We start from the raw sequence: 42,753 nt of genomic DNA, 5'->3' as shown, positions 1-42,753 counted from the left end.
ATCGCTGTCCGAGTCCGAGTCGCTGTCGGAATCCGAATCGCTGTCCGAGTCCGAGTCGCTGTCCGAGTCGGCGTCCGCATCGGACTCACCGCCCGGGCCGCCCACGAACAGCGGGAAGCCGGTGGTGCCACCGTCGCTGCCGCCACCGCTGAGTGCGGCACCCAGCGCCGCGGCGCCGAGGGCGCCCAGCGCGAATTCACCGAGGCCGATGCCGCTGCCGGCCGCGGTCTTCTTGGTCACGGCCAGAGCAGCCGCATCGGCGTCGCTGTCCGGCGGGGTCACTTGCAGGTCGCCCGAGGCGACGTCCACATTCACTTGTTCGAGGCCGCCGGGCAGCTTGGTCGAGCCGATGGTGGCATCGGTGCCGCCGGTGAAGACGCCCGACAGGGGCGCCTTGTTGGAAGCCGATCCAGGGAACAGCACGTTGGCCTGGCCGCCGTCCGGCACGATCACGCGATCGCCGGCCATCAGGGTCTGATTGCCGTCCACCGGAATGCGGACACCCTCGCGCATCACTGCAACGCCGGGCGTAGCATTGGACAATGTGCCCACGCTGGAAGACGCCACGGCCGCAGGCGCGGCGGCGGCGCCAGCGCTCATGCCCGGCGCGCCTAGCGGCGTGACGGTGGCTTGGGCAAGAAGCACGGGCGCGGCGCCATTGGCGGAGAACCCTTCGGTCGAAACGGTCGATGCTTGTGGATCGGTCATGGCAGCCTCTGTGACAAAAGATGCATCTACAGGGGCAACTTGCGTGCCGCTTTTCTGCCGCCTTGCCAATGCCGCGCCGCGAACGATTCAAGTGATTGATTTATATGAGAATTTTTCTGAAAACCGCATCCCGTGCCGGCCGCTGAAACCGCTCATCAAGACCTCGTTTTGCGATTCGTTACGTAACGATGTAACGCCTCGTACCCGGAACGCCGGACGTGTCTCTCACGCTTTTCCACAGCCCTGGCGACCGCTGCGCACCACGCACTTTCTCTTTCCTTTCCCCTTCTCTATATGTTCAATCCTTCCCAGGAAGACGTGCGCCGCTTCTTCTGCGACGTGTACGCCAAGCACCGGCAGGGCCTGCCGATGGAGCCGCTGGAGACCATCGCGGCCGGCTGGATCGACGAGCACCCCGAGTACCACGAGGACCTGATCGACGCCGACGCGGCGGTGGCGCGGGTCTATGACGGCTCGAACGGCCGCGAGAACCCGTTCCTGCATCTGTCGATGCACCTGTCGATCAGCGAGCAGTGCTCGATCGACCAGCCGCGCGGCATCCGCCAGGCCGTCGAGTTGCTGGCCGCGCGCCGCGGCTCGCTGCTGCATGCGCACCACGAGGCGATGGATTGCCTGGGTCAGATGATGTGGGAGAGCCAGCGCGCGGGGCGCCCGCCGGATGGCGATGGCTACGTGGCGTGCGTGCAGCGCCGTGCCACTAAATAGGCTCGCCCCCAGTCTTCGCGCACTTCGTGTCGCTTCGCCAACCCCCTGCCGGGGGCAACACCGACGGCCCGGCAAAGCCGGTTCCGTGGTGTTCCGCGAAGAGACCGCGCTACTTCAATCGCCTCGGAGCTATCTGAGGCAAGGCCCCTTGCTGCTTCGCCGCTTCGCGCAGCAGCCCCGCCATCGCGACGCGCGGCGGCGACGGCTCGGCCTCGCTGCGCTGCAGGAGGCCGACGGGCTCCTCGGTGCCGGTGGTATCGATGGGCAGCCGCACCAGGCGGCCGTCGGCCAGTTCGCTGCGCGCGGCGCCCAGCGGCGTGATCCACACCGCGTCCGACACCGCCACGAGCGCGCGCGCCACCGCCACGTCGAGCGTCTGCAAGGCATTGCGCGGCAGCGCCAGGCCACGCGCCGACAGGAAGCTCTCGGTGTTGTGACGCGGGGCCGTGCCTTCACCGTACACGACCAGCGGGTAGTCGAGCACCGCCTGCACCGGCGCCGGCTTGAGCGCCAGCGGGTGGCCGGCGCGCACGGCGAACACCAGCGGCTCGGTGTGCAACAGCTCGAAGCTCAGCCCGCCCATGAGGCGCGGATCGCTCATGCGGCCCACCACCAGGTCGAGTTCGCCGGCCCGCAGCTCGTCGAGCAGCACGGCGTTGGCCGCGCTCTTCACCAGGATCTGCACCGTGGGCCAGCCCTCGCGCAGCCGCGCCAGCGCCACCGGCAGCAGCGCGGGCGCCACGCTGGGCAAGGCGCCGATGCGCAGGCGCTCGGTGCGCCCGCCCGCCGTCGGCGCGACGGCCTGCGCGCTGTCATCGAGCGCTTCGAACACGCGCAGGGCGTGGGCCAGCAGCTGTTCGCCGGCCGGCGTGAGGCCCTGCACGCCGCGGCGGCCGGCCTGGCTGCGCTCCACCAGACGCGTGCCGACGACGGCCTCGAGCTCCGACAGCGTCTTGGACACCGCCGGCTGGCTCAGCGCCAGCCGCTCGGCCGCGCGCGCCAGGTGGCGCTCCTGCGCAACCGCGACAAAAGCGCGCAGGTGCCGCAGCTGCACGTTGCGCACGAAATCCTGGCGAAGCTCGGTGGGAGACTTTTTCAATGCCTTCTGGTTATTGAAACTGGAACAATCTTCAATTTACAGCATTGATCGCGACTTCTACAGTGCGGGCTCCGGATTCGTCCCACGACAGGAGACAACGTACATGTTGACCAAGACCAGCGGCACCCAGCCCACCCTCACCCCGCGCGACTGGGAAGCCCATCCCAGCTACATCTACCCCGGCTACAAGTCGACCGGCAAACGAGGCCCGCAGAAGCCGCTCGTTCCGCTGAAGGCCTCGCTCGGCGAGCTGCAGCAGCCCGTGTACGGCCACGACAGCATCGGCGAGTTCGACCACGACCTCACGCGCAACGCGCGCGTCAACGGCGAGCCGCTGGGCGAACGCATGATCCTCACGGGCCAGGTGCTGGACGAGCGCCGCCGCCCGGTCGCCAACACGCTGGTCGAGCTCTGGCAGGCGAATGCCTCGGGCCGCTACGTGCACAAGGTGGACCAGCACGACGCGCCGCTCGATCCCAACTTCCTGGGCGCGGGCCGCTGCCTGACCGACAGCGAAGGCCGCTACCGCTTCCTGACCATCAAGCCCGGCGCCTATCCCTGGGGCAACCACCCGAACGCCTGGCGCCCGCAGCACATCCACCTGTCGCTGTTCGGCCAGAGCTTCGCCAGCCGCCTTGTGACGCAGATGTACTTCCCCGGCGACCCGCTGCTGCAGTACGACCCGATGGTCACCGGTACGCCCGAGCGCTACCGCAACCGCCTCATTGCCGACTTCAGCCTCGACATCACCGAGGAAGGCTACGCCCTGGGCTACCAGTTCGACATGGTGCTGCGCGGCGCCGATGAAACGCCGTTCGAGAACCGCTGAAAGGATTCCCCATGCCATTGATGACCGCCCAGGAAGCCGATTTCGGCCAGACCCCCTCCCAGACCGTGGGCCCCTACTTTGCGTACGGCCTCACCGCCACGCAGTACGGCTACAACTTCAACCAGCCCTTCGACGCCGTGCTGGCGCTGGACACCGCCAGCGGCCAGCGCATCCGCCTGGAAGGCCGCGTGATCGACGGTGACGGCAACCCGATCAACGACGCGCTGATCGAGATCAGCCAGCCCGATGGCGAAGGCCGCTACCCGCAGACGCCCGACGAGGCGCGCGCCCTGGGCTTTCGCGCCTTCGGTCGCGTCGGCACGGGCACCGACGCGCAGCACCGCTACGTATTCCACACCGTCAAGCCCGGCGCGCAATCGCCCGGCGAAGCACCGCACATCAACGTGATCGTGCTGATGCGCGGCCTGCTGCTGCATGCCTTCACGCGCGTCTACTTCAGCGACGAAGCCGAAGCCAACGCAAAGGACGCGGTGCTGCAGAGCGTGCCAGCCGATCGCCGCCACACGCTGATCGCCGAGCGCGTGGAGCAAGGCGGCGCAGTGACGTACCGCTTCGACATCCGCATGCAGGGCACGCAAGAGACGGTCTTCTTCGACGTCTGACCCCGGGAAAATCCGGACGAAAAAAAGCCCGCATGCGCGGGCTTTTTCTTTGGGGCAGCGGGTCAGTGCCCGTCTGGCTCTCTCTTTTTACTGAGGCGCGTGATGCAGGCGCGACTCGGGCACGATCTTCAGTTCGCCAGGCAGCGAGCTGATGTAGGTGGCCAGGGTCTTCAGTTCGGCGTTGGTGAACTTCTTGGGTTCGACCTGGGCGGCCATCACGGCGTTCGAGCGGCCGAGGTGCGGGTTGTTCTTCACGCGGTACGACTTGAGCGCCACGAACAGGTAGTCGGCGTGCTGGCCGGCCAGCTTGGGCACGGTGCCGTCGTTCGGCGTGTTGAAGTTGGCGCCGTGGCACTTGGTGCAGCTGTTGTCCTTGTCGCGCGCGATGAGCGCCTGGACATTTTCGGACGCGGCCTTGGCCGGTGCGGCCGGCGGCGCATCGCCTTCCTTCACCCCGAGCTGGCTGTAGTAGGCCGCGAGGTCGGCGATGTCCTGTTCGGTGAGGCTGTCGGCGATGGCGCGCATCGTCGGGTGCTTGCGGTCACCGCCCTTGTACGCGGTGAGCGCGGCCGAGATGTAGGTGGCGCTCTGGCCCGCAATCATCGGGACCTTGTGGATCTCGGGAAAGCTCGCCTGGTAGCCAATGATGCCGTGGCAGCCCACACACATCTGGACCTTCTTGGCACCGTCCTGGGCCTTGCCGGTGACTTGCTGGGCTTGTGCCGAGACCGTCACGCAAGCGACAGCAACGGCAAACATCGTGGTCAACAACTTGTTCATTTTGCGCGCACAATCTCGTGGAGATACAGTTTTTCGAATCAACATTCGATTATATGCAAGGGTCCCACGGGAACCTCGCGCGAGCTGCACAAGAGACTGCGCAATGCAGATCGAGTGTGTTCTTTTCTCCACCCTGCCTCCGCTCCACTCATGAAATTCAAGGGCTCAGACAACTACGTCGCCACTCAGGACCTGATGCTGGCGGTCAATGCGGCCATCACACTCCAGCGTCCGCTGCTCGTCAAGGGCGAGCCCGGCACCGGCAAGACCATGCTGGCCGAGGAAGTGGCGCAAGCGCTCGACATGCCGCTGCTGCAGTGGCACATCAAGTCGACCACCAAGGCGCAACAGGGCCTGTATGAATACGACGCCGTGAGCCGCCTGCGCGACTCGCAGCTGGCCGACGTGGACGGCGGCCAGCGCGTGAAGGACATCCAGAACTACATCATCAAGGGCGTGCTCTGGCAGGCCTTCACGGCCGACCAGCCGGTCGCGCTGCTGATCGACGAGATCGACAAGGCCGACATCGAATTCCCGAACGACCTGCTGCGCGAAATCGACCGCATGGAGTTCTACTGCTACGAGACGCGCGAACTCATCCGTGCCAAGCACCGTCCGCTGGTGTTCATCACCTCGAACAACGAGAAGGAACTGCCCGACGCCTTCCTGCGCCGCTGCTTCTTCCACTACATCAAGTTCCCCGATGCCGAGACGATGAAACACATCGTCGCCGTGCACTTCCCGAACCTGAAGCAGGAGCTGCTCACGTCGGCAATGAAGACCTTCTACGACGTGCGCAACCTGCCCGGCCTGAAGAAGAAGCCCTCGACCTCCGAGCTGCTCGACTGGCTCAAGCTGCTCGTGGCCGAAGACATTCCGCTCGAAGCCCTGCAGAGCAAGGACGACAAGGTCGCCGTGCCGCCGCTGGTGGGCGCGCTGCTCAAGAACGAGCAGGACGTGACCTTGTTCGAGAAGCTCGTCTTCATGCAACGCAACAACCGCTGAGCCCATGAGCCAGCAACAGCCACCGCCGCATTCCACCGGCCAGCTGATGAAGCTGGGCATTGCCCAGGCGGTGCTGTTCGTGGCGGGCGCCCTGCTCGGCCGCGGCATCGGCCTGCTGCTGGGCCTGGACGCCTTCGGCGCCGGCGGCTACGGCAACAAGGAAATCTTCGGCATCCTGCTGATCGGCCTGGGCGGCGGCGCCGGCGTGCAACTGGCGCGGGCCTGGTACACGCGCAAGTACGGCAACCCGCGCGGCTGAGAAGCCGCAACAACAAGCCGAGCCCCTTGCCCCACTGCTCACGAGAGAGTCTTTGATATGGCGTTCGTCGAACCTGTCAGCCTGAAGGCCCGCGGCATCGCGCTGGTGCCGCTCGCACTCACCCACGAAGACGGCCTGCGCGCCGCGGCCGCTGATGGCGAGCTGTGGAAACTGCGCGTCACCTCCGTGCCCGAGCCGCAGGACACGCGCGCCTACATCGAGACCGCGCTGAAAACGGCCGACCGCTTCGCCTTCGCCGTGACCGACGAGGCCACCGGCACGGTGCTGGGCAGCACGAGCTTTCACGACATCCTGCCGGGCGTGAAGCGCGTCGAAATTGGCTACACCTGGTACGCCTCGCGTTGCCATCGCACCCACGTCAACACCACCTGCAAGCTCCTGATGCTCACGCATGCGTTCGACACGCTGGGCTGCAATGTGGTGGGCTGGCGCACCGACAACTTCAACTTCGCCTCGCAGCGCGCCATCGAGCGCCTGGGCGCGAAGAAAGACGGCGTGATCCGCGGCCACGTGATGCGCCGCGACGGCACCATCCGCGACACCGTCATGTACAGCCTGCGCGCGGGCGAATGGCCCGAGGTGAAGGCCCAGCTGCAGTACCTGCTCGACCGCCCGCGCGACTGACGGCGGCGACGACACACAAGGAGCGCACCCCATGCTCATCGACTTCTTCTACACCCTGCGTTCGGCCAAGCTGCCGGTGTCGGTCAAGGAATACCTCACGCTGCTCGAGGCGCTCAAGTCCGACGTGGTGGGCCCGAACTCCGACGGCGCCTACGGCATCGACGACTTCTACTACCTCTCGCGCACCGCGCTCGTGAAGGACGAGAAGCACTACGACAAGTTCGACCGCGCCTTCGCCGCCTACTTCAAGGGCGTGGAGATGCTCACCGACTTCACCAAGGAAGTGCCGCTCGACTGGCTCAAGAAGACGCTGGAGCGCGAGTTCACCGCCGAAGAAAAAGCCAAGATCGAGAAGATGGGCTGGGACGAGCTCATGGAAACGCTCAAGAAGCGTTTCGAAGAACAGAAAGAGCGCCACGAAGGCGGCAGCAAGTGGATCGGCACGGGCGGCACCTCGCCCTTCGGCAACGGCGGCTACAACCCGCAGGGCATCCGCATCGGCGGCGCCGGCAAGAACCGCAGTGCCGTGAAAGTGTGGGACCAGCGCGCCTACAAGGACTACGACGACACGCAGGAACTGGGCACGCGCAACATCAAGGTCGCGCTGCGCCGCTTGCGCAAGTTCGCGCGCGAAGGCAACGTGGAAGAGCTGGACCTGGACAACACCATCCACTCGACCGCGGCCAACGCCGGCTACCTCGACATCAAGATGCGGCCCGAGCGCCACAACAACGTCAAGGTGCTGCTGCTGATGGACGTGGGCGGCACGATGGACGAGCACATCCAGCGCGTCGAGGAGCTGTTCTCGGCCGTGAAGACCGAGTTCAAGCACCTGGAGTTCTATTACTTCCACAACTGCGTCTACGACTTCATGTGGAAGAACAACAAGCGCCGCTTCTCCGAGAAGTTCGCGACCTGGGACATCCTGCGCAAGTACAACAAAGACTACAAACTGATCTTCGTGGGCGACGCCACGATGAGTCCTTACGAAATTTTGCAACCTGGCGGCAGCGTGGAATACAACAACGAAGAGGCCGGCGCCGAATGGATCCAGCGCCTCACGCACACCTTCCCCAAGTTCGCCTGGATCAACCCCGAGCCCCAGGGCGTGTGGCAGTACCGCCAGAGCATCGCGGTGATGCAGCAACTCATGTCCAACCGCATGTATCCGCTCACGCTGCGCGGCCTCGAAGAGGCGATGCGCATGCTGTCCAAATAACCTGGGCCGCGCACGCGGGTGCCGGGGAGCCGGTCCCACGTGTGCTGTCAGAATGCCCTCATGGTCAGGGTGGCATCCGTTCTTTCGCCGGCGTTGTGGCCGGCTTTGCTTTTTTCAGGCGTCCTGCTTTTGCAAGGCTGCAGCCTGCTGCCCAGGAAAGAGGCTGCACAGCCCGGTGCGTCCACGGCCGGCGTGGTGCGCAGTGCCGACGCCGACAGCCACAAGGACGACGACAAGGCCAAGGCCGACGGCCGGCGCCGCGCCTTCACCGTCGATGTGCGCGGCCCCGAGACCGAGCGCGACTACCTCACGCGCCACCTCGAAATCCAGCGTTATCGCGAGCTCGATGACCTGGGCGTGACCGAGGTCTCGCGCCTCATGGTCGCGGCCGAGGCCAATGCGCGCGAACTGCTGGGCACGCTGGGCTACTTCACGCCCACGCTGACGCTCGAACTCAAGGAAACACCCGACAGCACCGAGGCCCCGCGCGAGGTCGTCATCACCGTGGCGCCCGGCGAGCGCACGAAAGTGTCGACGGTGCAGATCCGCTACGCCGGCCAGATCGCCAACGACCCCACCGCCGAAGCGCAGCGCGACGCCATCCGCACCGGCTGGGCGCTGCGCGCCGGCGAGCCTTTCACGCAGCAGGCCTGGGACGACGCCAAGACCACCGCGCTGCGAAGCCTCACTGCCAAACGCTTTCCCACGGGCAGCGTGGAAATCAGCCGCGCCGAGATCGACGCCGACCGCCATGAGGCCCGGCTCGGCGTGACCTACCAGTCGGGCCCGGCCTACAAGTTCGGCCCGCTCGTGCTGCGCGGCGTGGAGCGCTACGACGCGGACGCCGCGCGCCGCATCGCGCGCCTGCCCACCGGCACCGACTACGACCAGCAGAAGCTGCTCGACGCGCAACAGCGCCTGGCCAGCAGCGGCTACTACGACTCGGTTTTCCTCACGCTCGACACCGACCACAACACGCCGCTGGCCGCGCCCGTGATCGCCCAGCTGCGGGAAGCGCCGCTGCAGAAGGTCGTGATGGGCGTGGGCTTCACCACTGACAACGGCCCGCGCCTGTCGATTGACCACACCCACAACCGCATGCCGCTGCTCGGGTGGCGCGCGGTATCGCGGCTCTCGCTGGACAACGACATCCAATCGCTTGGCACCGAGTGGAACGCCATCCCCAACGACCGCGGCTGGCGCTGGTTTGCCGGCGGCGAACTCAAGAGCGAGCAGTCGGGCAGCTACGTGGTCGACAGCGGCCGGCTGCGCGGCGGGCAAAGCAAGTCGAGCGACCACATCGACCGCAGCCTGTTCCTGCAGTACGACTACGCCCACAACCGCGGCATCGACGCGCCGCCCTCGGCCTCGGCCGTCACCGCCAACTGGGGCTGGACGGGGCGCTACTTCGACGACAACGCCGCGCCCTCGCGCGGCTACGGCCTGGCGCTCGAAGTGGCGGCGGGCTACACGCTCACCGGCCGGCAACTGCCCTTCACCCGCACCTACGCGCGCTTTCTCGGCGTGCTGCCGCTGGGCGCGGCCGACGACAGGAACGCCCGCGCGCGCCGCAGCCGGCTGCAGATGCGGCTGGAGGCCGGTGCCGTCTCCGCCAAGGACATCGCTCAGATCCCGTCCACGCTGATGTTCCTGACCGGCGGCGACACCACCGTGCGCGGTTACAGCTACAAGCAGATCGGCACCGTGCGCGCCGACGGCCAGACCGTGGCGGGCCGCTACCTCGGCGTAGCCAGCCTCGAATGGCAGCGCCCCTTCGTCTACAAGGACAAGCTCACCGAATGGGAAAGCGTGGTGTTCGTGGATGCCGGCGCGGTGGCCGACAAGCCCGGCGAGCTCAAGCCCAAGGTCGGCGTGGGCGTCGGCGCGCGCTGGCGCAGCCCGGTCGGCCCGGTGCAGGCCGACCTGGCCTACGGCGTCGACTCGAAAAAATTCCGCCTGCACTTCCGTCTCGGCTTCACCTTCTGACCCGCTTCATGCCGACCACGCCCGCCGCAGCCTCGCCCCCGCCCAGCCCCCGCCGCCGCTCGCGCACCCGCCGCCGCTCGCGCACCCGCCGCGTGCTGCGCGCGCTGGGCTGGACGCTGGCGGGCCTGTTGCTGGTCGTGCTGCTGCTCGCCGCCGGCACCTGGTGGTGGCTCGGCTCGAACACATCGCTGGCCTTCGCGCTCGCCCAGGCCGCGCAGCGCCTGCCCGCAGGCCAGACGCTCGAGAGCCGCGACGTCACCGGCTCGCTGCGCACCGGCGGGCGCATCGGCTGGCTCAAGTGGCAAAGCGAGAGCCTCGCAGTCGAGGTGAACGACGCCACGCTCGGCTGGCAGCTCGCCCCGCTGTTCCAGCGCAAGGTGCAGCTCGGCGACATCCACGCCGTGCGCCTGACCATCGAACGCCGCGGCCCGCCCAGCGACACGCCGACCGAGCCGCTTGCGCAGGTCGCGCTGCCCGTCGAGGTGGCCGAGGTTCCCTTCCGCATCGACGAGCTGCGCTGGGCCGGCCCGCCTGCGCTGCAGGCCACCGGCCTGGCCGGCCGCTACAGCTACCTCGGCGCGCAGCACGCGCTGGACATCGAGGGCGTCGACGTCGCCGACGGCCACTACAGCGCGCGCGTGCGCCTGCAGGGCCCCGCGCCGATGGCGCTCGACGCCACGCTCGACGGCCGCGTGAAAGCCCCGCTCGCCGAAGACCGCCACATCGAAGTGCAGGCCAAGGCCTCGGTGAAAGGCACGCTGGCCGGCCCCGAGGCGCGCCTGCAGGTCGCCGCCGACCTGCACCCCACCGAGCCCAATGCCGAAGCGCCCATGGAAGCCAAGTTGCGCGCGCAGATCGCGCCCTGGCTGCCGCAGCCCGTGGTCGATGCCAAGGCCGACCTGCGCAACGTCGACGCCGCCAGCCTCTGGCCCGGCGCGCCGCAGACCCGGCTCACCGGCACCGTCGAACTCGCGCCCGACGCCGCCACCGGCCCTGCCGCGTGGAAGGCCTCGGCCGACATCCGCAACGCCGTCGCCGGCCCGTGGGACGCGCAGAAGCTGCCGGTCGAGCAGGTCCAGGCGCAGGTCGGCTTCGACGGCACGACCTGGACCGTGCCCGAAGCCATCGTGCGCGCCGGCGGCGGCCGCATCGACGCCGAAGGCAGTTGGAGCCCCGCGCCCTCGCCCTGGCAGGTGCGCGCCACCGTGCGCGGCGTGCGGCCGGGGGCGCTGTACAGCGAGCTGTCGGGTGCGCCCGTCGGCGGGACGATCAGCGCGCGGCAGGCCGAAGACTCCGACACCCTCGCCTTCGACGTGGCACTCCGCGCCGAAGGCAACGGCGGCGCCGGCAGCAAGGCCCTGCCCGGCTTCGGGCTGGATCGCGCGCTGGCGCAGGGCCAGTGGAAAGACCAGGTGCTCGATCTGCGCACCCTGCGCGTCGAAGCCATGCGCGCCAGCCTCGACGGCAAGCTGCAGGTGCGCGTGGCCGACCAGGCCGCCAGCGGCAAGCTCGACCTTTCACTGCCGGGCGGCAGCGCGCAGCTCGATGGCCGCATCGCGCCCGCCACCGGCGGCGGCGACCTGAAGGCGCGCATCGACGACGCCGAAGCGATGCAGCGCTGGGTGCAAGGCCTGCCGGGCCTGTCGGGCGTGTTCGCGAACGCCAGCGCCAAGGGCAGCGCCCGCCTCGACGCCAGCTGGCAAGGCGGATGGCAGACCATCCAGCGCCGCATCGAGAACCCCGGCGCCCCGGCTGCTCGCGGCAACGCCGAGCCCAGCCTCAAGGCCGCGCTCGCCGTACCGCGCCTCGACCTGAACCTGCCGTCCCCCCAGCCCGGTGGCACGACCACGTCGGTGCAGTTGCGCGAACTTCAGGCCGACCTCGCCGGCAGCATCGCCCAGGCCACGCTGACGCTCAAGGGCGAAGCCACCACCGGCACGCAGAAGCTGGCGCTCGACACCCGCGCCAGCGGCGGCCTCGCCAGCGCCAACCAGTGGCGCGCCACCCTCGCCAGCCTGCGCCTGCAGGCCCAGGACACCGTCACCGCGCGCCCCGGCCAGGGCCCCTGGGTGCTGGAGCTGGGCCGCGAAGTCACGGCCACCGTGCGCGCCGCCGACAACCGCCTCGACGTCGAAGCCTCCGCCGCCGACGCCACCCTGCGCGGCCCGCTGCCCGGCACCGTGTGCATCGACTGGCAGCCGCTGCGCTTCAACCAGAGCGGCGCCGCGCCCCACCGCGTGTTCCGCCTGCAGTCCAAGGGCCAGATACAGGGCCTGCCGATGGCCTGGGCCGGCGCATTCGGTGCCAACGCCACGCTGAGCGAGCTGGGCATCAGCGGCGACCTGCTCTTCAACGGCGACTGGGACATCGACGCCGGCGACACCCTGCGCGCCAAGGCCCGCCTTGCACGCCAGAGCGGCGACATCCGCGTGCAGGCCGGCGAGGCCGCGCTCGTCACCCGCATCACCAGCACCGGGACCGGCACCGCGAGCGAACGCACCATGAGCTCGGCCAGCGGCAAGCACGAGGTCAACGGCGTCGACGTCACCGCCACCCCGGCCGGCCTGCGCCGCGCCGAACTGCAGCTCGACGCGCAAGGCGACGCCGTGCGCGCCACCCTGGCATGGGACAGCGAACGCGCCGGCCGCCTCGACGCCGACCTCGGCACCCGCATGCAGCAGCGCAGCGGCGGCTGGCAGTGGGCGCCCGACGCGCCGCTCAACGGCACGCTGCGCGCCGCACTGCCCAACCTGGGCGTGTGGTCGATGCTCGCGCCGCCCGGCTGGCGCATCGCCGGCACGCTCGACGCCAATGCCACGCTGTCGGGCAACCGCACCGCGCCGCGCTGGAACGGCACGCTCGGCGCCGACCAGCTCGCGCTGCGCGCCCCGGTCGAAGGCCTCGACCTGCGCGACGGCCGCCTGCGCGCCTCGCTCACCGGCGACCGCCTCGAAATTGCCGAGTTCACGCTCAAGGGCGGCGCGGGCAGCAGCGCCCGCATCGGCGGCCAGAGCGGTAACCGCAGCACCGCCGCCAGCGAAGCGCGCACCGACGGCGGCTCGCTCACCGCGCGCGGCGACCTCAGTTGGGGCAGCAACAACAGCGCGACCAGCACCGGCATCCGCATGGCCCTGCAGGCCGAGCTGCGCGCCCTGCGCGTGCTGGTGCGCACCGACCGCCAGGTGTCGCTGTCGGGCAATCTGCAGGCGCGGCTGGACAACGGGCAGTTCAACGTGCGCGGCAAGCTCAAGACCGACCGCGCCGTCATCATCCTGCCCGACGAAACCGCGCCCAGCCTGGGCAGTGACGTCGTCGTGCGCTCGGCCGCCAAGGACAAGGCCGCCGCCGAGGCCGCGCAGCGCGAAGCCGCCAAGGCCGACGCCCAGGCAGCCAAGGCCGCCAAGCCCCAGACCGCCAAGCCGCCCGACATCGTCGTCACCTTCGACCTCGGCGACGACTTCGCCGTGCAGGGGCGCGGCATCACCACGCGGCTCGAGGGCGAACTCGAAATCCGCAGCACCCGGCTGGACGCCCCGCCGCGCATCACCGGCGAAGTGAAGACCGTCAAGGGCCAGTACCGCGCCTACGGCCAGCAGCTCGATGTCGAAACCGGCATCGCGCGCTTCAACGGCCCCTTCGACAACCCCGCGCTCGACATCCTGGCGATCCGCCCGAACATCTCGCAGCGCGCCGGCGTGCAGATCACCGGCTCCGCGCAGTCGCCCCGCGTGAAGCTCTATGCGGAGCCCGCGCTGTCCGACGCCGAAACGCTGTCATGGGTCATTCTGGGCCGCGCCTCGGCCACCAGCGGCGGCGAATCGGCCCTCTTGCAGCAGGCCGCCCTGTCGCTGCTCGGCAAGATCGGCGGCACCACCACCGGCGGCAGCCTGGCCAGCCGCTTCGGCCTGGACGAACTCGGCTTCAAGGGCCCCGGCAACGGCGGCGACCTGCGCGAGTCCGCCGTGACGCTCGGCAAGCGGCTGTCCAAGGACTTCTACATCACCTACGAACGCAGCCTGGGCGGCACCTTCGGCACCCTCTTCATCTTCTACGACCTGACCAAGCGCCTCACGCTGCGAGGCCAGGCGGGACAGACGAGCGGGGTCGACCTGATCTATACGGTGAAGTACGACTGAGGGTGAGGACACCCCAAGCTGGTAAAGTGCGGGCCGCGCAGCCGCAGCAGCTGCGCGCACCGTCTTCGTAGTTCAATGGATAGAACGGGGTCCTCCTAAGACTCAGATACAGGTTCGATTCCTGTCGAGGGCACCAATAACCTGTTGGTGTTAGACCCCGTCGATCTCTGACCCCCAACACGGTCCGCAGATCAATGCCTTTCTCCCCATTCCGTAACGCCTTTGTTGGGAGGATGGGGGCGAGTTTCAACAAAAATAGTACTTTTGCCTAAAGGCAAATTTTTACCCCGTTCCTAATTTTGTTGTGAGTCAGTTGCTGGTCAGCTATCTTCGAGGAACTGTTACCAAAGAAGAAGAGAGCGGACCGGATGAAACATGTCGACACTTCTGTCGCTTCAGGTGCATCCTTACCAGCGACTGCAAGGACAACGCCGGTTCCGGTGGAAGCGCTGCTGGAACACGTCAGGCCCGCACTGGAGAAGCTCTGGAGCGAGTGCGGAAAAAGTCGCAAGACGCATAAGGACGCATCGGCCTGCGTCCTCTTCTTCTCGATCACCAACGGACCCCAGCGCGCGCATGTGGTCACCGTCGAAGGAGAGGAACTCCAGGAAGCCTGGCTCGCGGGGGTCAAGCGGATCAAGGCTTGGGCCGCGAAACAGACGGAAGCCCCGATCTGGCTACGGGTGGACTTGGTGAACGAAGTTCAGGCCGTCACTTGGAACGACCTGAAGTCTTTACTCTCCACGGTCAAGCGCAACTATTTCCGTTCCGGAATTGCCTTTCAGGCGGATCTCTCCATCGCGATCCTCGAGCAGGAACTCAGTGCCAATGCGCTGCTGTATGACAACGCCTTCGAAGAAGCCGTTCCCAACGCCACCAACCTCAAGGCCTACGGCAAACGCCGCTTCGATCATGAGATGAAATGGCCGTCGGATCCAGCGCAACCCATGTGGCTCTTCGATACGCGCGCCGTGTTCAGTGACGGCGAGAGCGTGCACTTCATCGAACACCAGGGCCGGCAAAGCGGCTACCGCATGGTGCCGCGGTGGGACGGCGGCACGGTGCGCGAGGTGATCGACCGCAGCACCGACTATCTGGCACGACAGGTCAAAGCGAGCGGCGAATACCACTACGGCTGGTTCCCCTGTTTCGACCGTCCGATCCCAACTTACAACACGCTGCGCCACGCCAGCTCGACCTATGCGCTGCTGGAAGGATGGGAACTGACGCGACGTCCCCAGGATCGCGAGGCGATCGACCGGGCGTTGGCCTACCTGATCGACACGGCCATTCGAAACGTCACCTTGCCGGACGGCGATGCGGCCGCCTTCCTCATCGATACGGGCAACGAGATCAAGCTCGGCGGCAACGCGGTGTGCCTGCTGGCTTTCGTGAAGTACACGGAACTCACAGGCGACACCAGGCACCTGTCGCTGCTGCGACGATTGGCCCGCGGCATTCGCCACATGCAGGATGGCGCCACCGGCCGGTTCGTCCATGTGCTGGAGTATCCGAGCCTGCGGGTGACGCAGGAGAATCGGATCATCTACTACGAAGGGGAAGCGGCCTTTGGCCTGATGCGGCTGTATGGACTGACGAAGGATCCCCGCTATCTGCAAGCGGTGGAGAAGGCGTTCGACCACTTCATCGCAGCCAAGCACTGGCAGGCGCACGACCACTGGTTGAGCTACTGCGTCAACGAACTCACACTGTACAAGCCTGACGAACGCTATTTCCGATTCGGCCTGGACAACGTGCGCGATCATCTGAATTTCGTGCTCGAGCGCATCACCACCTTCCCCACGCTGCTGGAACTGATGATGGCGGCGCACAAGATGATCGTGCGATTGCAGGCGGATCCGGCCAACGCTCACCTGTTGAAGGACTTCAATCTCGACAAGTTCTACCGCGCGCTGGAGTACCGGGCCCGCTATCTGCTGGCGGGACATTTCTGGCCCGAACTCGCGATGTTCTTCGAGAACCCGTCGCGCATCGTGGGCAGCTTCTTCATCCGGCACCACAGCTATCGCGTTCGCATCGACGACGTCGAGCACTATCTTTCCGGCTACATCGCGTATCTGAAGTACCTCCAAGGCGCCCCTGCGCTTGAGCGCAAAGGGCCAGTCGTCCTCTGGGGCGGTGATGTCAACCTCGGGCGTCGCCAGCACTACATGGCCGCGCAGCTGGGCATGCACCGCGTGCTTGCGCCCGTACGCGCTATTGCGCGGGCCGATCTGAGCATCGTCAATCTCGAATGCGTGGTGGCCACCGGCGGACGCCGTGGCGTACCAAAGGGCGAAGGCGGGCCTTACTACCTACGTGCACGACCCGAGATGCTCGAAGTGCTGACGGCCGCGGGAGTCGACCTGGTCACCACAGCCAACAATCACGCCGGCGACTACGGCCCCGAAGCGCTGCGGGAGCATCTGCAATGGCTTGACCGTGTGGGGCTGGCGCAAACGGGCAGCGGCATCGACCTGGAAGCCGCGCTGGCGCCGGCCATCCTGCCTGCGGGCTCTTACAACGTCGCTGTCTTCTCCATCGACGCGACGCAGCCGCGCTTCGCCGCGCGCGCGGACGCGGCCGGCAGCGCGCATCTTTCGCTCGACGACACCGCGCCATGGATGGACTGCCTCGCGCCCCGAATTGCGAAAGCCCGCGAACAGGCCCATGTGGTGTTTGTCGCCGTGCATTGGGGCGTGAACCATTCGACACAACCGAGCGCGAACCAATCAGCCGTAGGCCGCGCGATCATCGATGCCGGCGCAGACGCTGTGCTCGGCGCGTCCGCGCACGTGCTGAATGGCATTGAACTCCACAATGGCCGCCCCATCATTCACGACGCTGGGGACCTGCTGTTCGACGCACGACGCAAGGACGGTGGTGATGGCGGTGTGTTCGAACTTGAGATCGGCGCGAACGGCGTCGAGCGCGTGGTGTTTGTCCCGGTCGCGGTGGGTTTCGGCCAGAGTATCCAGCGGCACGGTCCGTCCGCGAAGGCGGCCGCCGAGCGCTATATCGCACGCTGCGCAGCGCTCGGCGCGCATCTGCAGTGCCGCGCCGACGGCAGCGCGTCCATCGATTTGGCCCCGGCGGCGCGCAAAACCGCGGAACGTGCCCTCGCGTCGCCGGTGCGCTACGACCTGCGCGCCTTGCACATGCTGCGCCCTGTACCACCCGATGCGGTGTGCAGTGCAGTGCCGCAAGCCGCACTTTTGTCGACGCCGCTGCGCCTCGGCCCCCTGACCTTGCTTGGCGTGCAGGCCCAGCCGCAGGACCCCATCACTCGTCGTCGCAGCATTTGGGTAGAGACCTTCTGGACATGCGAACAGTCGGTTCCGCGCGATCACCGCATCGACGTACGCGCAATCCCCATCGGCGCCTCGGCCATGCCGGCCTGGGGACTGGGCATGGACCATGATCCCTGCGACTGGCAAGTGCCCACGTCGAACTGGCAGCCAGGCGTGATCTACCGCGACTACTGTCCTCTGCGACCACCCGAACTGAAGGATCTCGTCAACGGCAGGATGCAGCTCGAGGTCGCTCTGGTTCTGCAGCGCCAACGTAAGAATGTGCAGCCGCTCGATATCTTCTTCGACCTGGCCATTCCTGGCAGAGACGCGCCGCCGGAGATCGAGGCATCGACGGCCCCAGATGCACCGCCGGAATACCGCACCGAGTTCGATGCCGCACTGCTGGCCTACGCCGACGGGCAAACCTGGAACGCCGCGCAGCTCGCGGGAATCACCGGCGGAACATGGATCGTGGAACCATCGCCGCAGTGGTCGGTTCGCTCCGTAGTCTCGGGCGCCAAGCACATTGCGATGCGCGCATCGCCCGCGCTCTATGTTGCGCACGACACCCTGGACAGAACCCGCCACGAGCAAAGCAGTGCGAAGGAGCAGACCAACGTCGACCGCCACCGGCAATTGCCCAAGTTGGTATCAAGCCTCGCCGGCGCCATCGTGAGCAAACCTGTCAAGGACGTCCCGACGGGCTTTCCGATGCTGCAGGTGAAGGATCCGATCCGGGCGATCATGGAGATTGGGCTGGCCGCCCGCGCGCGCTACACCGGCGATGTCATTGCCATTACCGGCACGGTGGGCAAGTCGAGCACGCTCGGGCTGCTGACGCAGGCGCTCGGCGGCCCGGAACGCGTGCTCAGCAGCGTGGACAACTACAACTCGCGGGTCGGTGCGCCCTCGACGCTGGCAAGCCTGTCTCCGGCACACGAGGCCGCCGTGGTCGAGGTGGCGCAAAGCGCCCTGTGGATGAAACGTGGCCCCATCACCCGGCTCCTGAAGCCCACCATCGCACTGGTCACCGCCATCGGCTTCTCGCAGACCAACTCCATGGTCAAGTCCATTCAGGACGTGGTGCGCTGGAAGTCACGCGTGTTCGACGGGTTGACAGGCCAGGCCACGGCGGTGGTCGGCGAACACCTGCCGCATTTCGAGCAGGTGCTGCAGGAGGCACGCAAGCACGCCAAGCGTTGCATTGTCTTTGGACGCAGCACGTCCGCCGATATCCGTCTGCGCAGCATGCGCGGCAACGCGCATGGCTCATGGGTCGAGATCGACACGCCGGACGACACCGTCGGTTTCTACGTGCCGCTGCCTGGCGATGGCATGGTGAACAACGCGCTGTCCGTGGCCGCGGTGCTGCATGCCATGGGCCGAGATCTTGAGTCGGGCATGGCCCGCATTGCGAGCTTCGAGTCGGAGGAAGGTCGTCTGCAATGGCACACGCTGACCTGGGATGGAATCCGCACCGAGGTGCTCGATGACAGTTGGAACGCGGAGGTCGAATCGATGCGCAACGCGTTCTCGGTGCTCGCACTGGACCGGCGCAAGCGCAACGGCCGCAAGGTGGCTGTGCTGGGACGCATCGTGCATCTCGGCGACATGGCTCGCCCATTGCACGAAAGCCTCGCCGATCCGTTGGTCGCATCCGGCGCGGAGTTGGTTCTGACGCACGGCGAGGAAATGCAGTACCTGCGCGCGGTCATGCCCTCTGCGTTGCTGGGGCCGCACTTCGCATCGGCCGACGACCTTGCCTCCTATCTGCGGCGAGAATTGCGAGACGGCGACACCGTGCTGCTTAAGGGGTCGCGCAGAAACTCCGATTTCGGCGAGACCTTTTCCAAATTGCGCGCTTTGTCCAGCACTCCTTCCGCATGGACCCAATAGGGCCTGGCGCGGTGCGGTTGCTTCGGCGCTGGCTCGGCGCCGGTGCGCTGTGTATCGCGGCTTCGGCTGCCCATGGCTTTCTGGCGATGGATGCGCCTCTGCCCTGGGGACAGCCTGCCGACCGACAGACATGCCCCGATGAAGACAGCTACCTTTGGCTGCCATTGGCGTCCGGCGCTGCTTGCCTGCGGTACTTCGGCGCGACCGATCTGCGCAGCGCGCCGACGCTGATCGTCTACATGAGGGGTGACCGCGATCAATCGCTGACCGTCCCATGGGCGAAGATCGAGAACAACACGCGGCAGGCTCAGGACGCGCGGGCCGCGCTGCTGTCGCGCCGTGCCGGCGTGCCAGTCGTGATACTGGCGCGACCCGGCACATATGGTTCATCAGGCGACCATCGGCAACGGCGCCGCATGGCCGAGGAATTCGCGCCGATCGACGCCGGGCTCGATGTCCTCAAGCGGCGGTATGGCGTCAAGCATTTCGTGCTCTGGGGCCACAGCGGCGGCGCGACGGCGGCCGCGGCGATGCTGACGCTCGGCCGCACGGACATTCGTTGTGCGGTCATGACGTCGTCGACATTCGCCTATCTCGAACGCTGGCGGATGCGACGCGGCGAAGACCGCGAGGGGCCATCGACGCCGAAGGAAATTCGATTGGCCGCCGCCATGTACGACCCGCTGACACACGTTAAAGACATCGTGCCGGACAGCAAGCGCACGGTCTACTTGCTCGGCGACCCACGCGACACCGTGACACCTTTCGAGTTTCAGGCGCGATTCGCCGATGCCCTGCAGCGCGCCGGGCACAACGTTGTGCTCCGTGAAGAAAGCGGCATTCCACCCGGTTTTCACGATCTGCGCGGCGATGTGGGATTGTTACAGGCCAGCAAATGCGCCGATCAGCGATCGGAAACGCGAACGAACTGAATGTTGAGGAAGTTCCACCCAGCTCTAGCGATCACAAGATCGCGGGATCTGCAGTGCCGCACCAGATATCAAAGCCCCTCGCGTGCCAGCATGGTGGCCGGCTACCGAGCAAAGCACAGTTTTCCGTGGCTGACTAACCGGTTGGGGTATCGGGAACGACCTGTCACTGGAAACAGCGCAAGGCTGATCGCCAGCCCGATTGTGGGTCTGCTGCACACTAAAGATAGTCGCCTCTCAGGGCCCGCGCGGCGAGACGGCGCTCATGGGAGCACCTTGAGCTTCTGCAGTCTCTCAACCTTTCGGCGGCGTTGGGTGTATAGGCCAGAAAAGCATCCCTGATCTGCTGGTCCTCCTGAAAGTCATCCAACGCGTGATTCGCCGCACCGGTGTGAGCGATCCGGAACTCGACGCCTTTCTCGCGATTCCGTTGCGCCTTCCTGCTTTTATCGGCAAGCGGTAGAACTTATTTGTAGCTCAGGGCGGGCAAAGCAGCTACGGCCAGGTGGCGTCTTCCTCCAGGGAGGCGTACGCCCCCGCCTCGCGCGGTGACACGCCTTCCCGCGACGGCCCGACGGCGCGGCGGACTACTTTCGGCTGCACCACGTCACGGCATGCTGCCCCTCACAGCAAGACACAGACAGCAGGGGGAAAGCGATGAACAAGACCCAGGCCCTGGCGGCCATGGTGGAAGTGGCTCGGATCGGGCGCGGCATGACGCCGGCCGATGCACTCACGCACTTGGGCGAGTTGATCGCGCAAGAGTCACCGGACGATCCGGCGCATGACGCGAAGGTCGAACAGCTGCTGCGCCTCGGCGCCTGCATCTGGTCATTGCGGCGTGGGCTGTTCCTGCCCGAGCCGTCCGGGCGCAGCAACGCGTCGGACGCGCTGCCGCTGCACTACCGGCCGGGGGCCGTGCTCACACCACCCGAAACTCCTCCACCACAAAGGCCGTGATCTCGGCCAGGAAGGTCCTGGCGTGCGCCATCGTGCGCTGGCCTTCGGGTGAAGCAAACGCGGCGTTCAGCGTGTCGGTGTTCTCGAACCACAGCTCCACGATGCCGTCGATCGGCAACTCGGCGTAGCCGCAGGGCGTGCCCTTTTCGAATTCGCGCGCGACCACGACGTTCTGGCGGTAGCCGGCCACGCCGGGCATGCGGCGCACATGGTCGGCGTGCACCTTCCATTCGCGCCGGAAGTCTTCTGCCGACTGCGCGGCCGGGCGGCGCAGGGTCGAGATGCGCTTGAGCATCACCGGCCCCGCAGACGATGCAGGCGATGGCGGCGCGACAACCTCAGTCTGTTCGACCGTCACGATGTGCAGCCCACCCAGAAAGTGCTGCTCGTCGGCACGAATCTCTGCAGCCAGTTCGCCGATGTTGAAAGCCGCATCGGCCTGCGCCGCGGCGTCGAACTGCAGCTGCGAGAAACCATCGAAATCCCACGGTCCGCGCGCGAAGTCGATGCCGCGCTGCAGGCGATCGGTCACGCGGTTCTGTCGGTAGGCGCGCAGCGTGGGCAGGCGTGCAACGAGCGGGCCGTGGCGTTCGCGCCAGTGGCGGTTGAAGGCCTCGTCGGTCCAGCCGGGCTGCTTGCGGATGAGGCCCATGCGCAGGGTCGTGGTGGTCGGTTCGGTCATCGGTCGGTCTCCTTGTTGGATGGCATCTCTGCTTCGGCGCGCGCACGCGCCAGGCCAGGCGCGCGCTTGGCGAGCCACACGCCGTGGCGCACGGGCCAGCGCTGGTACTGCGGGTCGGCGCCGAGCGCAGCGGCTGCGTGGTGCGGCCAGTAGGGGTCGAACAAAGCTTCACGGCCGAGTGCGACGAGGTCGGCCTGCCCCGCAGCGAGCACGGCCTCGGCCTGCTGGGCGTCGACGATCATTCCGACGGCCTGCGTGACCACGCCGGCCTCCCGCCGGATGCGTTCCGAGAAGGGCACCTGGAAGCCCAGGCCGCGCGGCACGGGCAGCGCACGCGTCTCTTCGGTGAGACCGCCCGACGAGCAGTCGATCACGTCGACGCCGCAACGCTTCAGTTCGCGCGCGAGCACCACCGAGTCGTCGAGGTTCCAGCCGTCGAGCGTGCCGTCCACGGCCGAGAGGCGGCAGAACAGCGGCTTGCCGGCGGGCCATGCGGCACGCACGCGCTGCGCGATTTCCAGTGCGAGCGCCATGCGGTTCTCGCGGCTGCCGCCGAGCGCGTCGTCGCGGTGGTTGGCGTTGGGCGACAGGAAACTCGCCACCAGATAGCCGTGGCCGAAGTGCAGCTCGACCACATCGAAGCCGGCCTGATCGGCGCGCACGGTCGCGTCGACAAAACGTTGCACAACCTCGGCCATGTCCGCCGCGTCGAGTGCGCGCGGCGCCGACCAGCCGGGGCCGGCTGCGAGCGCACTCGGGCCCAGGCGCTCCCACGGCTCGTCGTCGGCGGCCATGCGTGCCGGGTCGATCGCTGCCCCGCCCTCCCACAGCGGCTCGCTGCCGGCCTTGCGGCCCGCGTGCGCGAGCTGCACGCCGATGGCGCTGCCCTGCGCGTGGACGAAATCGACCACGGCCTTCAGTGGCGCGATCTGGCTGTCGTTCCACAGGCCGAGGTCGGCGGTACCGATGCGCCCGCGCGGATCGACGGCGGTGCTCTCGGTAAGGATCAGGCCGGCGCCGCCGAGCGCGAACTTGCCCAGGTGCACCAGGTGCCACGGCGTGGCATGGCCGTGCTCGGCGGCGTGCTGGCACATGGGCGAGATGACGACGCGGTTGGCGAGCGTCAGCTCGCGCAGCTGCAAAGGCTGGAACAGCAGGGGAAGAGATGAATCAGGCATGTGCGCAAAAAATCAGGGGGCCGGTGCGGCCACGGGCCGCGTGCCAAGCCAGGTGCCGGTCATCACCGCGGCAAAGCCGAACAAGTGCCACCACGTGAGCACTTCGCCCAAGAGCAGCGCCGCGAACAGCACGCCGAACACCGGCACCCAGTAGAGAAAGACGGCCGTGCGCGCCACGCCGATGACGGAGATCGCACGGTTCCAGATGAGGTTGCCCGCGGCGGTGGCCGCGATGCCCGAGAACAGCACCAGCGCCCACGGCCACGCGCCGGGAAACAGCTGCGCCGTGCCCAGCCGCGACGGCCCGAGCACGGTGTGCACCACGAGCATGAGCGTGCCGATGAGGTAGATGACCCAGCTGATCGACAGCGGATCGATCTGCCGCGCCAGCCGCTGCACGCCCACGCCGCCGATCGCGAAGCTCACCACCGACAGCGCCAGCATCAGGTCGCCGATGCCGGCGCTCGACAAACCCGCGCCGGGGTGGCTCAGCACCACCGCCGCCACGCCCGCGAAGCCCAGCGCCACCCCCACCATGCGGCGCGGCGTGAAGCGCTCGCCGAAGACCAGCGCAGCCATCAGCGCCGACACCAGCGGGCTCAGAGCCATGATGAGTGCGCCGTTGGTGGCGGTGGAGCGCAGCAGCCCCTGCGCGAACAGGATCTGGTTGCCGTAGACCATGAGGAAGGCGCAGCCCGCCATCACCGCGAGCTGCCGCGCCGTGAGCCGGGGCACGCCGCCGCGCCGCCACAGCACGATGGCGCTGAGCGCGCAGCACGCCACGCCCATGCGCAGCGCCGAAAGCGGCAGCGTCTCGAAGGACGTGGTGAGCGCCTTCACGACCGACACGTTCACGCCCCACACCAGCATCGCGAGCAGCATCCAGCCCTGCACGGACGCGGGCGTGGCGCCGTGCGTGGGCGCGGGGTGGATCACGCTAGCTTTCGAGCGCGTTCCACATTTCGATGTCGCGCTCTGCGGTCCAGATGCGCGGGTGCACGTGGCCGGTGGCCTCGTCGTAGGCACGGGTCACGTCGAAAGGCATGCAGTGGTCGAAGATGACCCAGTGGCCGTAGGTCGGGCGCAGCGCGGCCACGGTTTCCTCGTAGATCACGTTGAGCGACTTGCCCTCGGCCACGCCGTTGTTCACCAGCGTGTAGACGTCGCAGATGAAGGCGCGCGTGGAGGCGATGGCCTTGCGCACGTCGGCGGCGTTTTCCAGCGCGGCGCCGCGGCCAGGCACCAGCTTCTCGAAGCCAAAGCCGGCCAGGCGGTCGAGCGTGGTGGGCCAGTCGCGGAAGTAGCAGTCGCCGGCGTAAGCGGTGCTCTGGTATTCGACGAGGTCGCCCGCGAAGCAGATCTTCTGGTCTTCGAGGTAGGCGATGGTGTCGCCCTTGGTGTGGCCGCGGCCGACCTGCGCGATCTTCACTTCGAGCTTCTTGCCGAGCCACACGCTCATCGTGCCGTCGAAGGTCATGGTGGGCCAGGTGAGGCCGGCCGGCACCGACTCGACGTTGCGGAACAGGCGCGGGAAGCGGCCGATTTCGCTGGCCTTGTCCTGCTCGCCGCGCTCGACGATCAGGTCGTAGGTGTCGCGGCTGGCAATGATCTGCTCGGCGCCTTCCTTGAAGTACGCCGACGCGCCCAGCACGCGCACCGCGTGGTAGTGGCTCAGCAGCACGTACTTGATGGGCAGCGGCGTGACTTCGCGGATGCGGCGGATCACGTCCTGCGCCATGGCGGGCGTGGCCTGGGTGTCGACCACCATCACGGCCTCGTCGCCGATGAAGACGCCGGTGTTGGGGTCGCCCTCGGCGGTGTAGGCGTAGGCGTTCTCCGAGAGGCGGGTGAACGAGACCTTCTTTTCTTCGAGGTCGGCCTGGCTGGCGAATTTCTTGGTGGTCATGGGGGTTCCTTTGATGTGAGCGATGAAATCAATGCGTGCCGAGGTACGCGGACTTCACCTTGGGGTTGTCGAGCAGCTCGCGGCCGGAGCCTTCGAGCGTGATGCAGCCGGTTTCGAGCACGTAGGCACGGTCGGCCACGCCCAGCGCCTGCTTGGCCATCTGTTCCACCAGCAGGATCGTGAGACCCGAGCTGCGCAGCTGGCGGATGGCATCGAAGATGTCCTTGATGATGAGCGGCGCCAGGCCCAGTGAGGGCTCGTCGAGCAGCAGCAGGCGCGGCTCGCTCATGAGCGCGCGGGCAATCGCGAGCATCTGCTGCTCGCCGCCCGACAGCGTGCCGGACAGCTGATGTTCGCGTTCCTTCAGGCGCGGAAAGCGCGCGAACTCGCGTTCGATGGCGCGCTCCACGAAAGCCTTGTCGCTGCGGCGCGAGTAGGCGCCCAGCATCAGGTTCTCGCGCACGGTCTGGTCGGGGAACACGCCGCGCCCTTCGGGCGACAGCGCCACGCCCAGGCCCACGCGCTGGTGCGCGGGCACGTGCGTGCAGTCCTTGCCGTCGACGAACACACGGCCTGCGGCCACGGGCTCCAGTCCGACGATGCTCTTGAGCAGCGTGCTCTTGCCGGCGCCGTTGGCGCCGATGATGGTGACGACCTCGCCCGCGCGCACTTCCAGGCTCACGCCCTTGACGGCCTCGATGGCGCCGTACGAGACCTTCACCGATTCGATTTTCAACATGATGGTTTCGGTCCTCTGGCTCAGGCAGGCACGGCGGCCATGTCTTCTTCGTCGTCCACGCCCAGGTAGGCCTCGACCACGCGCGGGTTCGACTGCACCTCGGCGGGCTTGCCTTCGGCGATCTTCACGCCGTAGTCGAGAACGATCACGTGGTCGGAGATCGACATCACCAGGTCCATGTGGTGCTCCACCATCAGGATCGAGACGCCGCACTTGCCGATGCGCACCAGCAGTTCGCCGAGCTCGGCGGTTTCCTGCGGGTTGAGGCCGGCGGCGGGCTCGTCGAGCAGCAGCAGCTGCGGCTCGGTGGCCAGCGCGCGCGCCAGTTCCACGCGGCGCTGCAGGCCGTAGGGCAGGCTGCCCGCGGGCCAGTGCGCCAGGTGGCCCAGGCCCACGAGGTCGAGCAGCTGCAGCGCGCGGTCGCGCGTGGCGCGCTCCTGCTTGCCGGCCGTGGGCCAGGCCACGAGCGACGACAGGAAGCCGTTGCTCATGCGGCTGTGCCGCCCCAGCATCACGTTGTCGAGCACCGACAGATCGGCAAACAGGCGCAGGTTCTGGAAGGTGCGGCCCATGCCCAGGCAGCAGATGGTGTGCGCGGGCTGGCCCACGATGTTGCGGCCCAGGAAGCGGATCACGCCCGCGTCGGGTTCGACCACGCCGGTGAGCATGTTGATCATGGTGCTCTTGCCGGCGCCGTTCGGTCCGATGAGCGCATGGATGTGGCCGCGCTGCAGGCGGAACGACACGTCCTGCGCCGGCTTCACGCCGCCGTACGACTTGGTCACGCCCTGCACCACCAGCAGCTCGCCGTCGCCGCCGGGACCGATCTGCCCCGGCATGCCGTTGCCGGCCGCCCCTTCGCCGCGGTGGCGCGACTTCAGGAACCACTTGTTGAACAGGCCCACCACGCCGCCCGGCATCACGTACAGCGCGAACAGCAGCAGGAAGCCGTACAGGAAGTGCTGCGCCGAAGGCCAGCGTGCGAGCAGCGCGTCGGTCGCCGTGAGCAGCACCGCGCCCACGATGGGGCCGTACATCGAGCCCGCGCCGCCGAACAGCACCAGCAGCAGGATGAAGATCGACAGGTGGAAGGTGATGAAGTCGGAGTTGATGTACTGGTTCTGCTGCGCCACGAGCGCGCCCGCGATGCCGCAGGTGACGGCCGCGACCACGAAGGCCATGACCTTGGCGCGGTACACGCGCACGCCCACCGACGACGAGGCGATCTCGTCCGCCTGCAGCGACAGCAGCGCACGGCCGAAGCGGCCCTGCAGCAGGTTGCGCAGCAGCAGGTGCAGCGCGGCGCTGAGCACGATGCCCAGGATCACCCATTGCACGCTGCTCAGCGGCTGGCCGTTCCAGGTCAGCGGGCGGATGCCGTAGATGCCCTGCGCGCCGCCGAACACGTCGGTCCACTCCCCCACGAGCTTCTCGACCACGATGCCGAAGGCCAGCGTGACCATCGCAAGGTACGGGCCCTTCACGCGCAGCGAGGGCAGCGCGATGAGCACGCCGCACACGCCGGAGACAACCGCCGCGATCACCAGCGCGAGCCACGGATTCAGCTCGGTGCGCGAGGTGATGAGCGCGACCGCGTAGGCACCGGCCGCGAACAGGCCGGCCTGGCCCAGCGATTTCTGGCCTGCGTAGCCGACCAGCACGTTCATGCCGGCCGCGCACAGGTAGTAGACGCACATCATGAAAGCGATGCGCAGGTAGTAGTCGTTGCCGGACAGCGAGACCAGGCCGCACAGCACGGCCGCCACCAACACCACGGCGGCGGGATGGACGAGGCGCTTCATACCTTCTCCACCGTCGAGCGGCCGAACAAGCCCGTGGGCCGGAAGGCCAGCACCAGGATCACGAGTGCGAACACCGCGACCTCGCGCCACTGCGCCTGCCACAGGTTCACCATCGACTCGAGCACGCCCAGCAGGAAGCCGCCGATGACGCAGCCGCGCGGGTTGCTCAGCCCGCCGATCATGGCGCCCGAGAAGCCCTTGAGCCCCACGGTCAGCCCCATGAAGAGCGAGGCCTGCGCGATGGGCGCGAGCAGAAAACCCGACAGCCCCGCCAGCGCCGAGCTGACGACGAAGGCGCCGATCATCATGGCGTTGGTGTTGATGCCCATGAGGCTGGCCACGTTGCCGTTCTGCGCCACGGCGCGCATGGCCTTGCCGATCATGGTGCGGTTCATCACGCGGTCGAAGCCGATCATCACGACCACGGCCACACCGAGCGTGAGCAATTCCTGCGGGCGCACGCCCACGCCGAACATGCGGATCACGGTGTCGCCCACGGGCGCGGGCACCACCACGGGCTTCGGGCCCCAGATGGCCAGGCCCACGCTCTGCAGGATCACGCCGAAGCCCAGCGTGCTCATGACCCAGGCCATGCCCGGGCGGCCCGCGAAGGGACGCACACCGAGTACATAGAGCAGCCAGCCCAGGAAGCCCATCACGCCGAGCGCGGCGAGCAACGCAAAGAGCTGCGCACCCGCGCCCGGCACCGCGTCGCCGAAGGTGGTGGAACTGAGCGGCTTGCCCAGCACGAGGAACAGCGCGCTCATGCCGATGAACGCGCCGGCCGAGACGAACTCGCCGTGCGAGAAGTTCAGCGTCTTGGTCGTCGTGAACGTGATGCTGAATCCCAGCGCCACCAGCGCATAGGCACCGCCGACGGCGAGCCCGCTGATGAGCGCCTGCAGGAGCGCTTCAACCATGGTGTGTATCTCCGTTGCGGAACGAGGCGGTGCCCCGTTCCTTCTTGTCTCAGACGTTTATTGCTTGAAGTCGGCCGGCTTGAGCGCACCGATCAGTGCGTCGGTGTAGGGCATGAGCTTGCCGTCCTTCCAGCGGATCCAGACCAGGTCTTTCGCCGTGAGCGCTTCGTGGTTGGTCTTGCTGAAGGGCTTCTCGTAGGTCTTGAGCACACCCTGCACCGGCGTCTTCAGGTCTTCGAGCGCGGCGCGCACGGCGGCGCCGTCGGTGCTGTTGGCCTGCTTCATGGCCTGGGCCAGCAGCTGCACCGAGTCATAGCCGTGCAGCGCGAACGAGAACGAGCCCGGTGCCTTCAGCTTGCTGCCGATGCGGTCGAACAGCTTCTGCTGCGCGGGCGTGCGCGTCTCGCTCACGGTGCGCATGAAGATCGGCTTCTCGGCCAGCGCCTTGCCGGCTGCGTCGTAGAAGGTGATGTTGTCGGCCGCCCATGAGGTGAGCGTCAGCGGGAAGTAGTTGATCTTCTCCATGCTGCGCACGAGCTGCGCGATCGGCGTGCCCTGCGCCCACACCACCACGGTGTCGACGTTGGCGGCCTTCATCTTGGACAGCTGCGAGGTCATGTCGGTGTCGCCGACGCCGAATCGCTCGGTGGCCGCGATCTTGATGTCCTGCAGCTTGGCGATTTCTTCCATGTCCTTCAGGCCGCCCTGGCCGTAGCCGGTGGTCTCGGCCATGAGGCCCACGACCTTGGAGCCGGCCGTGTTGCGCTTCACGTAGGCCATGAGCGCGGCGACCTGCTCGCGGTCGACCATCGAGACGCGGAACATGTAGTTGTCGGCGCCGGGGCTCATCGGCTTGGTGATGTCGGTGCCCGAACCGACGTTGCCCAGCACGGGGATCTTCTTCTGGTTGGCGATGTGCTTCCAGGCCATGGCGTTGCCCGAGTTGGTGGGGCCGAACACGGCGACGACCTTCTCGTTGTCGACCAGGTCGCTCATGTTCTGGATCGACTTCGGCGGCGCCGAGACGTCATCGCGCGTGACCAGCGTGAACTTCCGTCCGAGCGCACCGCCGGCGGCGTTCAGGTCGGCAATGGCCGCTTCCATGCCCAGCACCGCGGCCTGGCCGCTTTGCGCCGACGGCGACGCCGAGAGGTCGCCGTTGTAGCCGAGCTTGATGTCTTGCGCGTAGGCACCGGCACTGAACGCAGCGAAGGCGGCGGTCGCGACCAGGGTCTTGTACAGACGGATCGTTTTCATTCTTTGTCTCCTGAAGGGTTTGACGGACGGGAACGGGAAATCGAAAAAGAAAGCCAGCGGCTCAGACGGCAAGGAAGCCGCCGTCCACCGGCAGCGTGATGCCGGTGACGTAGCGCGACATGTCGCTCGCCAGGAAGATCACCGGGCCCACCAGGTCTTCGGTCTGGCCGACGCGGCCCAGCGGGATGCGTGTCATGAACGACTCGAGGCGCTGCGGGTTCTCGCGCGTGGCGGCGGTCATGGGCGTCTCGATCACGCCGGGTGCGAGCGCGTTCACGCGCACGCCGGCCGGTGCGAGCTCCTGCGCCAGCGACTGCGTGAGCATCTTGATGGCGCCCTTCGAGGGCGAGTAGCCCAGGCTCGCGGCCTGCCCTGCGTAGGCGGCGATGGATGCGATGTTGATGATCGAGCCCTTCGTCTGCTTGAGCACCGGGATGAAGGCCAGCGTGGTGTTGAAGGTGCCGTGCACGTTCACGTCGATGGTCTTCTTCCAGTTGGCCGCGGCGTTCGGGCTGCTGGTGGTCTCGCGGATGATGATGCCGGCGTTGTTCACCAGCAGGTCGACGTGGCCGACCTCTTGCGCCACGCGCGCGGCCAGCGCATGGCAGGCCTCGGGCGCGGTGACGTCGAGCACGAACGACCAGGCCTGGCCGCCTTCGCTGCGCACCAGTTGCGCGGTCTCGGCCACGGTGGCTTCGTTCATGTCGGTGACGACGACGCGCGCGCCCGCCTGGGCCAGGCCGAGCGCGAGCGCGCGGCCGTTGCCCTGGCCGGCGCCGGTGATCAGCGCGAGGCGGCCTTCGAGCAGGCGCGGTGCGACATGGGGAGGAAAGGGCATGGTCGGCTCCTTGATGAATGCGTGCGTTGAATCGGAACGGGGTCAGGCGCCGCGCGGCACGGCCACCGCTTCGCGCTGTTCGACGTGCAGGGGCGCGGCAGCCTCAGCCTGCGCGACCTGCAGCCCTGCGACATAGCCGAAGGTGAGCGCCGGGCCGAGCGTGATGCCCGCGCCGGGGTAGTTGCCGCCCATCACGCTGGCCGCGTCGTTGCCGACGGCGTACAGGCCCTTGATCGGCTGGCGGTCGGCGTCGAGCACGCGGGTCTTCTCGTCGGTGACGAGACCGGCAAAGGTGCCGATGTCGCCGACGACCAGCTTGATCGCGTAGTACGGACCGTTTTCCAGCGGCGCGACGCACGGGTTCGGCGTGACGTTGGCGTCGCCCTGGTAGCGGTTGTAGGCCTTGCTGCCCTTGCCGAAGGCCGGGTCGTCGCCGGTGCGCGCACCCTGGTTGAACTCCTGCACGGTGGCTTCCAGCACGGCGGGCGCAATGCCGATTTCCTTCGCGAGTTCGCCCACGCTGGCGCCGCGCTTGAGGTAGCCGCTCTTCAGGTGGCGGCCGATGGGCAGCGGCGCGGGTGCGACGCAGCCCAGGCCGTAGTCGCGCAGCGCCTTGTGGTCGCACAGCAGCCAGGCCGTGACCTCGGGCTCGCCCTCGCAGGCCTTGACCATCGCCTGCACGAAGTCATGGTACGAGTTGCCTTCGTTGGCAAAGCGCTTGCCCTTGGGCGTGACCGCGATCACGCCGGGCTTGGCGCGGTCGATGAAGTGCGGCATGACGCCCTTGCTGCCGTCGGGGCGCGTGGTGACCGAGGCCGGCACCCAGGCCGCGGCATGTGGAATCGTGCCGTCGACGCGGCCGCCCACGGCTTCGGCCAGGCGCAGGCCGTCGCCGGTGTTCGTGGACGGCGACGGCGAGTAGTGCTCCTTGCCGGTCGGTGCGTGCGGGAACAGTTGCTTGCGGCGCTCCACGTCGTAAGGGAAGCCGCCGCAGGCCAGCACCACGCCGCGCTTCGCGGTGATGCGCATCGTCTTGCCTTCGTGCTGCACCACGGCGCCCGAGACGCCGTCGTACTCGACCACGAGCTTCTTCACCGGCGACGAGAGCCACACGGGAATGTCCAGGTCCATCGCGGCCTTGGCCAGGCGGCCGGCCAGCGCGTTGCCGTTGGTCAGCGTCATGCCGCGGCCGTGGCGCACCACGTCCAGGAAGTGCCGGGTCAGGCGCTTGGTCACGTACCAGAACGAGGTCGGCGACTTGAAGGCCCGCATGAAGTGTTTGATCTCGGGGCCCGAGCCCAACATCATCCCGAACACGGTCAACTCGGGCAGCGGCGGCGCCAGGTGCTTGATGCGCTTGCCGAGTTCGCGGCCGTCGAACGGGCGCGTGACCATCGAGCGGCCACCTTGCTGGCCGCCGGGCGCTTCGGCGTGGTAGTCGGGGAAGACGGCCGGCATGTCGAACTGCACGCAGGTGTTGCGCGTGAAGAAGTCGATGGCCTTCGGGCCCATGTCGAGGAAGGCACCCACGCGCGCCGCGTCGAAGTGCGTCGTGGTCTCGTGCTGCATGTAGTCGAGCGCCGCGCCGGGCGGCTCATGAATGCCCTGCTCCGTGGCCAGGCGCGTGCCCGGAATCCACAGCCAGCCGCCCGAGCGCGCGGTGGTGCCGCCAAAGCGCGGCTCCTTCTCGACGACCAGCACCTTCAAACCCTGCGACGCCGCCGTGACGGCGGTGGCCATGCCCGACGCGCCGCTGCCGACGACGAGGACATCGCATTCCCACGTGTTCTGTTCCATCTCTGCCTCTGTTCGCTCTCGTGTTGTGTGTACGACTTAAGTTGCGGCGGAGTTTAGGGAGCGATATTGATATGGTCAAGTCGTTTAGTTACTATCAGATGATCAGTCATCGTCGATTGAACACGACAATATCAGTAAAAACCCTGATGGCTATACTCGCTCCCTCCCTCAACCCCCACGCCGGGCGCCCCATGGAAAAGCCAAGACGTGGCATTCAATCCGTCGAAATCGGAACGCAATTGCTGGTCGCGCTCGGGCGGCACGTGGCGCCCATGGCGCTGCGCGATCTCGGCAAGGCGGCCGGCATTCCAGTCGGCAAGGCGCACCCCTACCTCGTCAGTTTTCTGAAGGTCGGGTTCGTGGTGCAGGACGGCACCGGCCGCTACGAACTGGGCCCGCTGGCCCTGCAGCTGGGCCTGGCCAAGCTGCAGCGGCTCGACCCGATCAAGGAAGCGTCGCCCCTCATCGAGGCGCTCGCGTCCGAGACCGAACAGAGCATCGCGGTTGCCGTGTGGGGCAACTTCGGGCCGACCGTGGTGCGGCTGGAAGAGCCGATCCACCCGCTGCACGTGAACCTGCGCACCGGCACCGTGATGTCGCTGGCCTACACGGCCACGGGGCGTTTGTTCGCGGCGTACCTGCCGCCGAAGGTGGTGGAAAAGATGATGGTGGACGACCTTGCGCGCCTGCGCGGGCCGGCCGGCGGCCGCGGTGCTGAAGAGCTGTCGACATCGCAGATCGAGGCGCTGCTGGTCGAGACGCGGCTGCACGGCATGTCGCGCACGTTGGGCCAGCCGATTCCGGGCATCGACGCCTTCTGCGCGCCGGTGTTCGACTCGACCAACAACCTGGTGCTGGGCATCACGGCCATGGGCCCCGAGGCCACCTTCGACAGCGACTGGAACGGCCGCGTGGCCGTGCCGCTGAAGGCCTGCGCGCTGGAAATCTCGCGCCGCCTGGGCTTCGTGCCGACCGACGAAGCGGGCTGAGCCACCGGCTCGCCTGTAGGCTGGCGCTCACGCGCTTGGTTTGGCTTTTCCCGCACGCGCTGGCTCGCAACGCGGCCACTGTAGAGGCCTACACACCTCACGGAGACCGGTCATGAAAAGCATCATCCTTTGGCTCTGCGGCGTTCCGCTGATCGTGATCATCGGGCTGAAGATCTTCGGGATTCTCTGACCGGACGCGACCACCGCGAACGAACCCCGGTTCCTCCTCACGGCGCATGCGTGCGTCGTTCAAGCGCCCCCTCGGGGGCGCTTTTTTTGCGCTGCCCGGCACGTCAGTGCGTGTCGCGGCGAAGCTGCTGCACGTCTTCGTGCAGCGATTGCGCCCAGCTGCGGCGCTCGCGGCTGTACGAGGGCTGCGGCTCGCCGAAGCGCACGATGGCCAGCAGCGGCGGCGCGCGCAGCGTGTTCCACACCGAGGTGAGCAGGCTGTCGTCGTCGATGTAGCGCGGCGCCTGGCTGGTTTCGCCGGTGGCGGCATCGGCAAAACGCAGCGCGGCCGGGATCACCGGCGCGCCCGAGGAAATCGCGGCCTGCAGCAGGTTGGCGTGGAACGGCAGCAGCCCGCGCCCGTCGCTCGTCGTGCCTTCGGGGAACACGCCGATCAGGTCGCCGCCACGCAGCGCCTCGGTCATGTGGTGCACCACGCGCATCGCGTCGCGGCGGCGTTCGCGCTCGATGTAGAGCGTGCCCGCGCCGGTGGAGAGCGTGCCGATCACCGGCCACTGCTTGACGTCCGACTTCGACACGAAGCGCACATGGCGCGCCGCGTGGATGGCCGTGATGTCGAGCCACGAGAGGTGGTTGCAGATGAGCAGTGCCGGCCCGTGCGCGGGCGGCTCGCCCTGCACGCGCAGCGTGATGCCCATGATCTGTAGCATGCGCTGCGACCACGCCTGCACGCGCGCGCTGCGCTCCTCAGGCGACAGCTTCGCAAAGGTGAAGCGGATCGTCCACCAGCCCGACAGCGCATGCGACGCCGCATGCAGCAATCGCCAGCCAGCCTTCAACGCGTGGAGCATGCCGCGTGCGTCCTGTCAGTTTTCGACGTCGAGTCGTGGAACACCGCGGAACCGGCTTTGCCGGGCCGCTGGTGTTGCCCCCTGCAAAGGGGTTGGCGCAGCGACACGAAGTGCGCGAAGACTGGGGGTGTGCGTCATTGCTGGCCGTGCACGATGCGACCGGCCACCAGCGTGTGGCGCACGCGCCCCTGCATCGGGTAGCTGGAGAACGGCGTGTGCTTGCCCTGGCTGCGCAGCGCCTCGGGCACCACCTGCCATTCGAGCGACGGATCGGCAATGCACAGGTCGGCCACGCCGCCCTGCACGATGCGGCCGATGCCGCTGGCCGCGTCGGCCGCATTCAGCAACCGTGCCGGCGCCGAGGTGATGACCTCGATGGCGCGCGCCACGCCCGCGCCGCTGCGCTCGCCCCACTGCAGCGCGAGCGGCAGCAGCAGTTCGAGGCCGGTGGCGCCGGGTTCGGCTTCGGCAAAAGGCAAGGTCTTGGCGTCGGCCTCGACCGGCGTGTGGTCAGACACCAGCGCGTCGATGGTGCCGTCGGCCAGCGCAGCCGAGAGTGCATCGCGGTCGCCCTGCTGGCGCAGCGGCGGGTTCAGGCGCGCGCGGCTGTCGAAGAAACCGATGTCGGTGTCGGCCAGGTGCAGCGAGTTGATGCTGACATCGCAGGTGATCGGCAACCCTTGCGCCTTGGCATCGCGCACCAGCGCCACGCCGCGTGCGCTGGAGATGCGGCACAGGTGCACGCGCGCGCCGGTGCTCTTCATCATTTCGATGATGGTAAAGATGGCGATCGTCTCGGCCGCCACCGGCACGCCGCCCAGGCCCAGCCGCGTGGCGAGCGCGCCGCTGGCGGCGACGCCCTTGCCGAGGTCGCGGTCCTGCGGACGCAGCCACACGGTGTAGCCGAAGGTGCTGGCGTACGACAGCGCGCGCTGCAGCACCTGCGTGTCGGCCAGCGGCACGTCGGCCTGGCCGAAGCCGATGCAGCCGGCCTCGGTGAGCTCGGCCATTTCGGTGAGCACGCCGCCGGCGAGGTTGCGCGTGAGCGCGCCGAGCGGGAACAGGCGCGCGCACTGCAGCTTTTCGGCGCGGAACTTGAGCATCTCGACCAGGCCGGGCTCATCGAGCACGGGGTCGGTGTCGGGCGGGCACACGAGGCTGGTTACGCCGCCCGCGATGGCCGCGGCCATTTCGCTTTCGAGCATGCCTTCGTGCTCGTAGCCGGGCTCGCGCAGGCGCGCGGCGAGGTCGACGAGGCCGGGGGTGACGATGCAGCCCGTGGCGTCGAGCGTGCGCTCGGGCTTGAAGCCCGCGGGTGCGCGTCCGATGCCGGCGATCCTGCCGTCGGCGATGGCGATGTCGGTGGGAGCGTCAGTTCCCGAAGCGGGATCGATGACGCGGCCGTTGGTGATGAGGATGTTCATGCTTCGTTACCTGCCACGATGCTCATGACCGCCATGCGCACGGCGATACCGAAGGTGACTTGCGGAAGGATCACGCTCTGCTTGCCGTCGACCACGGCGGAGTCGATCTCCACGCCGCGGTTGATGGGCCCGGGGTGCATCACGATGGCGTCAGGCTTGGCCAGTTGCAGCTTCTCCTGCGTGAGGCCGAAGGTCTTGAAGAACTCCTGCGACGAGGGCAGCAGCGCGCCGCTCATGCGCTCGTTTTGCAGGCGCAGCATGATGACGACGTCGCAGTCCTTGATGCCCTCTTCGAGCGTGTGGCACACGCGCACGCCCATGCCGGCCATGTCGGCGGGCACGAGCGTCTTGGGGCCGACAACGCGCACTTCGGCGCAGCCGAGCGTGGTGAGCGCGTGGATGTCCGAACGCGCCACGCGCGAATGCAGCACGTCCCCGACGATCGCGACCGTGAGGTTCGAGAAGTCTTTCTTGTAGTGGCGGATCGTGTACATGTCGAGCAGCCCCTGCGTCGGGTGCGCGTGGCGGCCGTCGCCGGCATTCACCACGTGCACGTGCGGTGCGACGTGCTGCGCGATCAGGTAAGGCGCGCCCGACTCGCTGTGGCGCACCACGAACAGGTCGGCGGCCATGGCGCTCAGGTTGGCGATGGTGTCCAGCAGCGACTCGCCCTTGGTGGCCGAGGAGCGCGCGATGTCCAGGTTGATGACGTCGGCCGACAGGCGCTTGGCCGCGATCTCGAAGGTGGTGCGCGTGCGCGTGCTGTTCTCGAAGAACAGGTTGAACACGCTCTTGCCGCGCAGCAGGGGCACCTTCTTCACTTCGCGGTCGCTCACGCTGGTGAAGTTGGCCGCCGTGTCGAGGATGTGCGTGACGATGTCCTTGGGCAGGCCCTCGATCGACAGCAGGTGGATCAGCTCGCCGTTCTTGTTGAGCTGCGGATTTCGCTTGTAGAGCATTACTTGTTGTCCTCCACCTTGAGGCTGAAGGCGCCGTCGTCGGCGCGTGCGAGAGCGAGCAGTTGGGTGTCGGGCAGCTTGAGCGTCGTTGCTGCGAAGTCGGCGGCCACGGGCAGTTCGCGGCCACCGCGGTCGACCAGCACGGCGAGCCGCACGCAGGCGGGGCGGCCGAAGTCGAACAGCTCGTTGAGCACCGCGCGGATGGTGCGGCCGGTGTAGAGCACGTCGTCGAGCAGCAGCACGTCGGCGCCGTTCACGTCGAAGGGCAGCGCGGTCTGCGCGCTGGCCGAGAGGCCGCGGCGCGCGAAGTCGTCGCGGTGCATGGCCGACGAGATGACGCCGGGGGCGCCAGCCAGGCCCAGGTCTTTCTGCAGGCGCTCGACCAGCCAGGCACCGCCGGAGGTGATGCCCACCAACTTCGTCTCGGGGCGCATCAGCGCCTTCACGCCGGACAGCAGCGTCGTGTAGAGCGCTTCGGCATCGGGGATTGAACTCACGGGAGACTCCTCAAAAATTGCTCCAGGATGATGCAGGCCGACGCGGCATCGGCATCGCGGGCACCGGACGACAAGGCTTCGGTGGTGCTGTAGCGCTCGTCGACCTCGAACACCTGGAGATTGAAACGGCCGCGCAGCTGGCGCGCGAACTTCTGGGCGCGGCGGGTGTTCTCGTGCGGGGCACCATCGGGGTGGTAGGGCACGCCGACCACGAGCGCGTCGGGCTGCCATTCCTTGATGCGCGCCTCGACCTGCGCAAAGCGGGCATCGGCGCCCTCGGCCTTGATGGTGGCCTGCGGGCTGGCAGTGCGCAGCAGCCGGTTGCCGCTGGCCACGCCGGTGCGCTTGGCGCCGAAGTCGAAGGCCAGGAAGCTCTGGAAATGCGCGGGAACGGCGGCGGGAGCGGGAACGGAAGCAGGGGCGGATGCAGGCGCGTCGGACATGACGTCGCTCATTGGTCAACCTGCGTGCTCCGCACTGCGGTGCGAGCTTGCTGGGGGCGGCCCGGCGCGGCGCTCATGCGTGGCCCGCTTCGGGGGACAGCGTCCACGCTTCGAGCCCCAAGAGCATCAGCGCCTTGTCGTAGCGTTTCTCTACCGGCGTATCGAAGATCACGGCCGGGTCGGCCAGCACGGTGAGCCAGCTGTTCTCGGCCAGTTCGGACTCCAGCTGGCCCTCGCCCCAGGCCGAATAGCCCAGCGAGACCAGCACCTTGCGCGGGCCGGCGCCGGTGGCCAGGGCTTCCAGCACGTCCTTCGAGGTGGTCATCTCGAGCCCGCCGGGGATGGTCATGGTCGAGGCGTAGACCGATTCCTCGGGCTTCTCGGCCTGCGTGAAGACCGGCTCGTGCAGCACGAAACCGCGCTCGGTCTGCACCGGTCCGCCCTGGAAAACGGGGGCGTCGCCCAGCTCGGGACGGGCCAGGTGCAGCTCGATCTTCTCGAACAGCACCTTGAGGTTGATGTCGCTGGGTTTGTTGATCACCAGCCCGAGCGCACCGCGCTCGCTGTGTTCGCAGAGGTAAACGACGCTGCGGTTGAAAGTTTTGTCTTCCATCCCCGGCATCGCGATCAGAAAGTGATGCGTCAGGTTCATCGGGGCAGAATCGGCAGCCATATGCCCCCGATTTTACTGGCCGTCGACAAGACCTATCCCAAAGGGCTCATGTGGTTTCGCCGGGACCTCCGGGTGGACGACAACGCGGCGCTGTACCGGGCGCTGCGCGCCTGCCGGCAGGTGGTGTGCGTCTTCGTGTTCGACCGGGCCATCCTGGACGCCCTGCCCCGCGCGGACCGGCGGGTCGAATTCATCCGCGAATCGCTGGTGGAGCTCGAAGCCGAGCTGCGCGGGCTGGGCAGCGGGCTCATCGTGCGGCACGCGGTGGCCGCCGAAGAGATTCCGGCGCTGGCCCACACGCTCGACGTGCAGGCGGTGTTCGCCAACCGCGACGACGAACCCGACGCCCTGGAACGCGACGCCCGCGTGCTCGGCGCGCTGGCCAACGCGGGCATCAGCTTCCACACCTACAAGGACAGCACGGTGTTCGACCGCGACGAGGTCATGACCAAGGCCGGCCTGCCCTACACGGTCTTCACGCCGTACAAGCGGGCCTGGCTGGCGAAGGTGGATTCGTTCTTCCTGAAACCCTACCCCGTGCGCAGCCACGCCGACGCGCTGGCGCCGCCGCCCCCGGCCCTGAACGGGCCGGTGCCGACGCTGGGCGAGATCGGCTTTGAAAGCACCAACCTCCAGACGCTGGAGATTCCCACCGGCACACACGGCGCGGGCGCGCTGTTCGAAGACTTCTTCGAGCGCATCGACCGCTACGACGAGGCACGCAACTTCCCGGCGGTGCGCGGGCCGAGCTACATGGGCGTGCACCTGCGCTTCGGCACGGTGTCGATCCGGCAGCTGGCCAGCGTGGCGCACCAGCTGGCGCTGCAGGGCAACACCGGCGCCGCGACCTGGCTCAGCGAACTCATCTGGCGCGACTTCTACTTCCAGATCCTGGCGCACTTTCCGCACGTGCACACGAACGGCGAGTCGAAGAGCTTCCGCCCCGAGTACGACAAGATCCAGTGGCACCACGGCAAACACGCCGACCAGCTGTTCGACGCCTGGTGCGAGGGCCGCACCGGCTACCCGCTGGTCGATGCGGCGATGTTGCAGATCCGGCAGAGCGGCTACATGCACAACCGGCTGCGCATGGTGGTGGCGAGCTTCCTGTGCAAGGACCTGGGGCTGGACTGGCGGCGCGGCGAACGCTACTTTGCGCTGCACCTCAACGACTTCGAGCTGGCCTCGAACAACGGCGGCTGGCAATGGGCCAGCTCGACCGGCTGCGACGCCCAGCCCTACTTCCGCATCTTCAACCCGGTGACGCAGAGCGAACGCTTCGACCCCGAAGGCAAGTTCATCCGCCGCTACCTGCCGCAGCTCGCGGGGCTGTCGAACGCGGCGATCCATGCGCCGTGGATGGCATCGCCGGTCGAGTTGGAGGCGGCGGGCGTCAGGCTGGGCGACAACTACCCGGCGCCGGTGGTGGACCACGCCGAGGCGCGTGAGAAGACGATGCAGCGCTATGCGACGGCGCGCAGCAAGGCCCTGCAAAAGCCGTAGCCAAGAGAAAGGGCCCCGAAGGGCCCTTTCTCTTTTTCGCGTCGCTCGCCGACGCTGGCGAGCCTGGTCAGGCCACGGCCAGCGCGGCCGGCTCGCTCGTGTACGCACGCACCAGGCGCAGCAGTTCCTCTTCCGAGTACGGCTTGCCGAGGTAGTGGTTCACGCCCAGCTCGCGCGCGTATTCGCGGTGCTTCTCGGCGATGCGCGAGGTGATCATGATGATCGGCAGCTCGGCCAGCGCCGTGTCGGCGCGGATGTTGCGGGCCAGGTCGAAGCCGTCCATGCGCGGCATCTCGATGTCCGACAGCACCACGGCCGGGCGCTCCTGCTGCAGCCGTTCGAGCGCCTGCAGGCCGTCGGCCGCGAGCGACACGCGATAGCCTTCGCGCTGCAGCAGACGCTGCGTGACGCGGCGCACGGTGATGGAGTCGTCCACCACCAGCACGAGCGGGACCTGCGGCACCACCGGCGCGAAAGCCGCCGGGGTTTGCGGCGCACCGGCGTCTGCCGACGTGGCGTGCGTCGGCGCGGCCAGCGCGGCGGTCTGGCGCGCACGCGCCTGGTCGCCATGCACGGCCGCCAGCGCCACCGGGTTGTAGATGAGTGCCACCGCCCCCGACGCCAGCACCGAGATGCCGGCCAGGCCGGGCAGCCGCGCGAGCTGCGGGCCGAGGTTCTTGACCACGACTTCCTGGTTGCCCAGCACTTCGTCCACGTGCAGGGCGACGCGCTGTGCCGCGCTTCGCACGATCACCAGCGTGTTGTTCTTGGTGGCGGCGTGCTCGCTGCGGATGGAATGCTGCAGCAGCGCGCCGGCCCAGTAGAACGGCACCTGCTCGTTGCCAAAGGCAAAGCTGTGGCTCAGGTAGGCGGCCTCGAGATCGGCACCGCTCACGCGCTGCACGAGCTCCACGAGGTTCGACGGCACGCCGATCGACACATCGCCCGCGCGCAGCATCACCACGTGCGTCACGGCGGTGGTCAGCGGCAGCACCAGCTTGAAGGTCGTGCCCTGGCCCGGCGTGCTGTGCGTTTCGATGCGGCCGCCGAGCGCTGCGATCTGCGCGCGCACGACGTCCATGCCGATGCCGCGACCGGCCAGTTCGGAGACCTGTCCGGCCGTCGAGAAGCCGGGCTTGAAGATCAGCTCGGTGGCTTCTTCGGGTGACAGTTCCTGGTCGGGGCCGAGCAGGCCGAGCACGCGGGCGCGTTCGGCGATGCGCTTCTGGTCGAGGCCGGCGCCGTCGTCGCGGAAGCTCACCGACACGTCGTTGCCTTCGTGGTGCAGGTCGATGACGATGAGGCCGCTGGCGTCCTTGCCGGACGCTTCGCGCACGGCCGCATCTTCGATGCCGTGCGCCACGCAGTTGCGCAGCAGGTGTTCGAAGGCGGGCGTCATGCGGTCGAGCACGCCGCGGTCCATTTCGATGGAGCCGCCGACGATGTCCAGGCGCACCTGCTTGCCGGTGTCCTTCGAAGCCTGGCGCACCACGCGGTACAGGCGGTCGGAAATGCCTTCGAACTCCACCATGCGCGTGCGCAGCAGGCCGCGCTGCAGTTCGCGCGTCTGGCGTGCCTGCACGCTCAGGTCGTCTTCCGTGGCCTGCACGGTCTTCTGCAAGGTGCGCTGCACGGTGGCCACGTCGTTCACCGACTCGGCCATCATGCGCGTGAGTTCCTGCACGCGGGTGAAGCGGTCGAACTCGAGCGGGTCGAAGCTCTGCTGCGAGTCCTTGGCCTGCGCCAGGCGCGACTGCATCTGGCTTTCGGCCTGCACCTCGATGTCGCGCAGCTGCTGGCGCAGCCGGTCGAGGTTGCCCGTGAGGTCGGCGAGCGAGCCGCGCAGCTGGCCGAGTTCGGCTTCGAGGCGCGAGCGCGTGATGATGACCTCGCCGGTCTGCGCAACGAGGCGGTCGAGCAGCTGGGTGCGGATGCGCACCGCCTGGCCCGAGGCCGCGCGCAGCGGTGCGAGCAGCGCCGGCGCGGGGCGCGGCAAGGACGACGGAGCGTCAACGGCGGATTCGGCGGAAGCCGCTTCGGCCTGCTCGTCGTTCGCCGACTCGCGCACCTCGGGCGCCGCCTGCACGCGCTGGATGGCGGGTGCGGTCGGGCTGGCGGTGGCGATCAGCTGGGCCACTTCGACCTGGGCGGCGTCGTCGGCCGCGCGCAGGGCGTCGAAGGTGTGTTGCAGCGTGTCCAGGCGCGTGAGCAGCTTCTCGATGTCGGCCCGCTCGGCCCCCTGGGAACCCAGGAGTTCGATCTCGGACTCCATGCGGTGCGCGCGCTCGCCCAGGCGCATGGCGCCGGCCAGCCGTGCGCTGCCCTTGAGCGTGTGCAGCGTGCGCAGCACCGAGGCACGCGGCGCGGCATCGTCGGGGTGGTGCGCCCACTGGCGCAGCGCCTCGCCCAACTGCGGCATCAGTTCGGCAGCCTCTTCTTCGAAGATCGGGAACAGGTCGACGTCGACCGCATCGGCCAGGTCGATGGCGTCTTCGTTGTCGTCCAGTACCACGTCGGCGAAGGCGTCGTTGGCGACGACCTGCTTGGGCAGCAGCGTCTCGAAGCGGGCCGCGGCGATCTCGGGCGGCATCGGCGCTGCGGCGATCTCGCGCAGCGCCTGCAGCGCGGCTTCGGACGGATCGCGCAGGAAGCCGACGGCGAACTGGTGCAGCAGGCGACGCAGCTCGTCGGCCGCGGCGACCAGCACGACGCCCTGCTCGCGCGTGCCGCTGCCCTGCATCTGCAGGTGCTGCAGCGCCGATTCGAGCAGGCGGGCCATGCCCGACAGGCTGTGGAAGCCGACGGTGGCCGAGCTGCCGGCCAGCGAATGCGCCAGCGCGATGGTCGAGTCGGGCAGGCGCTCGTGGGTTTCGAGCGCCCATTCGCCGACATCGGTCGCCAGTTGGCGGGACCATTCGTCGGCTTCGTTGAGGTAGACGTTGTAGAGCGCGATGCCGATGCGCAGCGGGCCGATCACCTTGACCTGGTCTTCGGCGCTTGGCGCGGCGGCAGT

At 67.8% G+C, this 42,753-nt stretch carries 33 protein-coding genes, 1 tRNA gene and 1 pseudogene; 15 read left to right on the top strand and 20 right to left on the bottom strand.

Annotated features, from left to right (window positions below; translation table 11 throughout):
• Positions 1-708: pseudogene (locus tag ASD34_RS27895) on the bottom strand (hypothetical protein); the annotation flags it as partial.
• A gap of 294 nt (positions 709-1,002) precedes the next feature.
• Between ASD34_RS27895 and ASD34_RS12635 the strand changes: the two are divergent.
• The gene (locus ASD34_RS12635; protein WP_056577829.1) at positions 1,003-1,434 is read left to right on the top strand and encodes a DUF1841 family protein; all 432 of its coding nucleotides are present in this window, start codon (positions 1,003-1,005) and stop codon (positions 1,432-1,434) included.
• 109 nt (positions 1,435-1,543) lie between these two features.
• Here ASD34_RS12635 and ASD34_RS12630 read toward each other — a convergent pair whose 3' ends face one another.
• Entirely contained in the window at positions 1,544-2,533 is a 990-nt protein-coding gene (locus tag ASD34_RS12630) for a LysR substrate-binding domain-containing protein (protein ID WP_235510047.1), read from the bottom strand.
• A 103-nt stretch (positions 2,534-2,636) separates the two neighbouring features.
• On the opposite strand from ASD34_RS12630, the gene pcaH reads away from it, so the two are divergent.
• Together pcaH and pcaG are read left to right on the top strand one after the other, a co-directional pair.
• On the top strand, positions 2,637-3,362 hold the full coding sequence (gene pcaH, locus ASD34_RS12625; RefSeq protein ID WP_056577827.1) for a protocatechuate 3,4-dioxygenase subunit beta: 726 nt from the start codon (positions 2,637-2,639) through the stop codon (positions 3,360-3,362).
• Positions 3,363-3,373: 11 nt separating this feature from the next.
• Positions 3,374-3,985, top strand: coding sequence for a protocatechuate 3,4-dioxygenase subunit alpha (pcaG, locus tag ASD34_RS12620; RefSeq protein WP_056577825.1), 612 nt, complete (start codon positions 3,374-3,376; stop codon positions 3,983-3,985).
• A gap of 87 nt (positions 3,986-4,072) precedes the next feature.
• Here the strand turns inward: pcaG and ASD34_RS12615 are convergent, their stop codons facing one another.
• A complete protein-coding gene (locus ASD34_RS12615; protein WP_056577823.1) occupies positions 4,073-4,765 on the bottom strand; it encodes a c-type cytochrome in 693 nt (230 codons plus the stop codon).
• Positions 4,766-4,915: 150 nt separating this feature from the next.
• Here ASD34_RS12615 and ASD34_RS12610 point away from each other — a divergent pair, with 150 nt between their 5' ends.
• The 10 genes from ASD34_RS12610 to ASD34_RS28165 all read left to right on the top strand — a co-directional run bounded on the left by ASD34_RS12610 (position 4,916) and on the right by ASD34_RS28165 (position 21,093).
• Positions 4,916-5,770, top strand: a complete 855-nt coding sequence (locus ASD34_RS12610) for an AAA family ATPase (RefSeq protein WP_056577821.1) — start codon at positions 4,916-4,918, stop codon at positions 5,768-5,770.
• Between the two features lie 4 nt (positions 5,771-5,774).
• On the top strand, positions 5,775-6,029 hold the full coding sequence (locus ASD34_RS12605) for a hypothetical protein (protein WP_056577818.1): 255 nt from the start codon (positions 5,775-5,777) through the stop codon (positions 6,027-6,029).
• A gap of 57 nt (positions 6,030-6,086) precedes the next feature.
• Positions 6,087-6,674: a GNAT family N-acetyltransferase gene (locus ASD34_RS12600; protein ID WP_056577816.1), complete on the top strand. Its 588-nt coding sequence runs from the start codon at positions 6,087-6,089 to the stop codon at positions 6,672-6,674.
• Positions 6,675-6,705: 31 nt separating this feature from the next.
• The gene (locus ASD34_RS12595) at positions 6,706-7,893 is read left to right on the top strand and encodes a vWA domain-containing protein (protein WP_056577815.1); all 1,188 of its coding nucleotides are present in this window, start codon (positions 6,706-6,708) and stop codon (positions 7,891-7,893) included.
• Positions 7,894-7,953: 60 nt separating this feature from the next.
• Positions 7,954-9,879 carry an autotransporter assembly complex protein TamA gene (locus tag ASD34_RS12590; protein ID WP_056577813.1) on the top strand — a complete coding sequence of 642 codons (1,926 nt, stop codon included), beginning with the start codon at positions 7,954-7,956 and terminating at the stop codon, positions 9,877-9,879.
• Between the two features lie 8 nt (positions 9,880-9,887).
• Positions 9,888-14,015, top strand: coding sequence for a translocation/assembly module TamB domain-containing protein (locus tag ASD34_RS12585; RefSeq protein ID WP_082548624.1), 4,128 nt, complete (start codon positions 9,888-9,890; stop codon positions 14,013-14,015).
• Between the two features lie 61 nt (positions 14,016-14,076).
• Positions 14,077-14,151, top strand: a tRNA-Arg gene (locus ASD34_RS12580).
• Positions 14,152-14,455: 304 nt separating this feature from the next.
• Positions 14,456-19,204: a CapA family protein gene (locus ASD34_RS12575; RefSeq protein WP_056577810.1), complete on the top strand. Its 4,749-nt coding sequence runs from the start codon at positions 14,456-14,458 to the stop codon at positions 19,202-19,204.
• The gene (locus ASD34_RS12570; protein WP_082548621.1) at positions 19,192-20,136 is read left to right on the top strand and encodes an alpha/beta hydrolase family protein; all 945 of its coding nucleotides are present in this window, start codon (positions 19,192-19,194) and stop codon (positions 20,134-20,136) included. The genes ASD34_RS12575 and ASD34_RS12570 overlap by 13 nt, the downstream gene beginning before the upstream one ends.
• Before the next feature lie 654 nt (positions 20,137-20,790).
• Positions 20,791-21,093 (top strand): hypothetical protein, encoded by a 303-nt coding sequence (locus tag ASD34_RS28165; RefSeq protein WP_235510046.1) that lies wholly within the window; start codon positions 20,791-20,793, stop codon positions 21,091-21,093.
• On the opposite strand, the gene ASD34_RS12565 is transcribed toward ASD34_RS28165, so the two are convergent.
• The 10 genes from ASD34_RS12565 to ASD34_RS12520 form a co-directional block, all read right to left on the bottom strand.
• On the bottom strand, positions 21,056-21,775 hold the full coding sequence (locus ASD34_RS12565; RefSeq protein WP_056577806.1) for an EthD family reductase: 720 nt from the start codon (positions 21,773-21,775) through the stop codon (positions 21,056-21,058). The genes ASD34_RS28165 and ASD34_RS12565 overlap by 38 nt on opposite strands.
• Positions 21,772-22,953, bottom strand: a complete 1,182-nt coding sequence (locus ASD34_RS12560; RefSeq protein ID WP_056577804.1) for an NADH:flavin oxidoreductase/NADH oxidase — start codon at positions 22,951-22,953, stop codon at positions 21,772-21,774. Before ASD34_RS12560 ends, ASD34_RS12565 begins: the two co-directional genes overlap by 4 nt.
• A gap of 12 nt (positions 22,954-22,965) precedes the next feature.
• Entirely contained in the window at positions 22,966-23,889 is a 924-nt protein-coding gene (locus ASD34_RS12555) for a DMT family transporter (RefSeq protein WP_235510045.1), read from the bottom strand.
• 1 nt (position 23,890) lies between these two features.
• Positions 23,891-24,859: an MBL fold metallo-hydrolase gene (locus ASD34_RS12550; RefSeq protein ID WP_056577802.1), complete on the bottom strand. Its 969-nt coding sequence runs from the start codon at positions 24,857-24,859 to the stop codon at positions 23,891-23,893.
• Between the two features lie 28 nt (positions 24,860-24,887).
• A complete protein-coding gene (locus tag ASD34_RS12545; RefSeq protein ID WP_056577800.1) occupies positions 24,888-25,598 on the bottom strand; it encodes an ABC transporter ATP-binding protein in 711 nt (236 codons plus the stop codon).
• A gap of 20 nt (positions 25,599-25,618) precedes the next feature.
• Positions 25,619-27,400 carry an ABC transporter permease subunit gene (locus ASD34_RS12540; protein ID WP_056577798.1) on the bottom strand — a complete coding sequence of 594 codons (1,782 nt, stop codon included), beginning with the start codon at positions 27,398-27,400 and terminating at the stop codon, positions 25,619-25,621.
• Positions 27,397-28,320: a branched-chain amino acid ABC transporter permease gene (locus tag ASD34_RS12535; protein ID WP_056577796.1), complete on the bottom strand. Its 924-nt coding sequence runs from the start codon at positions 28,318-28,320 to the stop codon at positions 27,397-27,399. Before ASD34_RS12535 ends, ASD34_RS12540 begins: the two co-directional genes overlap by 4 nt.
• 57 nt (positions 28,321-28,377) lie before the next feature.
• A complete protein-coding gene (locus ASD34_RS12530; protein WP_056577794.1) occupies positions 28,378-29,577 on the bottom strand; it encodes an ABC transporter substrate-binding protein in 1,200 nt (399 codons plus the stop codon).
• Positions 29,578-29,638: 61 nt separating this feature from the next.
• Positions 29,639-30,415: an SDR family NAD(P)-dependent oxidoreductase gene (locus tag ASD34_RS12525; protein ID WP_056577792.1), complete on the bottom strand. Its 777-nt coding sequence runs from the start codon at positions 30,413-30,415 to the stop codon at positions 29,639-29,641.
• 42 nt (positions 30,416-30,457) lie between these two features.
• Positions 30,458-32,212, bottom strand: coding sequence for an FAD-dependent oxidoreductase (locus tag ASD34_RS12520; protein WP_056577790.1), 1,755 nt, complete (start codon positions 32,210-32,212; stop codon positions 30,458-30,460).
• A gap of 191 nt (positions 32,213-32,403) precedes the next feature.
• On the opposite strand from ASD34_RS12520, the gene ASD34_RS12515 reads away from it, so the two are divergent.
• Positions 32,404-33,201, top strand: a complete 798-nt coding sequence (locus ASD34_RS12515; protein ID WP_056577788.1) for an IclR family transcriptional regulator — start codon at positions 32,404-32,406, stop codon at positions 33,199-33,201.
• Positions 33,202-33,494: 293 nt separating this feature from the next.
• Here the strand turns inward: ASD34_RS12515 and ASD34_RS12510 are convergent, their stop codons facing one another.
• From ASD34_RS12510 to ASD34_RS12485, 6 genes are all read right to left on the bottom strand, one after another.
• Complete coding sequence (locus ASD34_RS12510; RefSeq protein WP_056577787.1) at positions 33,495-34,241, bottom strand: lysophospholipid acyltransferase family protein; 747 nt, start codon at positions 34,239-34,241, stop codon at positions 33,495-33,497.
• 134 nt (positions 34,242-34,375) lie between these two features.
• Entirely contained in the window at positions 34,376-35,665 is a 1,290-nt protein-coding gene (locus ASD34_RS12505; RefSeq protein WP_056577785.1) for a dihydroorotase, read from the bottom strand.
• Positions 35,662-36,624 carry an aspartate carbamoyltransferase catalytic subunit gene (locus tag ASD34_RS12500; RefSeq protein WP_056577783.1) on the bottom strand — a complete coding sequence of 321 codons (963 nt, stop codon included), beginning with the start codon at positions 36,622-36,624 and terminating at the stop codon, positions 35,662-35,664. The genes ASD34_RS12505 and ASD34_RS12500 overlap by 4 nt, the downstream gene beginning before the upstream one ends.
• Complete coding sequence (gene pyrR / locus ASD34_RS12495; protein WP_056577781.1) at positions 36,624-37,121, bottom strand: bifunctional pyr operon transcriptional regulator/uracil phosphoribosyltransferase PyrR; 498 nt, start codon at positions 37,119-37,121, stop codon at positions 36,624-36,626. The genes ASD34_RS12500 and pyrR overlap by 1 nt, the downstream gene beginning before the upstream one ends.
• Positions 37,118-37,576, bottom strand: a complete 459-nt coding sequence (gene ruvX, locus ASD34_RS12490) for a Holliday junction resolvase RuvX (protein ID WP_056577779.1) — start codon at positions 37,574-37,576, stop codon at positions 37,118-37,120. Before ruvX ends, pyrR begins: the two co-directional genes overlap by 4 nt.
• 61 nt (positions 37,577-37,637) lie before the next feature.
• Positions 37,638-38,237 carry a YqgE/AlgH family protein gene (locus ASD34_RS12485; RefSeq protein ID WP_056577777.1) on the bottom strand — a complete coding sequence of 200 codons (600 nt, stop codon included), beginning with the start codon at positions 38,235-38,237 and terminating at the stop codon, positions 37,638-37,640.
• Here ASD34_RS12485 and ASD34_RS12480 point away from each other — a divergent pair, their 5' ends adjacent.
• A complete protein-coding gene (locus ASD34_RS12480) occupies positions 38,238-39,740 on the top strand; it encodes a cryptochrome/photolyase family protein (protein ID WP_056577775.1) in 1,503 nt (500 codons plus the stop codon).
• 67 nt (positions 39,741-39,807) lie between these two features.
• On the opposite strand, the gene ASD34_RS27890 is transcribed toward ASD34_RS12480, so the two are convergent.
• Positions 39,808-42,753 (bottom strand): response regulator (locus ASD34_RS27890; RefSeq protein ID WP_200937579.1); only part of this gene is annotated, 2,946 nt, incomplete at its 5' end.

The sequence above is a fragment of the Variovorax sp. Root473 genome, from assembly GCF_001426505.1.
Taxonomy (GTDB): Bacteria; Pseudomonadota; Gammaproteobacteria; order Burkholderiales; family Burkholderiaceae_C; genus Variovorax.
The sequence above is the reverse complement of the archived record's forward strand: the minus strand, read 5'-3'. Positions and strand labels throughout refer to the sequence as shown.

Coding starts and splice junctions, on each gene's coding strand:
- ASD34_RS12635 (WP_056577829.1), top strand. CDS start 1,003: ATGTTCAATCCTTCCCAGGAAGACGTGCGCCGCTTCTTCTGCGACGTG.
- pcaH (WP_056577827.1), top strand. CDS start 2,637: ATGTTGACCAAGACCAGCGGCACCCAGCCCACCCTCACCCCGCGCGAC.
- pcaG (WP_056577825.1), top strand. CDS start 3,374: ATGCCATTGATGACCGCCCAGGAAGCCGATTTCGGCCAGACCCCCTCC.
- ASD34_RS12615 (WP_056577823.1), bottom strand. CDS start 4,765: ATGAACAAGTTGTTGACCACGATGTTTGCCGTTGCTGTCGCTTGCGTG.
- ASD34_RS12610 (WP_056577821.1), top strand. CDS start 4,916: ATGAAATTCAAGGGCTCAGACAACTACGTCGCCACTCAGGACCTGATG.
- ASD34_RS12605 (WP_056577818.1), top strand. CDS start 5,775: ATGAGCCAGCAACAGCCACCGCCGCATTCCACCGGCCAGCTGATGAAG.
- ASD34_RS12600 (WP_056577816.1), top strand. CDS start 6,087: ATGGCGTTCGTCGAACCTGTCAGCCTGAAGGCCCGCGGCATCGCGCTG.
- ASD34_RS12595 (WP_056577815.1), top strand. CDS start 6,706: ATGCTCATCGACTTCTTCTACACCCTGCGTTCGGCCAAGCTGCCGGTG.
- ASD34_RS12590 (WP_056577813.1), top strand. CDS start 7,954: ATGGTCAGGGTGGCATCCGTTCTTTCGCCGGCGTTGTGGCCGGCTTTG.
- ASD34_RS12585 (WP_082548624.1), top strand. CDS start 9,888: ATGCCGACCACGCCCGCCGCAGCCTCGCCCCCGCCCAGCCCCCGCCGC.
- ASD34_RS12570 (WP_082548621.1), top strand. CDS start 19,192: ATGGACCCAATAGGGCCTGGCGCGGTGCGGTTGCTTCGGCGCTGGCTC.
- ASD34_RS28165 (WP_235510046.1), top strand. CDS start 20,791: ATGAACAAGACCCAGGCCCTGGCGGCCATGGTGGAAGTGGCTCGGATC.
- ASD34_RS12565 (WP_056577806.1), bottom strand. CDS start 21,775: ATGACCGAACCGACCACCACGACCCTGCGCATGGGCCTCATCCGCAAG.
- ASD34_RS12560 (WP_056577804.1), bottom strand. CDS start 22,953: ATGCCTGATTCATCTCTTCCCCTGCTGTTCCAGCCTTTGCAGCTGCGC.
- ASD34_RS12550 (WP_056577802.1), bottom strand. CDS start 24,859: ATGACCACCAAGAAATTCGCCAGCCAGGCCGACCTCGAAGAAAAGAAG.
- ASD34_RS12545 (WP_056577800.1), bottom strand. CDS start 25,598: ATGTTGAAAATCGAATCGGTGAAGGTCTCGTACGGCGCCATCGAGGCC.
- ASD34_RS12540 (WP_056577798.1), bottom strand. CDS start 27,400: ATGAAGCGCCTCGTCCATCCCGCCGCCGTGGTGTTGGTGGCGGCCGTG.
- ASD34_RS12535 (WP_056577796.1), bottom strand. CDS start 28,320: ATGGTTGAAGCGCTCCTGCAGGCGCTCATCAGCGGGCTCGCCGTCGGC.
- ASD34_RS12530 (WP_056577794.1), bottom strand. CDS start 29,577: ATGAAAACGATCCGTCTGTACAAGACCCTGGTCGCGACCGCCGCCTTC.
- ASD34_RS12525 (WP_056577792.1), bottom strand. CDS start 30,415: ATGCCCTTTCCTCCCCATGTCGCACCGCGCCTGCTCGAAGGCCGCCTC.
- ASD34_RS12520 (WP_056577790.1), bottom strand. CDS start 32,212: ATGGAACAGAACACGTGGGAATGCGATGTCCTCGTCGTCGGCAGCGGC.
- ASD34_RS12515 (WP_056577788.1), top strand. CDS start 32,404: ATGGAAAAGCCAAGACGTGGCATTCAATCCGTCGAAATCGGAACGCAA.
- ASD34_RS12510 (WP_056577787.1), bottom strand. CDS start 34,241: ATGCTCCACGCGTTGAAGGCTGGCTGGCGATTGCTGCATGCGGCGTCG.
- ASD34_RS12505 (WP_056577785.1), bottom strand. CDS start 35,665: ATGAACATCCTCATCACCAACGGCCGCGTCATCGATCCCGCTTCGGGA.
- ASD34_RS12500 (WP_056577783.1), bottom strand. CDS start 36,624: ATGCTCTACAAGCGAAATCCGCAGCTCAACAAGAACGGCGAGCTGATC.
- ruvX (WP_056577779.1), bottom strand. CDS start 37,576: ATGAGCGACGTCATGTCCGACGCGCCTGCATCCGCCCCTGCTTCCGTT.
- ASD34_RS12485 (WP_056577777.1), bottom strand. CDS start 38,237: ATGGCTGCCGATTCTGCCCCGATGAACCTGACGCATCACTTTCTGATC.
- ASD34_RS12480 (WP_056577775.1), top strand. CDS start 38,238: ATGCCCCCGATTTTACTGGCCGTCGACAAGACCTATCCCAAAGGGCTC.